General features: G+C 66.7%; 50 protein-coding genes and 3 tRNA genes (2 of these 53 cut by a window edge). 32 read left to right on the top strand and 21 right to left on the bottom strand.

The annotated features are described in order from the left end of the window. Positions 1–502, bottom strand: part of the annotated coding region (locus BA899_RS04755) for a DUF4347 domain-containing protein (RefSeq protein ID WP_159299914.1) (this coding region is incomplete at its 3' end). 632 nt of the annotated region lie to the left of the window's left edge; 502 of its 1,134 annotated nt are in view. A 155-nt stretch (positions 503–657) separates the two neighbouring features. Here BA899_RS04755 and BA899_RS04750 point away from each other — a divergent pair. The 4 genes from BA899_RS04750 (at position 658) to fabB (ending at position 4,841) form a co-directional block, all read left to right on the top strand. Then, positions 658–1,113: a YcgN family cysteine cluster protein gene (locus BA899_RS04750; protein ID WP_159299913.1), complete on the top strand. Its 456-nt coding sequence runs from the start codon at positions 658–660 to the stop codon at positions 1,111–1,113. Beyond that, a complete protein-coding gene (dxs, locus tag BA899_RS04745) occupies positions 1,104–2,993 on the top strand; it encodes a 1-deoxy-D-xylulose-5-phosphate synthase (RefSeq protein WP_200833060.1) in 1,890 nt (629 codons plus the stop codon). Before BA899_RS04750 ends, dxs begins: the two co-directional genes overlap by 10 nt. Before the next feature lie 90 nt (positions 2,994–3,083). Continuing rightward, positions 3,084–3,602 carry a bifunctional 3-hydroxydecanoyl-ACP dehydratase/trans-2-decenoyl-ACP isomerase gene (gene fabA / locus BA899_RS04740; RefSeq protein ID WP_159299912.1) on the top strand — a complete coding sequence of 173 codons (519 nt, stop codon included), beginning with the start codon at positions 3,084–3,086 and terminating at the stop codon, positions 3,600–3,602. 12 nt (positions 3,603–3,614) lie between these two features. Further along, a complete protein-coding gene (gene fabB / locus BA899_RS04735) occupies positions 3,615–4,841 on the top strand; it encodes a beta-ketoacyl-ACP synthase I (RefSeq protein WP_159299911.1) in 1,227 nt (408 codons plus the stop codon). Here the strand turns inward: fabB and prpR are convergent. After that, complete coding sequence (gene prpR, locus BA899_RS04730) at positions 4,836–6,743, bottom strand: propionate catabolism operon regulatory protein PrpR (protein ID WP_159299910.1); 1,908 nt, start codon at positions 6,741–6,743, stop codon at positions 4,836–4,838. The two genes, fabB and prpR, sit on opposite strands and share 6 nt — an antisense overlap. Before the next feature lie 215 nt (positions 6,744–6,958). On the opposite strand from prpR, the gene prpB reads away from it, so the two are divergent. From prpB to BA899_RS04710, 4 genes are read left to right on the top strand one after another with little or no spacing between them, the layout of a single operon-like run. Beyond that, positions 6,959–7,852 (top strand): methylisocitrate lyase, encoded by an 894-nt coding sequence (gene prpB, locus BA899_RS04725; protein WP_159299909.1) that lies wholly within the window; start codon positions 6,959–6,961, stop codon positions 7,850–7,852. Continuing rightward, positions 7,849–9,000, top strand: coding sequence for a 2-methylcitrate synthase (prpC, locus tag BA899_RS04720; RefSeq protein ID WP_159299908.1), 1,152 nt, complete (start codon positions 7,849–7,851; stop codon positions 8,998–9,000). The genes prpB and prpC overlap by 4 nt, the downstream gene beginning before the upstream one ends. Before the next feature lie 24 nt (positions 9,001–9,024). Beyond that, on the top strand, positions 9,025–10,452 hold the full coding sequence (locus tag BA899_RS04715) for a bifunctional 2-methylcitrate dehydratase/aconitate hydratase (RefSeq protein ID WP_370456309.1): 1,428 nt from the start codon (positions 9,025–9,027) through the stop codon (positions 10,450–10,452). A 49-nt stretch (positions 10,453–10,501) separates the two neighbouring features. After that, the gene (locus BA899_RS04710; protein WP_159299906.1) at positions 10,502–12,412 is read left to right on the top strand and encodes a propionyl-CoA synthetase; all 1,911 of its coding nucleotides are present in this window, start codon (positions 10,502–10,504) and stop codon (positions 12,410–12,412) included. Between the two features lie 40 nt (positions 12,413–12,452). On the opposite strand, the gene folM is transcribed toward BA899_RS04710, so the two are convergent. The 6 genes from folM to uvrC form a co-directional block, all read right to left on the bottom strand. Next, a complete protein-coding gene (gene folM, locus BA899_RS04705; RefSeq protein ID WP_159299905.1) occupies positions 12,453–13,160 on the bottom strand; it encodes a dihydromonapterin reductase in 708 nt (235 codons plus the stop codon). Positions 13,161–13,182: 22 nt separating this feature from the next. Continuing rightward, positions 13,183–13,267, bottom strand: a tRNA-Leu gene (locus BA899_RS04700). A gap of 7 nt (positions 13,268–13,274) precedes the next feature. After that, positions 13,275–13,348: transfer RNA gene (locus BA899_RS04695), tRNA-Cys, on the bottom strand. Between the two features lie 39 nt (positions 13,349–13,387). Then, positions 13,388–13,463, bottom strand: a tRNA-Gly gene (locus BA899_RS04690). A 37-nt stretch (positions 13,464–13,500) separates the two neighbouring features. Beyond that, positions 13,501–14,067, bottom strand: a complete 567-nt coding sequence (gene pgsA, locus BA899_RS04685; RefSeq protein WP_159299904.1) for a CDP-diacylglycerol--glycerol-3-phosphate 3-phosphatidyltransferase — start codon at positions 14,065–14,067, stop codon at positions 13,501–13,503. A 27-nt stretch (positions 14,068–14,094) separates the two neighbouring features. Continuing rightward, positions 14,095–15,915, bottom strand: coding sequence for an excinuclease ABC subunit UvrC (uvrC, locus tag BA899_RS04680; RefSeq protein WP_159299903.1), 1,821 nt, complete (start codon positions 15,913–15,915; stop codon positions 14,095–14,097). 48 nt (positions 15,916–15,963) lie between these two features. Here uvrC and BA899_RS04675 point away from each other — a divergent pair, with 48 nt between their 5' ends. Beyond that, positions 15,964–16,797, top strand: a complete 834-nt coding sequence (locus tag BA899_RS04675) for a dihydrofolate reductase family protein (RefSeq protein WP_235013295.1) — start codon at positions 15,964–15,966, stop codon at positions 16,795–16,797. Here BA899_RS04675 and BA899_RS04670 read toward each other — a convergent pair. Beyond that, entirely contained in the window at positions 16,794–18,188 is a 1,395-nt protein-coding gene (locus BA899_RS04670; protein WP_159299902.1) for an aspartate ammonia-lyase, read from the bottom strand. The genes BA899_RS04675 and BA899_RS04670 overlap by 4 nt on opposite strands. A 56-nt stretch (positions 18,189–18,244) precedes the next feature. Between BA899_RS04670 and purB the strand changes: the two genes are divergently transcribed. Further along, positions 18,245–19,627 (top strand): adenylosuccinate lyase, encoded by a 1,383-nt coding sequence (gene purB / locus BA899_RS04665; protein WP_159299901.1) that lies wholly within the window; start codon positions 18,245–18,247, stop codon positions 19,625–19,627. Here the strand turns inward: purB and BA899_RS04660 are convergent. Genes BA899_RS04660 through cysM form a run of 4 tightly spaced genes read right to left on the bottom strand, consistent with a single transcriptional unit; the run spans position 19,551 to position 23,212 of the window. Then, positions 19,551–20,192 carry an NUDIX domain-containing protein gene (locus BA899_RS04660; protein ID WP_144347422.1) on the bottom strand — a complete coding sequence of 214 codons (642 nt, stop codon included), beginning with the start codon at positions 20,190–20,192 and terminating at the stop codon, positions 19,551–19,553. The genes purB and BA899_RS04660 overlap by 77 nt on opposite strands. 22 nt (positions 20,193–20,214) lie before the next feature. Continuing rightward, positions 20,215–21,546, bottom strand: a complete 1,332-nt coding sequence (rlmD, locus tag BA899_RS04655) for a 23S rRNA (uracil(1939)-C(5))-methyltransferase RlmD (protein ID WP_159299921.1) — start codon at positions 21,544–21,546, stop codon at positions 20,215–20,217. A gap of 5 nt (positions 21,547–21,551) precedes the next feature. Continuing rightward, entirely contained in the window at positions 21,552–22,322 is a 771-nt protein-coding gene (locus BA899_RS04650) for a 3'-5' exonuclease (RefSeq protein WP_159299900.1), read from the bottom strand. Beyond that, positions 22,319–23,212 carry a cysteine synthase CysM gene (cysM, locus tag BA899_RS04645; RefSeq protein ID WP_110883451.1) on the bottom strand — a complete coding sequence of 298 codons (894 nt, stop codon included), beginning with the start codon at positions 23,210–23,212 and terminating at the stop codon, positions 22,319–22,321. The genes BA899_RS04650 and cysM overlap by 4 nt, the downstream gene beginning before the upstream one ends. Before the next feature lie 30 nt (positions 23,213–23,242). Here cysM and tsaA point away from each other — a divergent pair, with 30 nt between their 5' ends. Beyond that, on the top strand, positions 23,243–23,944 hold the full coding sequence (gene tsaA / locus BA899_RS04640; protein WP_159299899.1) for a tRNA (N6-threonylcarbamoyladenosine(37)-N6)-methyltransferase TrmO: 702 nt from the start codon (positions 23,243–23,245) through the stop codon (positions 23,942–23,944). Here the strand turns inward: tsaA and BA899_RS04635 are convergent. After that, positions 23,941–25,941, bottom strand: a complete 2,001-nt coding sequence (locus tag BA899_RS04635; RefSeq protein ID WP_159299898.1) for a CocE/NonD family hydrolase — start codon at positions 25,939–25,941, stop codon at positions 23,941–23,943. The two genes, tsaA and BA899_RS04635, sit on opposite strands and share 4 nt — an antisense overlap. Then, complete coding sequence (locus BA899_RS04630; RefSeq protein WP_159299897.1) at positions 25,938–27,857, bottom strand: mechanosensitive ion channel domain-containing protein; 1,920 nt, start codon at positions 27,855–27,857, stop codon at positions 25,938–25,940. Before BA899_RS04630 ends, BA899_RS04635 begins: the two co-directional genes overlap by 4 nt. A gap of 145 nt (positions 27,858–28,002) precedes the next feature. Here BA899_RS04630 and BA899_RS04625 point away from each other — a divergent pair, with 145 nt between their 5' ends. From BA899_RS04625 to BA899_RS04615, 3 genes are all read left to right on the top strand, one after another. Beyond that, positions 28,003–28,371 carry a phasin family protein gene (locus tag BA899_RS04625; protein ID WP_110883447.1) on the top strand — a complete coding sequence of 123 codons (369 nt, stop codon included), beginning with the start codon at positions 28,003–28,005 and terminating at the stop codon, positions 28,369–28,371. A gap of 107 nt (positions 28,372–28,478) precedes the next feature. Beyond that, on the top strand, positions 28,479–29,549 hold the full coding sequence (locus tag BA899_RS04620; protein ID WP_159299896.1) for an efflux RND transporter periplasmic adaptor subunit: 1,071 nt from the start codon (positions 28,479–28,481) through the stop codon (positions 29,547–29,549). Continuing rightward, positions 29,546–32,689: an efflux RND transporter permease subunit gene (locus BA899_RS04615; protein WP_159299895.1), complete on the top strand. Its 3,144-nt coding sequence runs from the start codon at positions 29,546–29,548 to the stop codon at positions 32,687–32,689. Before BA899_RS04620 ends, BA899_RS04615 begins: the two co-directional genes overlap by 4 nt. On the opposite strand, the gene BA899_RS04610 is transcribed toward BA899_RS04615, so the two are convergent. Both BA899_RS04610 and BA899_RS04605 read right to left on the bottom strand, forming a co-directional pair. After that, positions 32,638–33,537 carry an AEC family transporter gene (locus BA899_RS04610; protein ID WP_159299894.1) on the bottom strand — a complete coding sequence of 300 codons (900 nt, stop codon included), beginning with the start codon at positions 33,535–33,537 and terminating at the stop codon, positions 32,638–32,640. The two genes, BA899_RS04615 and BA899_RS04610, sit on opposite strands and share 52 nt — an antisense overlap. 51 nt (positions 33,538–33,588) lie before the next feature. Continuing rightward, positions 33,589–34,056, bottom strand: coding sequence for an FxsA family protein (locus BA899_RS04605; protein WP_186295090.1), 468 nt, complete (start codon positions 34,054–34,056; stop codon positions 33,589–33,591). A gap of 78 nt (positions 34,057–34,134) precedes the next feature. On the opposite strand from BA899_RS04605, the gene BA899_RS04600 reads away from it, so the two are divergent. The 3 genes from BA899_RS04600 (at position 34,135) to BA899_RS04590 (ending at position 36,517) form a co-directional block, all read left to right on the top strand. Next, positions 34,135–35,346 (top strand): lytic murein transglycosylase, encoded by a 1,212-nt coding sequence (locus BA899_RS04600; RefSeq protein WP_159299893.1) that lies wholly within the window; start codon positions 34,135–34,137, stop codon positions 35,344–35,346. Next, a complete protein-coding gene (locus tag BA899_RS04595; RefSeq protein ID WP_159299892.1) occupies positions 35,336–35,704 on the top strand; it encodes a helix-hairpin-helix domain-containing protein in 369 nt (122 codons plus the stop codon). Before BA899_RS04600 ends, BA899_RS04595 begins: the two co-directional genes overlap by 11 nt. An 87-nt stretch (positions 35,705–35,791) precedes the next feature. Further along, positions 35,792–36,517, top strand: a complete 726-nt coding sequence (locus BA899_RS04590) for a DUF3581 family protein (RefSeq protein ID WP_159299891.1) — start codon at positions 35,792–35,794, stop codon at positions 36,515–36,517. Here the strand turns inward: BA899_RS04590 and BA899_RS04585 are convergent. Together BA899_RS04585 and BA899_RS04580 are read right to left on the bottom strand one after the other, a co-directional pair. Continuing rightward, positions 36,483–37,250 (bottom strand): FkbM family methyltransferase, encoded by a 768-nt coding sequence (locus BA899_RS04585; protein WP_159299890.1) that lies wholly within the window; start codon positions 37,248–37,250, stop codon positions 36,483–36,485. The genes BA899_RS04590 and BA899_RS04585 overlap by 35 nt on opposite strands. Next, positions 37,247–38,494: an MgtC/SapB family protein gene (locus tag BA899_RS04580; RefSeq protein WP_159299889.1), complete on the bottom strand. Its 1,248-nt coding sequence runs from the start codon at positions 38,492–38,494 to the stop codon at positions 37,247–37,249. The genes BA899_RS04585 and BA899_RS04580 overlap by 4 nt, the downstream gene beginning before the upstream one ends. A gap of 40 nt (positions 38,495–38,534) precedes the next feature. On the opposite strand from BA899_RS04580, the gene BA899_RS04575 reads away from it, so the two are divergent. Beyond that, complete coding sequence (locus BA899_RS04575; RefSeq protein ID WP_148122728.1) at positions 38,535–39,158, top strand: NYN domain-containing protein; 624 nt, start codon at positions 38,535–38,537, stop codon at positions 39,156–39,158. Here BA899_RS04575 and BA899_RS04570 read toward each other — a convergent pair. Then, a complete protein-coding gene (locus tag BA899_RS04570) occupies positions 39,155–40,396 on the bottom strand; it encodes a M28 family peptidase (protein WP_148121974.1) in 1,242 nt (413 codons plus the stop codon). The genes BA899_RS04575 and BA899_RS04570 overlap by 4 nt on opposite strands. 78 nt (positions 40,397–40,474) lie before the next feature. Here BA899_RS04570 and BA899_RS09975 point away from each other — a divergent pair, with 78 nt between their 5' ends. The 4 genes from BA899_RS09975 to aceK are packed head-to-tail and all read left to right on the top strand — an operon-like array spanning position 40,475 to position 45,327. After that, positions 40,475–40,978: a methylated-DNA--[protein]-cysteine S-methyltransferase gene (locus BA899_RS09975; RefSeq protein ID WP_200833059.1), complete on the top strand. Its 504-nt coding sequence runs from the start codon at positions 40,475–40,477 to the stop codon at positions 40,976–40,978. Beyond that, complete coding sequence (locus tag BA899_RS04560; protein WP_159299888.1) at positions 40,959–42,203, top strand: FAD-binding domain-containing protein; 1,245 nt, start codon at positions 40,959–40,961, stop codon at positions 42,201–42,203. Before BA899_RS09975 ends, BA899_RS04560 begins: the two co-directional genes overlap by 20 nt. A gap of 53 nt (positions 42,204–42,256) precedes the next feature. Further along, positions 42,257–43,558 carry an NADP-dependent isocitrate dehydrogenase gene (gene icd / locus BA899_RS04555; protein ID WP_370456313.1) on the top strand — a complete coding sequence of 434 codons (1,302 nt, stop codon included), beginning with the start codon at positions 42,257–42,259 and terminating at the stop codon, positions 43,556–43,558. A gap of 35 nt (positions 43,559–43,593) precedes the next feature. Then, the gene (gene aceK, locus BA899_RS04550) at positions 43,594–45,327 is read left to right on the top strand and encodes a bifunctional isocitrate dehydrogenase kinase/phosphatase (RefSeq protein WP_159299886.1); all 1,734 of its coding nucleotides are present in this window, start codon (positions 43,594–43,596) and stop codon (positions 45,325–45,327) included. Here the strand turns inward: aceK and BA899_RS04545 are convergent. Next, a complete protein-coding gene (locus BA899_RS04545) occupies positions 45,324–46,346 on the bottom strand; it encodes a type IV pilus twitching motility protein PilT (protein WP_159299885.1) in 1,023 nt (340 codons plus the stop codon). The two genes, aceK and BA899_RS04545, sit on opposite strands and share 4 nt — an antisense overlap. 84 nt (positions 46,347–46,430) lie before the next feature. Between BA899_RS04545 and BA899_RS04540 the strand changes: the two genes are divergently transcribed. The 10 genes from BA899_RS04540 to BA899_RS04495 form a co-directional block, all read left to right on the top strand. Further along, on the top strand, positions 46,431–46,880 hold the full coding sequence (locus BA899_RS04540) for a Tfp pilus assembly protein FimT/FimU (protein ID WP_159299884.1): 450 nt from the start codon (positions 46,431–46,433) through the stop codon (positions 46,878–46,880). 80 nt (positions 46,881–46,960) lie between these two features. After that, positions 46,961–48,916, top strand: a complete 1,956-nt coding sequence (locus BA899_RS04535; RefSeq protein WP_159299883.1) for an O-antigen ligase family protein — start codon at positions 46,961–46,963, stop codon at positions 48,914–48,916. Positions 48,917–49,068: 152 nt separating this feature from the next. After that, positions 49,069–49,503, top strand: a complete 435-nt coding sequence (locus tag BA899_RS10065; protein WP_159299882.1) for a Tfp pilus assembly protein FimT/FimU — start codon at positions 49,069–49,071, stop codon at positions 49,501–49,503. A 79-nt stretch (positions 49,504–49,582) separates the two neighbouring features. Continuing rightward, complete coding sequence (locus BA899_RS04525) at positions 49,583–51,199, top strand: hypothetical protein (protein ID WP_159299881.1); 1,617 nt, start codon at positions 49,583–49,585, stop codon at positions 51,197–51,199. A 26-nt stretch (positions 51,200–51,225) separates the two neighbouring features. After that, positions 51,226–51,906 (top strand): type II secretion system protein GspM, encoded by a 681-nt coding sequence (gene gspM / locus BA899_RS04520; protein WP_159299880.1) that lies wholly within the window; start codon positions 51,226–51,228, stop codon positions 51,904–51,906. Then, a complete protein-coding gene (locus BA899_RS04515) occupies positions 51,872–52,345 on the top strand; it encodes a hypothetical protein (RefSeq protein WP_159299879.1) in 474 nt (157 codons plus the stop codon). The genes gspM and BA899_RS04515 overlap by 35 nt, the downstream gene beginning before the upstream one ends. After that, positions 52,335–54,062 (top strand): pilus (MSHA type) biogenesis protein MshL, encoded by a 1,728-nt coding sequence (gene mshL, locus BA899_RS04510; RefSeq protein ID WP_159299878.1) that lies wholly within the window; start codon positions 52,335–52,337, stop codon positions 54,060–54,062. Before BA899_RS04515 ends, mshL begins: the two co-directional genes overlap by 11 nt. Then, positions 54,059–54,769: a tetratricopeptide repeat protein gene (locus BA899_RS04505; protein ID WP_159299877.1), complete on the top strand. Its 711-nt coding sequence runs from the start codon at positions 54,059–54,061 to the stop codon at positions 54,767–54,769. The genes mshL and BA899_RS04505 overlap by 4 nt, the downstream gene beginning before the upstream one ends. Before the next feature lie 5 nt (positions 54,770–54,774). Further along, the gene (locus BA899_RS04500) at positions 54,775–56,499 is read left to right on the top strand and encodes a GspE/PulE family protein (RefSeq protein WP_159299876.1); all 1,725 of its coding nucleotides are present in this window, start codon (positions 54,775–54,777) and stop codon (positions 56,497–56,499) included. A gap of 2 nt (positions 56,500–56,501) precedes the next feature. Then, positions 56,502–57,671 carry the 5' portion of a type II secretion system F family protein gene (locus tag BA899_RS04495; protein ID WP_159299875.1) on the top strand. The gene runs 60 nt beyond the window's last position, so 1,170 of the gene's 1,230 nt are visible here — the first part of the coding sequence; it begins with the start codon at positions 56,502–56,504; its stop codon lies beyond the right edge, outside the window.

Here is a 57,671-nt window from a genome sequence, read left to right as displayed (position 1 = left end):
CCAGAACCACCCCAAACGCGTCCCTGGCCTCCTGACTGAACGGCACCGCCGCTCGGGGCGTTGCTGATGCGTTGAGCTCCCAGTTGCCGCCTTGATCCTTGTCGCCGATCAGGTCCGTAGAAGCGAATACGTTGGCCATGGAATGCTCCGCAATGTTTTGCATAAAGGTCTTGCCCGCGGCGTCGGCGCCGGTGTGGCAGGACCAGAAATAGATCTCGAGGGGTTCGGGGCGGGCGGCTGCTGTGTCCGCGCCCACCCGGAAATCGTCTGCCGTCAGCCAGCGGCTGCCGATGCGCACGCCACCGGGCCGGCCGTGGCCCAGCACATGAAGGCTGGTCACGCTGGGGTCGTCGAGGAAATGTCGAATTGACTGGGCAGGGTCGTCGTCGCGCGCGATGGACCGCGGCGCGCGAACGCTGCTATTAAGCCCCTCAAGCAATGTGTCCATCTGCTCCACCGAGGCATCAATGATCAGCGCTTCGCGTTTGTCTGACGTATCCATATCCAGGATGTACCTTCCCTTACCCAATTTTTGGTTAACTCTAACCTAGCGAATCTCACTACGGGTTGACTACCGCCCTTCGAATATGTTGCCTGACAAATTCTGACATTACACCTCTGCATGCTTGAGCCGCCCAGCGCCTGTACACTCTCCCCATGATCGATGACCATTCTCCGTTCTGGCAGCGCAAGTCCCTCGCCGAGATGTCCTGGCCCGAGTGGGAGGCCCTCTGCGACGGCTGCGGGCAGTGCTGCCGCCATAAGCTGGAGGACGCCGACTCTGGCGAGGTCTACCCCACCCGGGTGGCCTGTCAGTTGCTTGACTCCCACAGTTGCCAGTGCAGTGATTACGCCGATCGCCACGCAACGATTCCGGACTGCATACAGCTGACGCTTGCCAGAGTGGCAGCCTACGAGTGGCTGCCCACGACCTGCGCCTATCGCCGGCTTTACCACGGCGAGGACCTGGACTGGTGGCACCCGCTGGTCTCCGGCGACCCCGAAACCGTGCATATCGCGGGGATATCGGTGCGCGGTCAGCTGGTCAATGAAAAAGAACTACCCGCCAGTGCCGAGCTGGAGGACTATCTCGAGGAGAGCCCATGGACATGAGTGCTTACCCGCTGCTGGAAGGGATTGATGAGCCCGCCCACCTGCGCGAGCTGCCGCAGACGCAGCTGCCGCGCCTGAGCGAGCAGTTAAGGGATTACCTGCTCAATAGCGTCGCGCGCTCGGGTGGTCACCTGGCCGCCGGTCTGGGGGCGGTGGAACTCACCGTCGCCCTGCACTATGTGCTCAATACCCCCTACGACCGGCTGGTCTGGGATGTCGGGCATCAGTGCTATCCCCACAAGATCCTCACCGGCCGGCGGCAGGAGATCAGCCGGGTGCGCAAGATCGACGGGCCCGCCGGTTTTCCGGTGCGCGATGAGAGCCCCTACGACACCTTTGGTGTCGGCCACTCAAGCACCGCGATCAGCGCCGCCCTGGGCATGGCCCTTGGCAGCCGCAACCGCGATGACGGGCGCAAGACCTGTGCGGTGATCGGCGACGGCGGCCTGACCGCCGGCGAGGCGTTCGAGGCCCTCAACCACGCCGGCGATGTGCGCCCCGATCTGCTGGTGGTGCTCAATGACAATGAGATGTCCATCTCGGAGAACGTCGGCGCGCTCAACAAGACCTTCGCGCGGCTGCTCGCCGGGGGGGTGTACGGCAACATGCGCGCCGAGGCCAAGAATGTGCTCGAGCGCATGCCGGGTCCGATGCGCGACTTCGCCAAACTCGCGGAGGAACACGTCAAGGGCATGCTGGTGCCGGGCACGTTCTTCGAAGAGCTCGGCTTTCAATACTTCGGCCCGGTAGACGGCCACGATGTCGACGAGCTGGTTACGGTCCTCGGCCGGCTGCGCGAGATGGACGGCCCGCGCATCCTTCACTGCGTGACCCGCAAAGGCAAGGGCTATGCCAAGGCCGAAGCCAATCCCATTGCCTACCATGGCGTGAAGGCATTCGACCCGGCCGCCGGTCTCAAGGCCGCCACCGAGGCCGCGCCGCTCACCTACACCGATGTGTTCAGCCAGTGGCTCTGCGATATGGCCGAACAGGAGCCGCGGCTGTGGGGCGTGACGCCCGCCATGCGCGAGGGCTCCGGGCTGGTGGCCTTCGCCGAGCGCTTCCCCGATCGTTATCTCGACACCGCGATTGCCGAGCAGCACGCCGTCACGCTCTGTGGCGGACTGGCCTGCGAGGGCGAGAAACCGGTGCTCGCCATCTACTCGACCTTCCTGCAGCGCGGTTATGATCAGCTGATCCACGACATCGCGCTGCAGAACCTGCCGGTGGTCTTTGCCCTGGACCGGGCCGGATTGGTGGGCGCCGACGGGGCCACCCATCACGGCATGTTCGACTTCAGCTACATGCGCTGCCTGCCCAATGTCACCGTTATGGCACCGGCGGACGAGCGCGAGTGCCGGCAGATGCTCTCCACGGCCCTGGCCATCGAAGGCCCGGCCTCGGTGCGCTACCCGCGCGGACGTGGCCCGGGCACAGTCCCCGAGACCACCCTCGAGACCCTGCCGGTGGGGCAGGCGCAGATCCGGCGCCGGGGTCAGGGGATCGCCCTGCTCGCCTTCGGCACGATGGTGGCCCCGGCAGAGACGGTGGCCGAAGAGCTTGATGCCACGCTGGTCAACATGCGCTTCGTCAAACCGCTGGATGAGGCCTGCATCCGCGAGATGGCCGAAACCCACGACGCCATCATCACCCTCGAGGAAAACATGGTGGCCGGTGGCGCCGGCTCGGCCGTCGCCGAGACGCTGGCGCGCCTGGACCTCAGGCCTCGCCTGCTGCAGATCGGTCTCGCCGATCACTTCGTCGATCATGGCGAGCGTGATGAGCAGCTCGCGCTGGTGGGGTTGGATACCGACGGCATCCGTCAGCGGATTCACGATTGGCGTGATCGCACGGTTGCGAGTCCGGCCACCAGTGAGTAGTGTCAGGCGGCTGGAACAGCCCTTTCCCCAACGCCGCCGCGCTTCGACATGTCAGGGCCATGTCACTGAAGCTGCGGCTTGCGGATATTCATGAATCAGAAATCCAGTTATAGCTACGATGAACTCCTTGCCTGCGGCCACGGCGAGCTGTTTGGCCCGGGCAACCCGCAGCTGCCGGTCCCGAACATGCTCATGTTCGATGCGATCACGCACATCGATGATCACGGCGGTGGTTATGAAAAGGGCCAGGTCGAAGCCAAACTGGCCGTCAAGCCCGATCTGTGGTTTTTCGGCTGCCACTTCCCCGGCGATCCGGTCATGCCGGGCTGCCTCGGCCTGGATGCGCTCTGGCAGCTGCTGGGCTTTTACCTGGGCTGGATCGGCGGCGAGGGCAAGGGTCGGGCATTGGGCTGCGGCGAGGTGAAGTTCACCGGCCAGATCCTGCCGGACAACGGGCTGGTCCACTACCGGCTTGACGTCAAACGCATCATCCGGCGGCGGCTCAACATGGGCATCGCCGATGGCTTTGTGACCGTTGATGGCGAGGAGATCTACCGCGCCATGGACCTGCGCGTCGGTCTGTTCCAGAATCCGCAGAGCAATCTCTAAGGGAGTCGAAACGTGCGGCGAGTGGTAGTCACCGGCATGGGCATCGTCTCTTGCCTGGGCAACGATGCGGCAACCGTCACCGAGGCCCTGCGAAACGGGCGCTCGGGGATCCGTTTCAGTGATGAATACGCCGAGCGTGGCCTGCGCAGCCAGATCGCGGGGCAGCCTGATATCGATCTGGAGGCCGCCATCCCACGGCGCGCACGGCGCTTCATGGGGGATGCCGCGGGCTTCGCCTACGTCGCCATGCAGCAGGCCATCGATCAGGCCGAACTGCCCGACTCGGTGGTCTCGAACCCGCGCACGGGCCTGATCGTCGGCTCCGGCGGCGCTTCCACCGAAAACGTCGTGCGCTCGGCGGATATCCTGCGCGAGCGTGGTGTGCGCAAGATCGGCGCCTTCGCCGTGCCCAAGGTCATGGGCAGCACGACCTCCGCCTGTCTGGCGACGCCGTTCGCCATCAAGGGCATCAACTACAGCATCTCCTCGGCCTGCGCGACCAGTGCCCACTGCATCGGCGCGGCCATGGAGCAGATCCAGCTTGGCAAGCAGGACGTCATGTTCGCCGGCGGCGGCGAGGAAGAGCACTGGTCGCTGACCATGCTGTTCGATGCCATGGGTGCGCTGTCCACCGGCTACAACGACACCCCTGAGCGTGCATCCCGGCCCTTCGACCGGGACCGCGACGGGTTCGTGATCGCCGGCGGGGGCGGCATGCTGGTGCTCGAGTCACTTGAGCATGCCGAGGCGCGCGGTGCCACGATCCTTGCCGAGCTGGTGGGCTACGCCGCCACTTCGGATGGCTATGACATGGTGGCCCCCTCCGGCGAAGGCGCCGAACGCTGCCTGGGTCAGACACTGGAGATGGCGGGCATCAATGCCGACCGGCCCGTGGATTACGTCAACGCCCACGGCACCAGCACCCCGGCCGGGGACATCACCGAGCTGCGGGCGCTGGAAACGGTTTTCGGCGCCGACCGCCCGCCGGTGAGCTCCACCAAGTCGCTGACCGGTCACTCCTTGGGGGCCGCCGGCGTGCAGGAGGCCATCTACTCGCTGCTGATGATGCAGGCCGGCTTCATCGCCGGGACCCTCAACGTCGATCACCTCGACGCCGAGGCCGGCGACTACCCCGTGGTCACCGAAACCCTCGAGAATCGCCGTCTCGACCGGGTCGTCAGCAACAGCTTCGGCTTTGGTGGCACCAACGCCAGTCTGGCCTTCGAGCGCTTTTCATGACGCGCCGGACAGGCGCCGCCACAGCGTACTGCGGCTGATCCCCAGCTGACGGCAGGCGGCACTCCGATTGCCGCCGCATTGGGCAAGCACCCGATGGATCGCGTCGATGTCGTCAACGGCGGGCCGGGGCGGTGTCGCGTCGCTGAAAAGCTCCGGGACCAGGCGCTCGAGCCGCTGCTGATCCATGGGCCCGGATTCAAATCCCGGGGCAAAGATCGCCAGGCGCTCGATCAGGTTTTCCAGTTCGCGGATATTGCCCGGCCAGTGATAGGCCCGGCAGTACGGCATCACCTGCTCGAGCATCGCCGGCATGGCGCCGGTCCGGCCTTGGCGGGCAAGTGCTCGGCCGGCAATGCTGCGCGCCAGTGCCGGCAGATCATCAAGCCGCTCGCGCAGCGGCGGCACGTCAAGCCGCAGGATGTTGATGCGGTAGTAGAGATCCTGCCGGAAGGCCCCCTCCGCCACCGCGGCCGCCAGGTCGCGATGGGTGGCGGCAATGACGCGCACATCCACCGGTGTCGGTTGGGTGGCGCCGAGCCGGATCACCTCATGTTCCTGGAGGACCCGCAGCAGCCGGGTCTGCAGCGTAAGCGGCATCTCCCCGATCTCATCGAGAAAGATCGTGCCGGTGTGGGCCGATTCAAACAGCCCGGGTTTGCCGCCTCGCCGCGAGCCAGTGAAAGCGCCCTCCTCAAACCCGAACAGTTCACTCTCCAGTAGGCTCTCGGGGAAGGCCCCGCAGTTGAGGGCGACAAACGCATGCCCCCGGCGTGCACTGGCGTTGTGGATGCCCTGGGCGAGCAGCTCCTTGCCGGTGCCACTCTCGCCGAGGATCAGCACCGTGGTATCGGTGGCGGCATACTGGGCCGCCAGCGTGCGCGCCTCGCGCAGTGGCTGCGAGTCGCCGATGATCCCGTCGAGCTCGTAGCGGGCGGCGAACTGCCGGGGCTTGTTGGTGGAGCGCAGGCTCCGGTCCACCCGCTGGATGGTGGCCGAGTCCTGAACCGTGACGACCGCCCCGGTCTGCACACCTTGCTCGCGGATCGGGATGCGGTTGGTGACGACGGTCCGGTTGCCGATGCGCTGGACGCCCCCCAGCTCCGTCACCCCGTGCGCCAAGGTGTCATGCAGGGCCAGCTGGCTTGCCACCTGGCTCAGCCGCCGCCCCTCGACCGCGTCGGCATCCACCCCCAGCAACCGGGCCATGGCGGGATTGAACGACTGCACCCGCTCATCCATGTCCACCGCCACCACGCCCTCCTCGAGCTGCTGGAGGATGGTATCGAGACGCTCACGGCGCGCCGCCTCGATCCGCCCGATACGGCTGATCTCAATGGCGCCGTCGAGCGCCTGCTCCACGGAGGCGCGCGAGTAAACGAAAATGCCCGCGAGGCCCGCCTGTTCGGCCAGGTCGGTGACGAGCCCCGGCCCGATGATCGCCCCCACTCCGCGGCTCGCCAGGGCACTGACGCGGCGTTCGGCATCGGCGGCCGTCTCGTAGGCGTAGTGCTCCAGTTCAAGTCCAAAATGCTGTTTGAATTCAATCAGTTCAGGGTGCGTCGTGCCATGGCTTATCAAGGCGATGCGGCGGGCCGATCGGCGCGCCGTCGCCAGTGCGTTGAGCACATCGAAGCCGGTGAGGGTCACGAGTATCACCGGCAGGGCCAGGTGCCTTCGCAGAAACGCCCCGTTCGAGCCCGCGGCCACCACCGCGTCCACGCCGCGGGTCTGTTGATAGCGGCGGATTTCGGCCAGCGCGTCGTCAAAACCGCGATCGACGATATGCACATCGGCCTGCGCGGCGTAACTCGGGACGATCACCCGAAACACCTCCTTGAGGCGGCTGAAGCCCACCGCAAGGATCACCGGCCGATCCTCGCCCCGCACTGATTGATCCGCCATCGCCCCTCCCCCATCGCCCGGTCCCGAGCGTTTCATTATTCGTTTCAGGGTAATTCACTGCGACAGGCAATGAAACACTGCGTGCCGGGGCCGAACCCATCCAATCGCCCCCAACGCCCGCGGAAACCGCGCGTTGCCCCCGACGTGAGCCGATTGCCGACGCGCTGGCACGCGGCTTGCAGTAAGTTTAATAACAACGAGGAGGAGACCCCGCCATGTCGACATCATCCGAGTCGCCCGGTCGGCGCTTTCGCGCCGCGGTCGAAAACGAAAACCCCCTGCAGGTCATCGGCGCCATCAATGCCTATCACGCGGTCATGGCGACCCAGGTGGGCTATAACGCCCTGTATGTCTCCGGTGGCGGTGTGGCGGCCGGGTCCATGGGCCTGCCGGATCTGGGCATCACCACGCTCGACGACGTCGTCACTGACGTCAATCGCATCACCGATGCCGTCGACACCCCGCTGTTGGTGGACGCGGATACCGGCTTTGGCGGCGCGTTCAACATCGCCCGGACGGTGCGCTCGCTGATCAAGGCGCGGGCCGCCGCCTGCCATATCGAGGACCAGGTCCAGACCAAGCGCTGCGGCCATCGACCGGGTAAGGCCATTGTCTCGAAGCAGGAGATGGTCGATCGCATCAAAGCGGCGGTGGACGCCCGGACCGATCCCGACTTCGTCATCATGGCCCGCACCGATGCCCTCGCGGTGGAGGGCCTGGACGCCGCCGTCGACCGCGCCGGCGCCTACATCGAAGCCGGTGCCGATATGCTGTTCCCCGAAGCCATCACCGAGCTCGACATGTACCGCGCCTTCAGCCAGGCGGTGGATGTGCCGGTGCTGGCCAACATCACCGAATTTGGTTCGACGCCACTTTTCGACCGCGAGGCGCTGGGCGGTGCCGGCGTGGGGCTGGTGCTCTATCCGCTCTCGGCGTTCCGGGCGATGAATGCCGCGGCACTCGATGTCTATCGCCGTGTGCGCGCCGACGGAACCCAGGCCGGTGTGGTCGATCGCATGCAGACCCGCGCGGAACTGTATGAATTTCTTGACTATCACGCCTATGAGGCGAAGCTCGATCAACTGTTCAGCATGGAGAACGGACAATGAGTGACACCCCGTCAGCCCCCAAGCCCAAGAAATCCGTTGCCCTTTCCGGCGTCACCGCCGGCAATACCGCGCTCTGCACCGTCGGCCTGACCGGCAATGACCTGCACTACCGCGGCTACGACATTCTCGATCTGGCCGAAGGCTGCGATTTCGAGGAGACCGCCTATCTGCTGGTGTACGGGCATCTGCCCAATGCCGGCGAACTGCGCCGCTACAAGGCCGATCTTCGGCGCCTGCGGGGCCTGCCGGCGCCGGTCAGGGCCGCCCTCGAGCAGCTCCCCGCCGCCACCCATCCCATGGACGTCATGCGCACCGGTGTGTCCCTACTCGGTTGCTGCCTGCCCGAAAAAGACGACCACGCCGAGGCGGGTGCCCGCACCATCGCCGATCGACTGCTCGCCTCGCTGGGCTCGGTCCTGCTCTACTGGTATCACTTCAGTCACAACGGCCGGCGCATTGATGTGGAAACCGATGACGATTCCATTGGCGGCCATTTCCTGCACCTCCTGCATGGCGAAGCGCCGTCGGCGGCCTGGGAACGCTCGATGCATACCGCGCTCACCCTCTACGCCGAGCACGAATTCAATGCCTCGACGTTCACCGCCCGGGTGGTCGCCGGCACCGGGTCGGACATGTACTCGGCGGTGACCGGGGCGATCGGCGCACTGCGCGGGCCCAAGCATGGCGGCGCCAACGAAGCGGCGTTCGAGATCCAGCAGCGCTATCGCAGCGCCGATGAGGCCGAGGCCGACATCCGCGAGCGCATCGCCAACAAAGAGGTGGTCATCGGCTTCGGTCATCCCGTCTACACCATCAGCGACCCGCGGAACGAAGTCATCAAGCGCATCGCCCGCGATCTTACCGACCGCAATGGCAACACCCGCCTTTTCCAGGTGGCCGAGCGCATCGAGTCGGTGATGGCCGACGCCAAGAAGATGTTCCCCAACCTGGACTGGTTCTCGGCGGTGGCCTTCAACGCCATGGACGTCCCCACCGCCCTGTTCACCCCGCTGTTCGTCATCGCACGCACCAGTGGCTGGGCGGCGCATGTCATCGAGCAGCGCCAGGACAACAAGATCATCCGCCCGAGTGCCAACTACATCGGCCCCGACAATCTGAAATTCGTGCCGCTGGATGCGCGCGACTGATCCATGACCCACGGAGAACAGCCCATGAACAACGCCGATACCGTCCTCACTGACATCGTCGACTATGTCAGGGACTACCCCATCGACCGCGATGTGGCCCTTGAAACCGCCCGCAACTGCCTGATCGACACCCTCGGCTGCGGCCTTGAGGCACTGGAGTATCCGGCCTGCACCAAGCTGCTCGGCCCCGTCGTCTACGGCACCGCGGTGCCCAACGGCACCCGGGTACCGGGCACACAGTTCCAGCTCGATCCCGTCCAGGGCGCGTTCAATATCGGCGCCATCATCCGCTGGCTCGACTTCAACGACACCTGGCTGGCCGCCGAGTGGGGGCATCCTTCGGATAACCTGGGCGGCATCCTCGCCACCGCCGACTGGCTGTCGCGCACGGCCGTCGCCGAAGGCCGCGCACCGCTGACCATGCGCGAGGTGCTGATCGCCATGGTCAAGGCCCATGAGATTCAGGGCGTCATCGCGCTTGAGAACTCTTTCAACCGCGTCGGTCTGGATCATGTGGTGCTGGTCAAGGTGGCGACCACGGCGGTGGTGGCCGACATGCTGGGCCTCTCCCGGGAGGAGATCCTCAACGCCGTGTCACTGGCCTGGGTGGACGGTCAGTCGCTGCGCACCTACCGCCACTACCCCAACGCCGGCAGCCGGAAGTCCTGGGCGGCCGGCGATGCCACCGCCCGCGGCGTGCGCCTGGCGTTGATGGCCAGAACCGGCGAGATGGGCTATCCCACCGCGCTGAGCGCGCCGACCTGGGGGTTCTATGACGTCCTCTTCAATGGCGAGCCGTTCTCGTTCCAGCGCGGCTATGGCAGCTATGTCATGGAAAACGTGCTCTTCAAGATCAGTTTTCCCGCGGAGTTCCACGCCCAGACCGCGGTAGAGGCGGCCGTCACGCTGCATCGCCGGCTGGCCGAAATGGGCCGCTCGGCGGCGGATATCAAGCGCATCAGCATCCGCACCCACGAGGCCTGCATCCGCATCATCGACAAGCAGGGACCGCTCAACAACCCCGCGGACCGCGATCACTGCGTGCAGTACATGGTGGCCGTGCCGTTGATCTTCGGTCATCTCACCGCCCGCGACTACGAGGACAGTGCCGCCGCCGATCCGCGCATCGACGCCCTGCGCGAGAAGATCGTCTGCGTTGAGGATGCCGGTTTCACCGCCGACTATCACGACCCGGCCAAGCGCTCGATCCCCAACGCCCTGACCGTCGAGCTCAATGACGGCACGGTGCTCGACGAGGAGGTCGTGGAATACCCCATCGGCCACAAGCGCCGGCGCGAGGAAGGCATCCCGCTGCTCGAGGACAAGTTCCGGACCAATCTGGCGCGGCGTTTCCCGGCCCGTCAGCAGCGCGCCATCCTTGATGTCTCGCTGGATCAGGCGCGTCTCGAATCAATGCCGGTGCACGAGTATGTCGATCTGTATGTGATCTGAGCGGCGCGCACACCGCGCCGCGACAATAATAATCCGGGAGGAGAGTCCCATGAATTACGCAGCGATTTATCAGCGCTCCATCGATGACCCCGCCGGTTTCTGGCGCGATCAGGCCGCCGAGCTCGACTGGTACCGGTTTCCCGAGACCATCCTCGGCCGCGACGAAGCGGGCCACGACCGCTGGTTTACCGACGGCGAGCTTAACCTGTCGCATCTGGCCCTCGACCATCACATTGAACAGGGTCGCGGCGGGCAGACGGCGGTCATCTACGACTCCCCCGTCACCGGTCAAAAACGGGCCATCAGCTATCACGAACTGCGTGACGAAGTGGCCCGGCTGGCGGGCGGGTTGCGGGACCTGGGAGTCGTGAAGGGCGATCGCGTGGTCATCTACATGCCCATGGTGCCGGAGGCCGTGGTGGCCATGCTGGCCTGCGCCCGCCTGGGGGCCATCCACTCCGTGGTGTTCGGCGGTTTTCAGCCCCATGAACTGGCGGTGCGCATTGACGACGCCAGGCCACGCGTTTTGATCACCGCGAGCTGCGGCATCGAGGTCAACCGCGTGTTGCCGTACAAACCGCTGGTCGAGACCGCGCTGGATGAGACGCAGTACCCGCCCGCCACCACCGTGGTCCTGCAGCGCCCGGAATGCACGGCCACCCTGGCGGAGGAGAGCGGCGTGACCCGCGAGGTGGACTGGCACGAGCTGACCCAGGCGGCCACCCCGGCCGATCCAGTGCCGGTCGAGGCGACTCACCCGCTCTACATCCTCTACACCTCGGGGACCACCGGCAAACCCAAGGGCGTCGTCCGCGATACCGGCGGTTATGCCGTGGCGCTCAATTTCAGCATGCAGGCGATCTATGACCTCGACCCCGGGGATGTGTTCTGGACCGCCTCGGATGTCGGCTGGGTCGTGGGGCACTCCTACATCGTCTACGCACCGCTCATCCGTGGCTGCACCACCATCGTCTACGAGGGCAAACCGGTTAAGACGCCGGATGCCGGCGCCTTCTGGCGGGTGCTCGCCGAGCACCGCGTCAAGGCGTTTTTCACCGCCCCCACCGCCTTTCGCGCCGTGCGCAAGGAAGACCCGGAGGCGGCGTTGATGGCGGGGCACGACCTCAGCGCCCTGGAGCGGATCTACCTCGCCGGCGAGCGGCTGGATCCCCCGACCTATGGCTGGATCAAGTCCATCACCCAGCGCCCGGTGATCGATCACTGGTGGCAGACCGAGACGGGCTGGGCCATCGCCGCCAATCCCATGGGCATCGAACCACACCCCGAGAAAAGCGGCTCCGCGGCCCTGCCCGTGCCGGGTTATCAGGTGGAGATCCTGGATGGTGATGGCGTGGCGCAACCCCCGGGCCAGCAGGGCAGCATCGCCCTCAAACTGCCCCTGCCGCCCGGGTGTCTGCCAACGCTGTGGGCCGATGACGAGCGCTTCCGCCGCTCATACCTGCAGGCCTTACCCGGCTACTACGACACCGCCGATGGCGGCTACATCGACGAGGCGGGTTATCTGTTCGTCATGGGGCGGATGGACGATGTCATCAACGTCGCCGGCCATCGACTCTCGACCGGCGAGATGGAGGAGATGATCGGCGATCATCCGGCCGTCGCCGAATGCGCCGTCGTGGGCGTGGCGGATGCCCTGAAAGGGGAGATGCCCATGGGGTTCGTGGTGCTCAAATCAGGCGAGACCATTGATCCAGCGCGGCTGGAGAAAGAACTCATGGCAATGATCCGCACCCGGATTGGCGCCATTGCCTCGCTGCAGGCCGTCGCTGTGGTCGACAAACTGCCGAAGACCCGATCGGGCAAGATCCTGCGCAAGTCCATCCGGCAGCTCACCCGCGACGCGGATGTCGCGGTACCGGCGACCATCGAGGATCCGACAAGCCTCGATGCAATCCGTGAGGCGCTGGCGGCGGTCGGAGTCGGCACGCAAACCGATTAGACCAACGCCGGACGCCAGCACGATCGCGGGGGCGGCCCACTCAGACCAGGTTCCGCCCCCCATCAAGGCCGATGCGCCGGCCGGTGATGTATGGATTATCCAGCAGAAACTGCAGGGTCTGCACCGCCGCCGTCTCGCCCGGGGCGATTCCCAGCAGCGATTTCTTCAGGGTCTTTTCGCGGTACGCTTCGCTGTCGCCCTCGTTGAACATGATCAGCGAGGGGGCGATGCTGTTGACCTTGACCGCGGGTGACAGCAGCCGGGCAAAGGACAGGGTCAGATTGTCCAGCGCGGCTTTGCTGGCGGCATAGGCGATGTGCTTGGCACTGCCCTTTTCCACCACATAGTCGGTCATATGGACGATATCGGTGGGGGTGTCGCTGTTCTCAAGCAGATCCCGGCAGGCCAGGTTGATGCGGTAGGGCGTCGTGCTGTGGATCTGCATCATGGCCGCCATGACATCCGCCGGATCCGTATCCGGGCTCTCCGGAAGCCAGTCCGAGGCATTGTGGATGATTGCCCGCAGCGTGGGGGTCTGCGCCCTGAGGGTATCAATGAACGCGTCGACGCCGGCGTTACTCGCGAAGTCGGCGTGGACGCACGTCGCGCCGGCCTGCACCAGGTCATCCACCGCGGGTCGATGGGTGCGATAGGTGGCGATGACCGGGACGTCGCGCTCCAGACAGTGCTTCGCGAACGCAAGCCCGATACGCTGACTGGCACCGGTGATGAGGATGGGCGCGGTCATTGCATGCTCCGGCTGATGGAGATGGTGCCCGGAGTGGGACTCGAACCCACACGGCCAAAGCCCCGGGATTTTAAGTCCCGTGCGTCTACCAGTTCCGCCATCCGGGCGGATAGATGGAGGCTAGGGCCGGAATCGAACCGGCGTTCACGGCTTTGCAGGCCGCTGCATCACCATTCTGCCACCTAGCCATAAAAAACCCCGACCGTGACCGGTCGGGGTTCCCTGTTTGGAGCGGGAAACGAGATTCGAACTCGCGACCCCAACCTTGGCAAGGTTGTGCTCTACCAGCTGAGCTATTCCCGCGTCACAGCCCGTTATTCTAGTCAGGGCGCTGTATGTGTCAACCCTGCTCGACCCGGTCGAGGGTCCGCAGCGCCGCCGACAGATAAAGCACCATTGAGTACAGCGTAAGCCCGGCGGCGGCATAGAGCATCACAAGCCCCACCGGCCAGGTGGGGATGCCCTCGATCTGATGGCGATAGAGCAGGAACACGATGGCGATCATCTGCAGCGCCGTCTTGACCTTGCCGGTCATGCCCACCGCCACGCTGGCGCGGTGGCCCAGCTCGGCCATCCACTCGCGCAGCGCCGATACGGCGATCTCGCGGCCGATGATGACCGCCACGGGGATGGCCACAAGGGCGGTGGGCGACTCGACGAGCACGATGATCAGCGCGATCGCCACGATCAGCTTATCGGCCACCGGGTCCAGGAACGCGCCAAACGGCGATGCCTGGTTCCAGCGCCGCGCCAGAAAGCCATCCAGCCAGTCGGTCACGCTGGCAAGGGCGAACACGAAGGCGGCCGCGCCGTTGGACCAGGGGGCCGGCAGCAGGAACAGCAGACCCAGTACCGGGATCATGACGATCCGCAGCCAGGTCAGGATATTGGGGAGCGTCATTTCCATGATTGCGAGCCTACCATCGCCTGATTGTCAGCCATTCAAATGCCCGTGGATCCGCTCCGCCAGCGCGGTGCTGATGCCCTGCACGCGACTCAGATCCTCGACCCCCGCGCGCTTGATGCCCTTCAGCCCGCCGAACTGCTTCATCAGCGCCTGGCGCCGCTTCGCGCCCAGTCCCGGGATTTCCTCCAGACTGGACTGCTGACGCGACTTGCCACGCCGGTTGCGATGCCCGGTGATGGCAAACCGATGGGCCTCGTCGCGGACCTGCTGGAGAAGATGCAGTCCCGGTGACTCGGGTGCAAGCCGGATCTCATCCGAGCGGCCCGACACCAGCAGCACTTCCTCGCCGGGCTTACGGCGTGCCCCCTTGGAGATCCCCACCGCCAGGACGCCCTCGATCTCGAGCGCCTCGAGGACCGCCTCGGCCTGCCGGAGCTGGCCCAGACCACCGTCGATCAGCAGCACATCGGGCGCGGTGCCCTCGCCGTCGCGCAGGCGCTGAAAGCGACGGGTCAGCGCCTGGTGCATGGCGGCGTAGTCGTCACCGTCGGTGATGCCGTCGATGTTGAAGCGTCGATAGTCGTCCTTGATCGGCCCTTCGCGCCCCATGACCACGCACGACGCCACGGTGGCCTCGCCGCGGGTATGACTGATGTCAAAGCACTCGATGCGCTCGGGGATCGCCTCGAGCGACAGCGCCTGCTGGATATCGTCAAAGCGCCGCTCCATCAGCGCCTCGCCGCTCATGCGGGCACTCAGGGCGTGATCGGCGTTGCGCTGTGCCATCTCCATCCAGCGCCGCCGCTCGCCGCGCAGCCGGGCACTGATCCGCACCCGATGGCCGGCATCATGGCTCATCGCTTCTTCGAGCACCTCGCCGTCTTCAAGCTCATGGCTGACCAGCAGTTCCGCCGGCGGCGACTGACCCAGATAGTGCCGCGCGATGAATCCATAGAGGATTTCCTCTGGTCCCGTCTCGGGGGGTACGCGCGGAAAATACGTCTGATTACCCAGATTCTGACCGTCACGGATGACGAAGACCTGGACACAGGCCAGGTTTTCGCGCAGCCGGCAGGCGATCACGTCGACATCACCGCGCGCCCCCGAGACGTACTGGCGCTCCTGGATACGCCGCAGGCTGGTGATGCGGTCGCGCAACCGCGCCGCCTGTTCAAAATCCTGATCCTCGGCCGCCGCCTCCATGCGGCGGACCAGCTCGTCGACCACCTCGTTGCTCTGCCCCGAGAGGAACATCTCGACGTGGCGGACATCCTTCGCATAGTCCGTCTCGCTGATATAGCCCACGCAGGGCGCCGTACAGCGGCCGATCTGGTACTGCAGGCAGGGCCGCGTGCGATGCCGGTAGAAGCTGTCACGGCACTGCCGCACCGGGAAAACCTTCTGCAGGTGGTTGAGGGTCTCGCGCACCGCGCCGGAGGACGGAAACGGGCCAAAATAGCGCCCCTCGCCGCGGCGCTGGCCGCGGTGGAAACCCAGACGCGGGAAGTCCTGCTGGGTCGAGAGGTAAATGAACGGATAGGTCTTGTCGTCACGCAGCAGGACGTTGTAGCGCGGCCGATGCTCCTTGATCAGGTTGTTCTCAAGGATGAGCGCCTCGGCCTCGGTGTGCGTGACGGTCACCTGAAGGTCGGCCACCTGCCCCACCAGGGCCTGGGTCTTGGCATTGTGCGCGCCCTTGCGGAAGTAACTGCTCACGCGGCGCTTGAGGTTGCGGGCCTTGCCCACGTAAATCACCGTCCCCGCGTCATCGAACATGCGATAGACGCCGGGCGCCGTTGGCAGGGTCTTGAGGACCGGATCCGGGTCGAAGGGCTTGGTCTGGCTCATGCCCCCATTCTAGCGCGCCTGAAAGCTTTGCCGTATCGTTCGGCGGGCATGAATGGACCCATCACTGCCTGTTACCCCGACCCCGGCGCGACGCGCCCGCTCACCGGCCTCTACCTGTACCATGCGCTGCCCGACCGCGGTCGTCATGGGCCGTTCATCTACGCCAACTACATCGCAAGCCTGGATGGGCGCATCAGCGTCCCCGCAGACACAGGCGGCCAGGGGGTGCCGGAGAGCATCGCCAATGCCCGGGACTGGCGGTTGTTCCAGGAGCTCGCCGGGCAGGCGGACCTGCTGCTGAGCTCGGGCCGATATCTGCGCGACCTCGAGGCCGGCACCGCCCAGGACAGCCTGCCCATCGGCATCGATGACGCATTCAGCGACATCCGCGCCTGGCGCGTTCGCCACGGGCTGGCTCCGCAGCCGGACGTCGCGGTACTCAGCGCCGGACTCGATTTTGCCGTTCCGAGGCGTCTGCTCGACCAGGGCCGACGGGTGATTGTGATCACCGGCGAATCCGTGCCTGACAGCCGCGTGCAGGCCCATGAGCGGGCCGGCACTGAAGTGATCGTCCTGCCCGAGGTCGAGCACCCGGGCGGCGCCGCGCTGGTCACCGCCCTCCAGGCACTGGCCTATCGGCGCATTTACACCGTGGCCGGCCCGTTCGTCCTGCATACCCTGCTGAGCGCGAATCTTCTCGACTCGCTATTCCTGACCACCGTGCATCGGCTGATCGGCGGCCAGCCGTTCGCGAGCCTCTGCGAGGGCGATCTGCTGGCCGAGACCGGCGATTTCCAGTTGGCGTCGATGCACCTCGACGCCCACGGCCCCGGCGGCTGCACGCAGACGTTCAGCCGCTACGACAGGTCGCCCGGCCCTTAATCCGCGCCCGGGATGCCCCCGGCGGTCAATGCCCGGGGATCGAGCAGCCGCTCGAGCTCATCGTCGGAGAGATCCGTCATCTCCCGGGCAAGGTCCATCAGCGGTCGGCCCTCGGCATAGGCGCGCTTGGCGATCTTCGCACCCAGTTCATAACCAATCTCGGTGTTCAGCGCCGTCACCAGGATCGGGTTGCGGCCGAGCGCCGCTTCAAGCCGCTCGCGATTGACACTGAATCCGGCCACCGCCCGATCCGCCAGCGCGGTGGACGCATTGGCCAGCAGCGAGATGCTCTCGAGCAGATTATGGGCCACCACCGGCAGCATCACATTGAGCTGGAAATTCCCCGACTGGCCGGCAACGGTGATGGTGGTATCGTTACCGATCACCTGGGCGCAGACCTGCGCGACCGCTTCCGGGATCACCGGATTGACCTTGCCCGGCATGATGCTGCTGCCCGGCTGCAGCGCCGGCAGGGCGATCTCGCCCAGTCCCGCCAGCGGCCCGGAGTTCATCCAGCGCAGGTCGTTGCTGATCTTCATCAGGCTGACGGCCACGGTCTTGAGCTGCCCGGAGAGCTCCACGGCGGCGTCCTGGGTGCTCAGGCCCTCGAACCGGTTGGGCGTGGGGTAAAAGCTGACGCCGCTACGCTCGGTGAGCGCCGCCGCCACCGCATCGGCAAACTCCGGGCGGGCGTTGATGCCCGTGCCCACCGCTGTGCCGCCCTGGGCCAGGGCACGCACCCGTTCCATCGCCGAACGGATCCGCACCTCACCCTGACGGATCTGAAACGCCCAGCCGCCGATCGACTGGCCGAGTGTCACCGGCATGGCGTCCATGAGATGCGTGCGGCCGGTGGTGGTCACGTCATTGAGGTCTTCGGCGCGGCGCTCAAGGGTCGCGGCCAGGTGATCCAGCGCCGGCAGCAGCTCCTCGGCACAGGCCAGGGTGGCGGCGACGTGAATGGCGGTGGGGATCACGTCATTGCTGCTCTGGCTCATGTTGACGTGATCGTTGGGGTGCACGGGCGAGCCCAGTGACTCGGTGGCGAGGCGCGCGATCACCTCGTTGGCGTTCATGTTGCTGCTGGTCCCGGAACCGGTCTGGAACACATCCACCGGGAACTGGGCGTCGTGTTCGCCCTCGGCAACGCGCTCCGCGGCCTGGGTGATGGCCCCGGCGATGGCCGCATCAAGATCCCCCAGGGACTGGTTGGCCTGTGCGGTCGAGGCCTTGACCCGCCCCAGCGCCTGGATGAACCGCCGCGGCATGGGCAGCCCGCTGATGGCGAAGTTATCGACGGCCCGCTGGGTCTGGGCGCCATAAAGGGCCTCGGCGGGCACCTGCAGCTCGCCCATGCTGTCCGATTCGGTCCGAAATCCCTGCTCACTCATCATCGTCTCTCCGGTTCTTGTAAACTATATGCTCAATTTCAAGCGCGTTGGAGCCCATGGAACTCAGTCAGCTTACCGCCATTTCCCCCATCGACGGTCGCTATGGCCGCAAGACGCAGGCCCTGCGCTCGCTGGTCAGTGAGTATGGGTTGATCCGCCATCGCGTGCTGGTCGAAGTCGAATGGCTCAAGGCGCTCGCCGCCGAGGATGCCATCGCCGAGGTGCCGCCCCTGTCGGACAGCGCGGCGCGGGCGCTGACCCGCATCGCCACGGATTTCGACGAAGCGGATGCCGAACGGGTCAAGGCCATCGAGGCCACCACCAACCACGACGTCAAGGCGGTGGAGTACTTCATCAAGACCGCCATGGCCGGGCATGCGGAGCTGGCTCCGATCACCGAGTTCGTGCATTTCGCCTGTACATCCGAGGACATCAACAACCTGGCCTACGCGCTCATGCTGCGTCGTGCGCGCAATGATGTATTGCTGCCGGATGCGGATCAAATCATCCAGCGTCTGCGCGCGCTCGCCCACGAGCACGCCGATGTGGCGATGCTGGCCCGCACCCATGGTCAGCCCGCCTCGCCAACCACCCTCGGCAAGGAATTCGCCAACGTCGCCGCCCGCCTCCAGCGCCAGCGCGACCAGCTGGCGGCGGTGCCGATCCTCGGCAAGATCAACGGCGCGGTGGGCAACTTCAACGCCCACCTGAGCGCCTACCCGACGGTGGATTGGCCCCGTTTTTCAAAGCATTACGTCGAAAACCTGGGACTGGACTACAACGCCTACACGACCCAAATCGAACCCCACGACGGCATCGCCGAGCTGTTCGACACACTGGCGCGGTTCAACACGGTGGGCATCGATCTGGTGCGCGATCTGTGGGGCTATATCGCCTTCGGCTATTTCCGCCAGCGCACCGTCGAGGGCGAGATCGGCTCATCGACCATGCCGCACAAGGTCAACCCCATCGACTTCGAGAACGCCGAGGGCAACTACGGCGTCGCCAACGCCCTGCTCGAGCATCTCGCCCGCAAGCTGCCGGTGTCGCGCTGGCAGCGGGACCTGACCGACTCCACGGTGCTGCGCAACGTCGGCGTGGGGCTTGCCCAGACGGGCGTCGCCAATGCCTCGTTGATCCGTGGCCTGGACAAGATCGCGGTCAACCACGCGCGCATCGCCGCCGATCTGGACGATAACTGGGAGGTGCTCGCCGAGGCGATCCAGACGGTGATGCGGCGCTACGGGATCGACGAGCCCTACGAAAAGCTCAAGGCCCTGACCCGCGGCAAGCGCGTGGACAGCGCCGCCCTGCAGGCGTTCGTCGACGAGCTGGCACTGCCTGAGGCCGTGCGCGACGACCTCAGGGCGTTGACGCCGGCCCGTTATACGGGGCTCGCGGCATCGCTTGCCAGCGATCTCGGACAACCGCGCGATTGAGCGCAAGCCACTGCAGGGCAATGATCGGCATGGCGGCGGTGAGCGCGCCGCTGTCGAGCATGGCAATCGCCTCGTCCGCCGGCACCACATGGACCCGGATGTCCTCGCCCTCGTCGGGATGGCCATGGCCTTCGCGGCGCAGATCGCGGCTGTCCACCGGCGCACAGTAGACCCGGGCCGTCTGGGAACTGCCCCCGGGGCTGACCAGATAGTGGGCGATGGGCATCAGCTCGCCCAGGGCGCAGTCCGCCTCCTCGCGGGTCTCCCGGTGGGCGACATCCTCGTCCCGTTCGCCCGGCTCGATGATGCCGGCGATGGTCTCGAGCACCCAGGGGCCAAACCCCGTCTCGAGGGCGCCGACCCGGAACTGCTCGACCAGCACCACCTGATCGAGCCACGGGTCATAGGGCAGGACGGCGACGGCGTTGCCCCGTTCAAGGCGCTCACGCACCAGGACCTCGCTCTGCCCGCCGGCGAACAGGGCATGGCGCAGGGTGAAGCGGCTCACCTGAAAGAACCCGTCATGGACGGTCTCGCGGGCGATGATTTCGTAGTCTCGGGGCATGACGATGGCTCCAGGACGGGGGTCAGCGGCTGAAAACCGCCATTGCCTCGGCGTGGCCGGTATGCGGGAACATGTCCATCAGCCCGGCCGCCTCAAGCCGATAGCCATAGCGGTGCACCAGTTCACCGGCATCGCGGGCAAGGGTCGACGGCCCGCAGGATACGTAGACGATGCGCGACGGGCCGAGCGCGTCCAGGCTGGGCAGCACTTCGAGCGCGCCCGAGCGGGGCGGATCAAGCAGGGCCCGATCAATGCCCTCGCCCAGCCAGTCGGCATCCGGCGGGATCCGGGTCAGGTCGGTGGCGGCGAAGCGCGCATTATCAATGCCGTTGATCGCGGCGTTCTCACGGCCCCGCTCGACCAGCGGCTCATCGCCCTCGACACCGATCACCGCCGCAGCATTCTGGGCGATGGGCAGGGTGAAGTTGCCCAACCCGCAGAACAGATCCAGCACCCGGCTGTCCGGCTCGAGGGCGAGCTGCTCGATGGCCTGCGGGACCATCTGTCGGTTGATCGCGGCGTTGATCTGCGTGAAGTCGGTGGGCGCAAAGGCGAACCGCAGATCGAATTCCGGCAGCCGGTATTCAAGTCGTGACTGATCATGTCCCAGCGGCGCCACGGTGGACTCATTGCCGGGCTGCTCAAAGATCAGCACATCGTGGGCGTTGCCAAACGCGATCAGCGCTTCGCGGTCTTCCGGCGTCAGGGCGCGCAGGTTGCGGAACACCAGCCCCACCGCCTCATCACCGGCGGCCACTTCGATCTGGGCAATGCGATCGGGCATGCTCAGTGCCCGGACCAACTGCGCCAGTGCGGGGATCAGGGGGCCGACCCGCACATCCAGAACATGGCAGGATTCAATGTCGGCGACAAACGGGCTGAAGCGCTCCCGAAACCCCACCAGCACCCGGTCGCCCTTGCGCGGTACATACTTCACCCCCAGCCGGGCCCGCCGTCGATAGCCGGCAGTGGGTCCGGTGAGCGGTGGCAGCCAGCGCGCCGGCGACACCCGACCGGTGTGCTCGAGCAGCTCAGCGAGGGTGCATTCCTTATGCCGGACCTGGGCGGCGGGATCCATATGCTGCAGGCTGCAGCCGCCGCAGACGCCGAAGAACTCGCACGGCGGGGTCACGCGATCGGCCGCCGGCGTGCCGACCACCGAGACGGCCTGACCTTCCTGCTGGCGGCGGCGCTGACGGCGGATATCGGCCGTGACCCGCTCGCCGGGCAGTGCGCCCTGGATGAACGCGGTCCGACCGTCGTTGACACCGATGCCGCGCCCCTCGTGGCTGATGCGATCGATATCCAGCTCGACCGGGGTCTGGGGCAAGCGTCGGCCGCGTCGTCCTCCCATGCCGGTCAGCCCGTCCACGCGTTGAGAAACTGCTCAAGATGGGGCTTCTCGGCCTCGGTCAGCGCCTCGCGGACGCGGGCACATTCACGATCGTGATCAGTCTCATCAAGCTCACCACGCAGGCGCCGGAATCGCAGCCAGAGCAGGTAGGTATTCAGCACATCGTGCTCGCAGTAATCCCGCACGGCGGCGAAGTGGCCGGCATCGATCTGGTGGCGCACATCCGCGCCGCTCATCCCGAGTTTGCCGGGCAGTCCGCAGAGCGTGGCGACCTGATCCAGTGGCGCCACCGCCCGCCCCGAATAGCCGGCCAGCACATCCATCAGATCGGTGTGCCGATCGTGAAACCGGTTGTGGTAGTTGTTGAAGCGAAAGTCGCGGTCGGTGGCCCCCGTCTCCCAGTAGCGCGGCGCGCTCAGGCCGTGCATCAGCGCCCGGTAGTGCAGGACCGGCAGATCGAACCCGCTGCCATTCCAGCTGATCAGACGTGGCACATAGCGCTCGATGCCATCGAAGAACCGGTCGATCAGGCGCGCCTCATCATCGCCACCCTCGCCCAGCGAGAACACCGTGAACCGGTCACCGATCAGCGCCGCCACCGAGATCACCACCACGCGGTGCAGCGGCAGGCGCAGAAAATCCGAACCGGTCTCTTCGCGGCGCATGGCGAGCAGCGCCTCGGCGGCATCGTGGTCATCCAGCCCGTCCAGACCGTGCAGGCGACGGCCACCGGCCACATCCGGCACGGTCTCGATATCAAAGGCGAAGACGTTCATTGATCGGGGAACACGCCGCTCGACAGATAGCGGTCACCGCGATCGCAGACAATACTCACGATGGTCGCGTTCTCGACCTCTTGCGCGATCTGGAGCGCGGCCCACAGGGTGCCACCACTGGAAATCCCCGCGAAGATCCCTTCCTCGGCGGCCAGGCGGCGGGTCATCGTCTCGGCCTCGTCCTGCGCCACCTCGACCACCCGATCGACGCGGTGTGACTCGAAGATCGCCGGCAGATACGCCTCGGGCCATTTGCGGATGCCGGGGATGCTCGCCCCCTCGCGGGGCTGGGCGCCGACGATCTGTACACCGGGGTTCTGCTCCTTGAGATACCGCGATACCCCCATGGTCGTGCCGGTCGTGCCCATGGAGGCCACGAAATGGGTCACCGCGCCGCCGGTGTCACGCCACACCTCGGGGCCGGTGCCATTGTAGTGAGCGCCCCAGTTATCGGGGTTGGAGAACTGATCAAGGACCCGGCCCTTGCCCTCGGCCTGCATGCGCAGCGCCACGTCGCGGGCGCCCTCCATGCCCTCGGCCTGGGTGACCAGCACCAGTTCGGCCCCGTAGGCACGCATCGAGGCGCGCCGCTCGACGGTCATGTTCTCGGGCATGATCAGCACCATGCGATAGCCCTTGACCGCCGCCGCCATGGCCAGCGCGATGCCGGTGTTGCCGCTGGTGGCCTCGATCAGGGTATCGCCGGGGCGGATCTCGCCCCGCCGCTCAGCCTGGGTGATCATGTTCATGGCCGGCCGGTCCTTGACCGAGCCGGCCGGGTTATTGCCCTCGAGCTTGAGCAGCACCGTGTTCGAACCGGTATCCGCAAGCCGCTGGAGGCGCACCAGCGGGGTGTTACCGACGCATTGATCAACGCTTGGATATGTCATGCCCGGATTGTAACGCAGTATCCTTGCCGCATGGATATCCACCCCATCGCCTATCTGCGCAGTGATTTCGAGGGCCGCTTCGGCACGCCGCGTCAGCCCGGTCTGGTCCCCGCCGCGCGCGCCGAGCTGCGCCTCGAGCCGCCTTACAACGACGCCAGCGCGCTGCGCGGCCTCGAGACCTGCTCGCATTGCTGGCTGGTGTTCGGCTTCCATGCCATCCGCCCGGGGCCCTGGCGACCGACGGTCCGCCCTCCCCGACTGGGCGGCAATCAACGCCTTGGGGTGTTCGCGACGCGCTCGCCGTTTCGGCCCAACGGACTGGGTCTGTCGCTGGCACGCATCGAGGCATTGCTGACACCGCCCGGCACAGGCCTCGCCCTGCGCGGCTGTGATCTGATGGACGGCACCCCGATTTTTGATATCAAGCCCTACCTGCCCGCCATCGAGTCACGGCCCGACGCCCGACCGCCGGCGGGTCTGGGCGAGACGGGCCCGGGCTTGCCGGTGGAATGGGAGGCCGAGGCGCAGGCGGCGCTGGCGAACGCCCCGGCGCACCTCGGTGCGCTGATCGAGCAGACCCTGGCGGCGGATCCGCGACCGGCCTACCACCAGCGGCGCGGGCGCGGCCGCTATGGCATGCGCCTGTCAGGCCACGAAGTGCGCTGGACGGTGATGGACGCCTGCGCGCGGGTGATCGCCATCACGCCGCTTGAGGACAGCGGGCGCGATTAGCCGTTGCGACGCGGAATCCGCCGCTGCCAGTTGCGCGAGAACACCCGGCGGTCCGACTCCCAGGCATCCAGCTCGGCGCTCAGATAAAAGGCCTCGGCGTCGGCCTCGAGCCGGGTGCGGGTGCGCGTGGCGACCTGCCAGTCACCGCGGCCGAGCTGAAAGTCGGCCACCACCTCGCCACTGACCTGGGCCGGATCGCCGGCCACCTGGTGATAGACCTCGCGGGTCGCGTCACTCAGGGTCAGATCGACGTCCTCCAACGTGCGCGTGCCGTTGTCCTGGATCACCTCGAGGCTCGCCGCGTTACCGCCCAGTTCGTGATGCACCCGCCAGGCGTGCGTGGGCGCGACCCGCTGGACGGCGCGCAGGGGGGAATAGTCGGGCGCCGCTGGGAACACCGGCGAATGGTCCGGGCCGGTCGGCGCCCGCACCGGCAGCTCGAGGCCCGTCGCGGCGGGATCGATCGAGAGCGGGCCGGCCTCGGGCTCGGGCCAGACGAGCGGCCAGTAGGCCGTCGACAGCGCCATCTGCAGCCGATGACCGACGGCGAACCGGTGGCCGAGGTGGTTCAGCGGCACACTCACGTCATAGTCACTGCCCGCCACCAGGTCCTGCGGCCGATCGTGGCCCTCGCGGTGACGCAGGTTGAGCACCCCATAGCTCACCCGGGTGGTCGCGCCATCCGGCGCCGTGTCACAGAGCCGCACGATGATCTGGCCGCATGGCTGTTCGGCGCGCAGGCGGATCCGCAGCCGGGGCGCGCCCAGCAGCTCCAGTGGCGCCTCCAGCGGCTCGGTCTCAAACACCAGCCCGCCGCTCATCTCCTTGCGCTGATCATCGGGTAGGTCCGGTCCATCGGCGTAGCTGCACCATTTGCCCGCGAACAGCCCCAACCCCAGCGGCGAGTCGAGGCGCAGGCCCTCGGCGCTGTCGTCGGCGGGTGTCTGCGCCAGCGATCCGTCGCCGTGGGGGTGGAGCGTGCGGACCTGCACCGCGGGTGTCGGCCACTGCGCCTCGGCCACCCAGCGCCCGGGGCGCTCGCCATAGGCCGTCGCCGGCGGGTCGGCATCCTGGATCCAGGCGCGCAGCCGCGGCGCCTCATCGACGCCGTTGCGCTCGCCTTTCAGCCAGCGATCCCACCAGTCCGTGACCAGCGACTGAAACCCGATCGCCGGGCCGGGCTCGCCGAGGTGCGGATAGCGATGACTCCAGGGGCCGACGATGCCCTGACACGGCACTTCGAGATTGGCCAGCAGACGGAACACGGCATTCGTATAACCATCCGCCCAGCCACTCACCGCCAGCACCGGGCAGCGGATCGCCGCATAGTCTTCGCACACCGAGCCATGCCGCCAGTAATCATCGCGCTGCGGGTGTTCGAGCCACTCCATCAGCCAGGGCGCATTGGCCTCGAGCCGTTGCTGCCAGATCGATCGCCACGCCTGCCCCCTTAGCTGAGGATCCGGCGGCAGGCTGTTGAACGCGAACATCACCGATGACCAGGACAGATTGTCACTCAGCAGGCACCCGCCCATGGTGTGAATGTCATCGGCGTAGCGGTCATCGGTGGAGCAGACGGTAATCACCGCCTTGAGCGCGGGCGGCTGCATGGCGGCGATCTGCAGACCGTTGAACCCTCCCCAGGAGATGCCGATCATCCCCACCCCGCCGTCACACCAGGCCTGGGCGGCGAGCCACTCGATGAGCGCATAGCCATCCTCGAGCTCACGGGCCAGATACTCGTTTTCGAGCACGCCACCGGACTCGCCACTGCCACGGATGTCCACCCGCACGCTGGCATAGCCCCGTTCGGCCAGCCAGCGATGCAGCGTCTCATCACGAGGGCGGGTGTGATCGCGCTTGCGGTAGGGGATGGTCTCGAGGACCGCCGGTACGGGTTGCGCATCGGCGCTCAGCGGCCGCCAGATCCGGGCCGAGAGCGTGACCCCGTCACTCATCGGGATTCGCACATCCTCGTCGATACGAATGTCGGTCATTGCTCGCCCGCCCCGAAGTAAACCGTGCGGTGTGGATAGGGAATCTCGATGCCGGCAGCGTCGAATTGTTCTTTCACACACCGGTTGTAGGCCCGACCCACGGCATACTGCATGCCCGCGGTGGTCCGGATGCGCACGCGGATCAGCACGGCGCTGTCCGCCAGCGCGCTGACTCCGTCGACTTCCAGCGGGCCGGTCACCTCGGCGCCGATCTCCGGCATTGCCTGGAGCCGGGCGTAGGCGCTATGCAGCGCATCGATGGCATCGCCGACGCTCTCACGATAAGCCATCCCGTACTCACCGAGGTGATAGCCGAAGTCGCGGGTGTAGTTGGAAACGGTATCCACCGAGGAAAATGGCACTACATGCAGGACGCCTGAGAGGTCGCGCAACCCGAGCGAGCGGATGCTGAGCCGCTCCACCGTGCCGCTGATCCCCGCGGCGGTCACGAAGTCGTCCTGATGGATCGCGTCCTCGAGCTGGATGAACACGCCGGTGATGATGTCCTGGACGAGCTTCTGCGCGCCAAACCCGATGGCCAGACCGATGACGCCAGCGCCGGCGAGCAGTGGGCCGATATCAATACCGATTTCTGAGAGCGCCACCATCCCCGCGAGCACCAGAATGGCAATGGCCACGGCATTGCGGAACAGCGCCAGCAGCGTCTTCTCGCGGGCACCCGGCTCGCCGGTCCCGGTATCGGGATTGAGCCGATCCTCGATCCAGCTGGCCGCGATCAGCCAGCCACTGACCGCAAGGATGCCGATGGCGAGTAGTGCGACGATGGAGTGGATCAGCGTCTGACCGCCGGTTGTGCCCAGCCAGTCACCGACCTCGGCGACCCCCCAGATATCCAGCAGTGATCCCACCAGCGCGGCCACCAGAAGCCAGTGGATGACACCCACGAACCGCGGCACCCAGGCATCGATCCGCCCGGCGAGCATGGGCAGGCGCGCCCGCAGGCGCTGGGGCAGATAGCGCCCGACCCGGCGCAGGCTCGCGAGTGACGTGCCGATGAAGCCGGCCGCCAGAATGATCAGCAGGCTCAGCCCACTGGCCTGGCTGACAAAGATCAGCGCGCTGGCGGGCCCGGTGACGATCAGCACGGCATAGGCGGTGACGAAAGCGCCGGCGAGCCCATGCCAGATGCCGGCCAACGGCCCTAGCACCGGGCCATAGAAACTGCCCGGGTGATGGGCGGCGCGACCCAGCATCCACTGCTGCACCGGCCGGCGGGCCGCCCGGATCACCTTGAGCACGCCCAGCAGGACGATCACGGTGATGATGGCCTGCGCCAGCCCGGCCAGCGCCGGGGCGACGCTGGCGAGCGTCGGTGTCACCCAGAGCAGGCCATAGATGGCGACCTGAACCAGGCGCGAGAGCTGTGCCTCCCAGCGCCGGGCCGCGGCATCGGCGACCGGCAGTAGACGCGCCGCGCTGGCCCGGGGTTCAAGAAAGGCATTCACCACCAGGCGCAGCGACTCGGCGATCACGAACGCCAGCACAAACCGCCCGGCAATGGCGGATGCCTCGGGGCCGGTGGCGATGCCCAGGACGATGGCGGCATAGCCGACGGCGGCCACCAGCGCTACTTTGATGCCATGCAGGCCGATCACCAGCGCGATCACCACCAGGCGCCGCAGCGGACCCAGCCCCGGGGCGGCCCGCTGTTGCCAGTCCGCCAGCCGCTCAATCAGCGCCCCGCCACGATCACGGATCAGGCGCCTGACCACCAGCATCAGAACAACAAGCAGCGCGATGCGGCCCGCCGCGATGGCATTCTCCGGCGTCGCCGCCGCGACCATCGCGGCGGGCATCGCGGACAGCTCCGCGGCAAGCTGTACGGCCCACGCCGTCACCGCCTCCCGCGCCCCCGCGATCCAGTCCAGCAGCCCGAAACGGTTGACACTCAGCATTGATAGTTCCTTTGATGGCAATGCCCGCACAATAACAAACGTCGTTGCGAAAATTTTTGTTGCAATGCACCAAAGGCATTGCTATATTGCACTGCAACAAGGCCAGAATGCCTTGGATTGAAACGGCAACCAGAGGAACGACACCATGGCGAACGACAACTTTGACAAGATGAACGACCAGGCCGAGAAGCTTTTCATGGGCCCGACCCGTGACTACGCCAAGCTGGCCATGGACTATGCCGAGAAGATGATCGACGCGCAGATGGAAGCGGCGAAGACCTACACCGACATCGGTATGCAGCAGGCCCGCGCGGCCCTCGAGGTCAAGGACACCGAGGCGCTCAAGACCTATGCTGAAGAGCAGCAGAAGGTCGCCCGTGAGATGACCGAGCGCGCCAAAAATGATGCCGAGAAAGTGGCCGCGATGAACCAGGACTTCGTCAACGAGGCCCGCAAGCTCGTCGAGACCAACGTCAAGTCGGCGTCCGAGGCGGCCACCAAGTCGACCAAATAAGGTCGAGCGCCGTCACTACGGATCAAAAGGCCGTCGGTGCGGAACCGGCGGCCTTTTTCTGTGTCGACGTGCCAGCAATAGCGCGTAAGACACGATACCCTCATTGAATGAACGCAATCCCCCGGATTTTCGGCCGACTGACTGTCTGCCTCATGATGCTGCCCGCCGTGGCGTGGGCCCAGTCCGATGCGGCACCGGTGCGCCTGAGCGCGGTCGAGGCCGGCCAGCAGCGTGACCGCATCGAGGCGGTGGGCGAGGCGCGCGCCGCCCGCTCGGTGACGCTCTACCCTGAGAGCACCGGCATCGTGACCCGCCTCAACGTCGCCGCCGGTGAGCGGGTGGAAGCCGGTGAGACACTGGTCGAGCTCGAGTCCGCTCAGGCACGGAACGCGCTTGAGCGCGCGAGCGCCGAGCTGCGGGATGCCCGCAACCGCCTCGAGCGTTACGAATCCGGCAAGGGCGCGGGCACCTTCTCGCCGACCACCCTGGAAAACGTCCGCCGCGAGGTCGAGATCGCCCGCCTGACCCGCGAGCAGGCGCAACTCGACCTGGCTGACCGCTCCCGCCAGGCCCCTTTTGCGGGGCATCTTGGCCTGACCGATCTGGAGGTGGGCCAGCGCGTCGATCCCGACACGCCCATCACCACGCTGGATGACCGCCAGACCCTGCGGGTGCGCTTCCGGCTCGCAGGCCACTACCACGGCCAGCTGGCCGTCGGCGACCGCATCACCCTGACCGCCTGGGCCCGGCCCGAGAGCCCGGTCAGCGCAACCATCCAGGCCATCGACAGCCGCATCGACCGCGATACCGGCACATTCCAGCTCGAGGCGCGACTGGATAACCGCGATGACCGCTTTCGACCGGGCATGCGCTTTCGCATCACCCGCGAGCTGGCCGGCCCGCGGCACGCCACAATCCCGGCCACCGCCCTGCAGTGGGGGGATAACGGCGCCTACGTCTGGCGCGTCGAGGCGGGCACCGCCGAGCGCGTGAACGTGACGCTGGTCGCGCGCCAGGCCGATCAGGTACTGGTGGACGGCCCACTCGAGATCGGCGATGACGTCGTCAGCGAGGGCGCTCAGCGGATGCGCCCGGGCATCGAGGTGCGGATCATCGACCCCGCCACGCTTGATGATTATCCGCGCATCGACGCGGTCCGGGACGCTCCGGCGCAATGAGGGAATCGCCCCGCGGCCTGCCCGCCCTCGGCATCCGTCGCCCGGTGCTGGTGGCGGTGATCAACCTGATCATCGCGATTGCCGGCACCGCCGCACTGCTGGGCGTTGAGGTGCGCGAACTGCCGGATGTCGACCGCCCGCGCATCACCGTCAGCGCCCAGTACCCGGGGGCGGCGCCCGAGACCATGGACGCCGAGGTGACCCGTGAGATCGAGGGGGCTGTCGCCCGCGTCTCGGGTGTGCGCAGGATCAGCGCCTCCAGCGAGGAGAGCAGCACCCGGGTGGTGGTCGAGTTCAGCGCCGACGCCGATCTCGACAGCGCCGCCGCGGACATCCGCGAGGCGGTGATTCGCATTGAGCGCAATCTGCCCGACAACGTCGAGCAGGTGAACGTCATTAAAGCCGATCAGGACGCCAGTCCCGTCGTGCGGGTCGCCGCGCGGGGGAACGGTCTGAGCCTCGACGCCCTCACCCGCCGGGTCGAAAACGACATCATCCCGGCGCTGATCTCGCTCCCGGGCGTGGCCGATGTCCGCCTCTACGGCGATCGCCAGCGGCAGCTGCGCGTGGCGGTGGATCCGCTGCGCCTCACCGCCCATGGCCTGACCATCGAGTCGCTGCGGACGCGCCTCGAGCAGGCCGATCTGGACATTCCCGCCGGCAGTTTCCGGGCCTCTGAGCTGGAGCTGCGGGTGCGCGCCAATGCCGTGCTCGAGACGCCGGAACGGGTCGCCGCCCTTACCCTCGCCCCGGGGCTTCGACTGGGCGATGTGGCCAACGTGTTCTTCTCGCCGGCCGACGCGCGCAGCCAGGTGCAGCTCAATGGCGAGCCGATCCTCGGGCTTGGCATCGTGCGCCAGGCCCAGTCCAATACCCTCGAGATCAGTGCCGCCGCGGACGCGGCGATCGCCGAGCTCAACCGCCGATTCGACGCGGTCGAGGTGGTCAAGACCTCGGATGACGCCGTATTCATCCGCGGGGCCATCACCGAGGTGCTCATCACGCTGGCCGCGGCCACACTGATCGTCATCGCCACGATCTGGCTTTTCATCGGCTCGCCGCGCGCCACGCTCATCCCGGCCATCACCATCCCACTGGCGCTGACCGGGACGGTCGCCGCGATCTGGCTGCTGGGCTTTTCCATCAACCTGCTCACCCTCCTGGCGCTGGTGCTGGCGACGGGGCTGGTGGTGGACGACGCCATCGTCGTGCTGGAAAACATCCAGCGCCGCCAGCGCATGGGCCTCGGCGCCGGCGCGGCCGCCCTGCTGGGCACCCATCAGGTCTTTTTTGCGGTCATCGCCACCACCGCCGTGCTGGTGGCGGTGTTTGTGCCCATCTCGCTGCTGCCGAGCACCGCCGGGCGCCTGTTCAGGGAATTCGGTGTGGTGCTGGCGGTGGCGGTCACCCTGTCATCGTTCATCGCCCTGTCACTGGTCCCGGCCCTCGCCGCGCGATTCCTGCGCCCGGACGATGGCAGCGCCGGGGCATCGGGCGGCGGCGCGGGCACCCGCCGCCTGCGCCGCCTGGGCCGCGGCATCGCTGACTTCTATGCCGCCAGTCTGGGCCGTGCCCTCGCCCACCCGTGGCTCATGGGAGCGGTGGCGCTGCTGGTGCTGGGACTGGCGATCCAGCAGTTCACCCGCATCGATCAGACCCTGCTGCCCGAAGAGGACCGCGGACTGATCTATGTGGTGGGGAACGGTCCCGACGGCGCCGGGCTCAAATACAGTCAGGATCAGGCCTGGCGCATGCAGGAGCGCCTGCAGCCGCTGCTCGAGCGCGGCGAGGTGACCCGGCTTTTCACCATTGCCGGGCGCTGGGACCCCAACCGCATCCTTATCGTCGCCCCGCTGGCGCCCTGGTCGGAGCGTGAACGCGGCGAACAGGCCATCGCCGCCGACGCCCGGGCCGCACTGGCCGATCTGCCCGGCGTCAATATCCGGGTCGGCAGCCCCAACAGCCTGGGCCTGCGCGGGGTCGGCAGCGGGCTCGAGGTCTCGCTGCTCGGCAGTGATTACGAGCGCCTCTACGCCGCGGCGCAGGCGTTCAGCCGCGCGGTCGAGGACGAGGTGGACGGCCTCGGCCAGGGGCGCATCGATTACTCGCCCACCCAGCCGCAGGTGCGAGTGGACATCAACCGCGAGCGCGCCGAATCCCTGAACGTGCCCGTTGAAGACCTTGCGGCCACGCTGGAGGCGATGATCAGCGGCCTTGAGATCACCGACCTCAACATCGACGACCGCGCCATCCCGCTGCGCCTTGAATCCACCAGCGGCCGGGTCAACGAACCCGCCGATCTCGGCAACCTGCGCATCCGCTCCGAGGACGGTCACTTCGTCGCCCTGTCATCGCTGGTGAGCCTGCGCGAGGAAGGCGTCGCCGCCGAGCTCGACCGGGAGGCGCAGCGGCGCGCGGTGAGTATCGATCTGGCCGTGGAGGATGGCTATCCCCTGCAGGCGGCGGTGTCCGACCTGCGTGCGCTGGCCGACGAGACGCTGCCGCCGGGCATCGGGCTGATCACCCGGGGCGAGGCCGAGACCCTCGAGGAAACCCGTCAGGAAGTCATGATCACCTACGCGCTGGCGCTGCTGATCGTGCTGCTGGTGCTGGCCGCGCAGTTCGAAAGCCTGATGAGCGCGCTGGTGGTGATGCTGACCGTCCCCTTTGGTCTCGCCGCCGCCGTGTTCGCGCTGGTGCTGAGCGGGACCTCCATCAATGTCTACTCGCAGATCGGATTGATCCTGCTGATCGGGCTGATGGCCAAAAACGGCATCCTGCTGGTGGAGTTCGCCAACCAGCTGCGGGATGAGGGCCATGGCCTGCGCGCCGCGGCACTGGAGAGCGCCCGTGTGCGCCTGCGGCCCGTGTCCATGACCATCCTCGCCACGGTGCTTGGCGGATTGCCGCTGATCCTGAGCACCGGCGCCGGCGCCGAGTCACGCGCGGCCATCGGCTGGGTGGTGTTCGGAGGGCTGGGGCTGGCGGCGCTGTTCACGCTCTACTTCACCCCGGCGCTCTATGTGCTGCTGGCCCGCTTTGCCCGCTCACGCGCCGCCGCCGAGGCCGCGCTCGAGCGCGAGCTTGATCAGCCGGTGAGCGAGAGCACCAGCGCCATCGATGGTAGCGCCAGGGGATAGCTGATCACGATGGCGCCCGCCATCAGGGCGTCATCGCCGTCCATTTCGCGGACCAGGACATAGGCGGCGGAAGCGGTCGGACAGGCGAGAAAGATCAGCGCGAGGCGCGTTTCCCCGGCATCAAGCCCCACCCCGAGCGCCAGCGCGGCACCGATCAGCGGGGTGATCGCGGTTTTCAGCAGCGCCGCCCCCAGCGCCCAGCGGCGATGCCCGACCAGCCGGGTGGCGTGCAGCCCGCCGCCGATGCCGATCAACGCCAGCGGCAGGGCCATCTGCCCGATCGCCGACAGGGTGCGATCCACCGATACGGGCAGGGGCCAACCACTGATCGCGATCGCCATCCCGACGCCGGTCCCGATGAGGATGGGATTGCCCAGCAGGCGTCGCATCAGGCGGGCCGTGGCCGCCCCCAACCCTGCGCCCACCCGGGGTTGCATGATGACGACCGCGACCACGTTGTAGACGATCACCAGCGGCGCGAACGCGATCAGCGCGGCGGATTCCACCGCCGCCGGGGCCTGGCTGCCGGCAAATGCGTAGATCACCACCGGTAGGCCAATGAACGTGAGGTTGCCGCGGTAGGCGGCCTGCACGAAGGTGGCGAGGGACCCCGCCGGCAGCCGCCCGGCGCGCCCGATCAGCGCACCGATCAGTACCACCGCGGCGGTGGTGCCGATCAACACCACCAACAGACTCCCGACCCGGTCATAGGCCGGCGTGGCCGCGCCGATCCGGCTGGCCAGCAGGGCCGGCAGGCCGACCCAGTAGGTCAGGCGGTTGAGTTCAGCGAGGGTTGGCGCGGATAGGAACCCGGTCCGGGTCAGCAGCCAGCCAAGGCCGATGACCACCACAACGGGGGCAAGGATCTGGGCGACGGCAACCAGGACGGACCTCGGCGGTCAGCGCCGCGGATCGTCGTCGCGGCGCTCGTACTCGCCTTCGATGATGTGGCGATCATCCGATCCGCCCGCCGACCCCGATCCCGACCCGGGTGGCGGTCCGGCCGGCCCGACGCGGACCGCCATGCGCGCCAGTGCCAGACGCACCAGCCAGCGCCGCGTCGGCGGGATCAGGCACAGAAAGCCGATCACGTCGGTCACCAGACCGGGGGTGAGGAGCAGCGCGCCACCGATGATCAGCGCCGCGCCCTCGAGCAGCTCCACCGCCGGCAGCGAGCCCCGATCGAGGTTGTTACGCGCCCGGGCGAGTGTCTGCAGCCCCTGCTGGCGCAGCAGCGCCGCGCCCATCATCGCGGTCAGCAGACACAGGCCGATGGTTGGCAGTGCGCCGATCCAGCTGCCGACCTCGATCAGCAGAAACAGCTCGGCCAGGGGAATGGTCACGAAAAGGACAAGAACTGTGGGCACGGTCGCTCCAGACTGGGATTCCTTGGATGCAGAGGGTAACATTCCCAGTAATCGCGGTCAGATCGGGGGACAACACCGATGAACCGACTCATTCCGGGGCTCCTTGCCATCGCCCTGCTGCCGGCGCCTGCCATGGGCGCCATCCCGCCGGACGATTTCGCCGCCTGCCTGGATGGCATCCGCGAAACGGCGCGGGCCCGGGATATCGCCCCCACCACCATTGATACGCTGCTGGACGGCCTCACGCCCAGCGAACGGGTCATTGAGCTGGACCGACGCCAGCCCGAATTCACCACGACGCTGCATGACTACCTGAACGCCCGTGTCGATCGCGGCCGCATTCAGCGCGGCCGGCGACTGCTGCGCGAGCATGCCGATCTGCTGGCCCGTATCGAGGCCGAATACGGGGTCCCCGCCCGCTATCTGGTGGCCTTCTGGGGATTGGAGAGCAACTTCGGCCGCACCACTGGATCGATGTCCACCGTGCGCTCGCTGGCCACCCTCGCCTGCGACCGGCGCCGTGGCGAGTTCTTTGAATCGCAGCTGATCTCCGCCCTGCACCTGGTCGATGACCGGACCGTCAGCGCCGATCAGCTGCGTGGCTCATGGGCCGGCGCCCTGGGTAACTTCCAGTTCCTGCCCAGTGTCTATCGCGACCATGCCGTTGATGCCGACGGCGACGGACAAGTCGATCTATGGGACAGCCTGCCGGATGCCGCCGAGTCCGCCGCCAACTTCCTGCGTGCCCGCGGCTGGGAGCCCGAGCAGCGCTGGGGGCGGGAAGTCCGCCTGCCCGAGGGATTCGACTACCGGCTGGCCGAAACCGAGCAGTCGGTCGCCGACTGGGCGCGGGCCGGCCTGCGCCGGGCCAATGGCGAGGCGCTGCCAGCGGCTGATCTCGAGGCCCGCCTGATCGTACCGGCGGGGGCCGAGGGCCCGGCGTTCCTGGTCTACCGCAATTTCGACGTGATCATGCGCTGGAACCCGTCGCGGGCCTACGCCCTGTCGGTGGGCCTCCTCGCTGATCGGCTGGTGGGCGCGCCGCCGCTGGCCAACCCGCCACCGGACCGCCCGGCCCTGCCGGTTGACACCATCGAGGCCGTGCAGACGGCGTTGCAGACACGCGGCTTTGACGTGGGGCCCGTGGACGGCCGAATGGGGCCACAGACCCGTCAGGCCATACGATCGTTTCAGGGCCAGCAGGCCATGACCCGCGACGGTCATCCCGACCGTGGCCTGCTGCGCGCACTCGGCATAGAGCAATCGGAGGACCCGGACCATGTGGAATAACCTGATGCGCCGTTGGCTGGAAATGGCTACCTGGTGGCTGCCCCGCGAGGAAAACGACACGACCCACGCCCCCCGTCAGGAGACGGAGCCCGCCGACTCCCGGGCAGAGGCACCGGCGCCCGCCGAGGCACCGGCACCCGCCGAGCCCCCGGTGGCCGACACCCCGGCCAGCGATGACCTGACCGAGATCCGCGGCATTGGCCCGGCCATGCAGCGGCGTCTCACCGGGCTCGGCATCCACAGCCGCGCTGATCTGGCGGCCGCCGACCCCGAAACGCTGACCGAGCGGCTCAAGGCCGACCGGGCGGTGGTCTCGCAGGCGCAGGTGGCGGCTTGGATCGATTCGGCGGGGCACTGACCCGGCGCGGCGCGGCTCGCCTCCGCCCCGGCGGAGGCGGTAGACTGGTGGGCTTGGGATGGGTGACAAAAGGAATCGCGCAGTACCATGCCTGCGAGCACCGCGCCGGCCACCGACTGGCTGGACGACTTCTACAACGCCGACAGCGACCAGCTGTGGGTGACCGCCGACCAGGGCAGCCGCTTCGCCAAAGAGATCGCCGGCGATCACAACCCCCTGCACGACGCGGAATCGTCACGGTTCTGTGTGCCGGGGGATCTGCTGTTCGCGCTGATCGTCCGGCGCTATGGGCTGGCGCGCCACTTTGCCCTGTCCTTCCGCGGCATGCTGCGGGCCGGCACAAGGCTGAGCTTTCCATCGCAGCCCGCACAGGCGTTCACCATCGCCGATGAAAACGACCGCGACACCGTCGAAGTGCAGTACGACCGGCCGGTGACCACTGACCCCGCCGCGCTGCTGGCCCTGATCGAGGCTTATGTCGCCTCATCCGGGGAAACCTTCCCGGACCGCCTCGGCCCCCTGCTGGCGGAAGCCGGTGTCATGTTCAACCCCCAGCGCCCGTTTCTGGTCTATGACGGCATGGCACTCGATATCCAGCGCGCCCCGGGCACCGATGTCCACGTGACGCCGGCGGATGCCTCACTGTCGGTCAACGGCAAGCGCGCCGACGTGCAGTTCGACTACCGCATCGCTGACGGCGATGGCGCGCTGGGCGAGGCCTCGAAGCGCATGGTGGTCAGTGGCCTGCGCCCCTACGACGCCGAGGCGATGACGGCGGTCATCGCCGCCTATCACGCGCGTCGGGCCCGGTAAGTCGCGCATAGACATCGCCGGACCCGGCCCTCTGCGCCGGGCCGCCCAGCCACTCGACAAGGCCCTGCGCCGACTGCCAGACGGTGAACTGCAGGCGACGCTGCTCACCGACCGTGACGTTATAGCGGTAATCTCCCAGCGCCTCCAGGCGATCCACGCAGGCGCGGGCCCTGGCCAAGCTGCCGGCTACATACTCAAAAGAGAGCGCCGGCAAGGGCTGTTGCAGGCCATCAAGGACGGCCTCCTCGGCGCCTTCCACATCGATCTTGCAGAACCCGGGGACGCCATGGCGGGCGATCAGCGTCTCGAGGGTGATCATCGGCACGGTCACCGTCCGCTCCCAGGCGACATGGGAGAATGAGGCATTCCGCTGGCCGATCTCCGCGCGCCACTGGGCATTGACGCTGGCAAGCGTTGGATGGCGATCACTCAGCGCCAGCGTCGCCTCGCCGGTGTGATCCCCCACCGCTTCGCCGCTTACCTGCGCCCGGGGATAGCGTCGCAGCCGCCAGGCGAGCAGCGGCCGCAGGGCCGGTTGCGGCTCGAGCGCCACCACCGGCGCGCCCAGCGCGGCGAACGCCAGGCTGCGATCGCCCAGATGCGCTCCGATATCAAAGACCGGGCGATCCGGATCAATCAGCGGGGCATAGAACCGCCGCAACCCCGGCTGACGCCAGGGCGCGGCATAGATCAGCAGCGAGCGCGACAGCCCGATCAAACGGCGCGGATTCATAGCCAGAATGTACTCCCCGTCCACAGGGCACCGGCGACAATCACCGCGCCCAACCCCATGCGACCCCGGGCAATGGCCAGCGCCAGGCCGAGCTTGACCAGTGTATTGGCGAGGGCGGCCATCACCACCCCGCGTTCGGCCACGGTGGTGTCGAGCCCGTCCCCCACCATGCCCGAGAGCGACAGGGTGATCGCATCGACATCGGTCAGGCCCGAGACCAGCGACAGCGCGTAGACACCGGCATCACCGGCATAGCGGCGCAGGGCTTCGCCCGCCACCATCACCGCCGCGAGCAGCAGCGCGAAGCGCAGGGCAGTGGCAAGCTCGAAGGGGCGTTGCATGGGGGGCTGCGAAGCGCCTTTGCCGCCATCCCGGGAGCGCCAGGCGAGCACCGCGGTCGCGAGCGCCCCGACGCCGGTCATCAGCGCCACCGGCGTGATCAGCCCGGCGAGCATGGCCGGCTGGATGGCGCTCACCAGCACCAGCATGCGCGGGAACATGGTGGTGCTCGCCATGACCACCGCCGCGGCGAACAGGGGCTGATAGGCCCGCTGGCTGCGCCCGGCGCGGGACAGGGTCAGGGTGAGTGCCGTCGACGAGGCCAGTCCCGCGAACAGCCCGGTCAGAAGGATGCCCCGGCGTGGCCCGGTCACGCGCACGGCAAAATGGCCGACAAAACCGATGGCGCTGATCAGGACCACCATGGTCCAGAGCGTGCGCGGATTGAGCGCCTGCCAGGGCCCGTAGCCCTGGTCCGGCAGTAACGGCAGGATCACCGCGGTGATCAGCGCGAGCTGCAGGATGGCGCGCATTTCAACGCCGTCCACCCGGCGCAGCAGCGCATGCAGACGGGGTTTGAAGCCGAGCACCGTGGCCGTGATCACACCACCGGCAGTGGCGAGCAGTGGCGTCGCGGCGGTGGTCATCACCCCCAGCAGAAACGTCACTAGCGCGGCGATCTCGGTGGTGATGCCGCGATCCGCTTCGTCCTGCGAGCGGCGTCGATAGCCGATCACCAGCAGCGTCGCCAGTGCCGCCAACGCCACGCCCACCAGCAGATGCCCGGTCTGCTCGGCGAGCACCCCGGCCAGACCGCCGGCGAAGGCGATCAGGATGAACGTGCGCAGCCCCGCCACGCGGCCGCCCTCAGCCACTTCGCGTCGCTGCCAGCCGCGCTCGAGCCCGATCACCGCCCCGATGGCCAGTGCCGCGGCCAGCGACAGCCAATGCCCGCTGTCTGTCATTGCGTTAACCTGTCACGCTTTCCCACGACGGATGCCCCTGATGCGACGACTCTGGCTGATCGATGCCGGCTACATTCATGCCAACAACCTCGCGCTGCTGGGCAGCCAGCGGCGTATCGACTACCTGCGGCTGCGCGAGCTCATCGAGCATGAGCTCGGCGCGCTGTGGCGCGGCTATTTCCTCAACTCCGCGCAGGATGAACCCAACGAGGGCCGGGACCGCTTTCACAATTGGCTGCAGACCGCGGTACCCCACGGCCCCAACCTTATCGTCAAGCTCTACGGACTCAAAAGCGAGCGGGTGCGAAACGCCTGGTGCGCGGACTGTGGTACCAAGGTCGATCTGCGCTGCCCCCACGGTGATGGCCGCCATCGGCTGTTCAACCAGCGCCAGATGGGCGTTGACGTCGGCCTGGCCTCGCTGGCGCTGATCCATCGCGAGCGCTATGACAGCCTCGTCCTTTCCTCCGGCGACGGCGATCTGCTGGATGCCGTGGAGCACCTCTCGGAGGCCGGCAAGCGCATCGAGCTGGCGGTGTTCAGCACCGGGGTGGCCACCGATCTGCAGGCCCGCTCGGATCGCGTGCTCTGGCTCGATGACCACCTGCCGGCACTGACCGGGGAGGACGGAGCGGCCGGCCCACCGACCGCCCCGGGTGGCTAGGCCGAGCCGGGATGGCGCTTCGGCGTCGCCTGGTCAAGCCGCGGGTGCTGGTCGCGGAAGCGCGCGGCCAGCGTCCCCGGTGCGGTTTCCTCGGCATCCAGCGCCTTCAGGGTCTCCGCCACGGCGTGGGTGCAGGCCAGCACATCCCGGGTGCAGCCGCTCTCCGAGATGGTGTGCATGTTGCGGATCGGCATCCCCACCGAGGTCGCCGCACAGTCGACGTTACCAAGCACACCGGCCATGCCGTCGGTGCCGGTATCCGGGCCCACGGCATCGCGCTGGATGGGGATGTCGTGCTCACGGGCGACGGTCTCGATGCGCTGGTTGAGCTGCTCGCTCACGATGGCACCGACACTCATGGTGAAGCCCTTGCCCATGGTCACCGGGGACATGCGCTTGTCGCCGATGCCCGGTGCGGCCACGAAGTCGTGATTGACGTCGACGCCGATGATGGCGTCGGGGCGCATCTCGCTGACCAGGACCCGACTGCCGAAACGGCCGATCTCCTCGTAGGTGGCGGCGGCGAACAGCATCCGGATGTTCGACGGCCCGCCAGCCTCTGCCACCAGGCGCGCCGATTCCGCGGCGACAAAGCAGCCCAGCCCGTTATCGAGGTAGGCGCCATAGAAGGTATCCGGGCTGAACCCGCGCCGGATCGGGCGGTTCATCAGCACGCTGTCACCCGGCCGGATGCCGAGGTCCTCGACCTGTTTTTTCTTTTCATCGCCGTGGATCTGCAGCTCGATGTAGAGCTGCTCTTTTTTAACGCCCTGATCGCCGGAGCGCACCTTGGGATCGGCGAAATGGATGGCGCCCAGCGCCTCGACCGTGCCGCCGTCAAACCGCCGGTACGACCCGGGCGCATCCGGATCCTCGCTGAAAATGCTGACCTCGTGACCGATCAGCGTGGTGGGGAGGAATGAATCGCTGTTGATCCAGATCTTGCCGTCCTCGCCAATGCTGCGGACCTGCATGCGGATCTTGTCCGCGTGGCCGATGACCATCACGGTAAAAAGGTCATCGCGGCCGGGGTGCGTATCCAGTACAACGCCGGCATGCCCCATGAAATTGCGCACCGCGGCCCCCTTGGGCGCGTGCTTTTCCATATGCGGGCGCAGCACGCCCTGGGTCATGGCCGCCTCGAGACCGATCGGGCTGGGCGCGGCCAGAATGTCGTGGATGAACGTAAACTGCTCATCAGGCATGGACTCGGTCCACGGCTTGGCGTGATCGGCCATAGAATAGGCTCCCTGTCGTTGTTTCACGCGGATTTTTCAGGCGCTAGCATAACGTGTTCAAGCCACAAGGAGCAGCCCGTGGGCCTGCCTCCCATTGAGATCACTGCCGTCGACCGGCGCCCCGCCAGCCCGCACCGGGCGCTGTGGCACGGCCCGTGGGGGACGCTGCTGCTGGTGGGACATGCCCGATGGTTGACCGCGGCGGTGTTCCAGGGCCCGCCGCCCGGCCGGCCGGGTACGGCGCATCCCTTGCCCGCTCCCTGGGGCGGACGCAGGCGACTGCGACTGGCCCTGCATGGCAGCGCTTTTCAGATGCAGGTCTGGCGCGCGCTGGCCGAACTCCGCGCCGGCGAGCCGGTCAGTTACAGCGAGCTGGCCGCACGCATCGGCCGACCCGGCGCCGCGCGGGCCGTGGCCTCGGCGGTGGCGGCCAACCCGGTCCCGGTGCTGCTGCCCTGTCACCGGGTCATCCGACGCAATGGCCAGATCGGTCAGTACATCGGCGGCGCGTCGCGCAAGCGCGACCTGCTGGCCCACGAGCGCATCGAAAGGAGCAATCCCCATGTTCGCGAACGCCCCTGAGGCCAGTCACCCGGCGGGACTCGCCCGGCTCGAGGCCTTCATCCCCCATGCCGGGGCCGACTACGCCCGCGGCCGCAACCATGACCTGGGGCCCGAGGGCGATAACGCGGTCTCCGCGCTGTCACCGTGGCTGCGGCATCGCCTGCTGCTCGAGGAGACGGCCATCGACGCCGCCATCGCCGCCCATGGCCTGGATGGCGCGGAGAAGTTCATTCAGGAGGTCTGCTGGCGGACCTACTGGAAGGGCTACCTCGAGCGCCGCCCGGTGCACTGGCATGACTATCGCGCCGCCTGCGACGAGGCGCACGGGCAGGTGGCCAAGGACCGTCGACTGGCCGCCGACCTGCAGACGGCGCTGGATGGCGACACCGACATCGACGCCTTCAACTTCTGGGTGAACGAGCTGCGCGAGACCGGTTACCTGCACAACCATGCCCGGATGTGGTTCGCGAGCATCTGGGTATTCACCCTTGAGCTGCCCTGGGCACTGGGCGCGGATTTCTTCCTCCGCCACCTGCTCGACGGCGACCCCGCCTCGAACACGCTTTCCTGGCGCTGGGTGGCCGGGCTGCACACGCCGGGCAAGCCCTACATCGCGCGCTCATCGAACATCAACAAATACACCCAGGGCCGCTTCAACCCCGGCTACCGGATCAATACGCAGGTCGAGGCGCCCGAGGGCGTCGAGCGCCCGCCGGTGGGTCCTTCACCGCTCGCGGTTGACTGGCAGGCAACCCCGACCACCGGGCTGCTGATCACCGAGGATGACCTGCTGCCCGAGTCGCTGTTCGGTGAGCGGGACTGGCCGCTGGTCATCGCCGTGCAGAGTACGGACTGGCGCAGCAGCGGGCCGGTGGCGGCGCGGGTTCGGGATTTCGCCCACGCCGGGCTTGCCGATGCCCTGGCCCGCAACCCGGGCGCGCGGACCATCGGCCCCATCGACCTGGCGAGCGCCGACGGGCTGACGGCGGTGCGCGAGGCCGCCTCGGCGGCGGGCGTCGATCGGCTGCTGACCCCCTATGTACCCACCGGCCCGACCGCTGATGCGATGGCCGCCCTGGATCCGGTCCTCGCCGCTGACGGGATCGAGCGCCAGGCCGTGCCGCGGGACTGGGACGTCCTCCACTGGCCGGCGTCGACCCACGGGTTCTTCCGTTTCTGGAAGGCCGCACGGCCGCTGATCATGGAGCGGGCCGGGTCCGGGTCTCTGTCCCGCGGGGGGTGAATGTGAAAGAATGCGGCCGATAACAACGACTCGCACTGCAAGAGAGAGGCCCAATCATGAGCACCTATCAGGTCCCCGCCGACGGCGCCCCGGTCACCCTGGAGAACGGCGTCCTCAATGTCCCCGACAACCCCATCATCACCTACATCGAGGGGGATGGCATCGGCGTCGACATCACCCCCGTGATGCAGCGCGTGGTGGATGCCGCGGTTGAAAAGGCCTATGGCGGCAGCCGCAAGGTGCACTGGATGGAAGTGCTCGCCGGCGAGAAGGCCAATAACGAGGTCGGCGCCTGGCTGCCCGACGAGACCGTCGACGCCATCCGCAAGTACCTGATCTCGATCAAAGGGCCCATGACCACCCCGGTGGGCGGCGGTATCCGCTCGCTCAATGTCGCGCTGCGCCAGGTGCTCGACCTGTATGTCTGCCAGCGCCCGGTGCGCTGGTTCAACGGCGTGCCCTCGCCGGTCAAGCATCCCGAGCAGGTCGACATGGTGATCTTCCGCGAGAACACCGAAGACATCTACGCCGGGATCGAGTTCGAGGCCGGCTCCGAGGAGAACGAGCGCTTCAAGCAGCTGCTCGCCGAGCATTTCCCGTCGGCTCACGCCAACATCCGCTTTCCCGATGACTGTGGCTTCGGCATCAAGCCCATCTCGCGCGAGGGCACCGAGCGGCTGGTGCGCGGCGCGATCCGCTATGCCATCGACAACAAGCGCCAGTCGGTGACGATTGTCCACAAGGGCAACATCATGAAATACACCGAAGGCGCCTTCCGCACCTGGGCCTACGAACTGGCCGAGCGCGAGTTCGCCAACGAGACCTACACCTGGGCGGAGTGGGAGCGCACCGTGGCCGAAAAAGGCCAGGAGGCCGCCAACGCCGAGCAGGACGCCGCCGTCGCCGCCGGCAAGATCCTGGTCAAGGATTCCATCGCCGATATCACCCTCCAGCAGGTCCTGACCCGGCCCACCGACTTTGAAGTGATCGCCACCATGAACCTGAACGGCGATTACCTCTCCGACGCGCTGGCGGCCCAGGTCGGCGGCATCGGCATCGCCCCGGGCGGCAACATCAACGAGCAGACCGGCCACGCCGTGTTCGAGGCCACCCACGGGACCGCGCCGAAGTACGCCGGTCGCGACATGGTCAACCCCGGCTCGCTGGTGCTCTCCGCCGAGATGATGCTGCGGCATCTGGGCTGGTTCGAGGCCGCGGATCTGATCCTCACCGGCATGGACGCGGCCATCGCCAGCAAGCATGTCACCTATGACTTCGCCCGTCTCATGGACGGCGCCACCAAGGTGAGCTGCTCGCAGTTCGGCGAGGCCATGATCAAGCGCATGCAGGCCTGAGCCCCGTCCGGTGAACCACGGCCGCGGAGCATCCCATGACCGATAGCCCCTCCCGCTATCAGCGGGTTGCCACCGCGGCGCGCTGCATCCACGACGGCTTTCTCGACTATAATCGCGCCTTTCGCGAGATCACGGCCCGCGCGGGACGGCGCTTCGAGGAGCGCGACTGGAAGGGTCAGATGGCGGATATCGCCGCCCGGGTCGAGCTCTACGAGCTCTGGGCCCGGCGCACCGTCGAGACCCTGCGTACCGAGCTGGGCGAGGATCTGGCCGGGCACGCCTTCTGGGCCGAGGTACGCGAGTGCTTCGGCCTGCGGGTCGAGGCGGTCCCCGATGCAGGATTCATGAAGACCTTCTTCAACTCCATCACCCGGCGTGTGTTCGGCACCCGGGGGGTGGATGCGGCGGTGGAGTTTGTCCAGCCACCGCCCGAGGAAGGCATCGAGTCGCTGACCATGCGCCGCTATCCGTGCTGGAACGACCTCGATCAGGCCTGCCAGCGGGTACTCCAGGACTTTGCCTTCGACCGCCCCTATGTGAACCGGGACGCCGATGCGCGTGACATGGCGACCACCATCCGCGAGCAGCTCGGCGGCAGGGAGGCCGACGCCGACTGCCTGCGCTTTGAATTCATCGACTCGCATTTCTTCCAGGGCACGCGGGCCTATCTGGTCGGGCGGATGCGCCTGACCGACCGGGTCCGCCCCATCGTGGTGGCGCTGCGCAACGACGACGAGGGCATCGCCGTCGACGCCGTCCTGCTCACCGCCGAGCAGGTGGGTGTGGTGTTTTCCTACACCCGCTCGTACTACTTTGCCGATCCCACCTCCGTGGTGGCGGCAGTGCAGTTCCTCCACGGACTGCTGCCGGACAAGCCCATCGACGAGCTCTACACCGTGCTGGGCCGCCTGCGCCAGGGCAAGACCGAGCGCTATCGCCAGCTCATGCACCACCTGGATCGCACCGATGATGCGTTCGTGCATGCCGCCGGTGATGCCGGGCTGGTGATGATCGTGTTCACCCTCCCCTCGTTCAATCTGGTGTTCAAGATCATGCGCGATGTCTTTCGGCCGCCGAAGACCACCACGCAGGAGGACGTGCACCAGAGCTATCGCCTGGTCTCGCGCCACGACCACGCCGGGCGGCTCATCGACACGCAGTTCTTCCGCAACCTCGAGCTGCCGCGGGCGCGCTTTTCCGAGGCCCTGATCGACGAGCTGATGCAGGAGGCCCCCCGCACGGTGGCGGCCCATGGCGACCGGCTGGTCTTTGGCCATGCCTATGTCGAGCGCCGGGTGCGCCCGCTCAACCTGTACATCCGCGAGGTCGAGGAAGCCGAGGCCAAGCGGGTCATCCTCGATTACGGACGCTGTATCAAGGATCTGGCCGCCACCAATATCTTTGCCGGCGATCTGCTGCTGAAAAACTTCGGCGTCACCAGTTCGGGCCGGGTGGTGTTCTATGACTACGACGAGGTCATGCTGGTCAGCGAGTGCCGGTTCTACGAACTGCCCGAGCCCGATGAAGACTTCCCGTTAATGGAGCATGCCACCACACGGTTTGTCGGCGCCCATGACATTTTCCCCGAGGAGTTCATCCGTTTCCTGGCGATGCCGGCCTTCCTGCGCCAGACGTTTCTGAGCGAACACAGCGACCTGCTGACCGCTGAATACTGGCGCGACGTCAAACGCCGCCGTGTGGCGGGTGAAGTCGCCGAGATCGTGCCCTACGCCCGCCAGAGCATCGCGCCCCAGCAGATCAGCCTCTAGCTGTCGGTCACGGTTTTCGCCACTTCGGGGCTGATCTCGCCCTGGCGCTGGAGGTGCTGGAGCGACTGCGCCATGGTCTGCATGCCGTGGGCCTGGCCAGTCTGAAGGGCGTTGGGGATCTGGGCGAGATTGCTCTCGCGGATCAGGTTCCGGATCGCGGGCACCGCCATCATGATCTCGAACCCGGCGACGCGGCCCCCGCCCTCGCGCTTTAGCAGCGTCTGGGAGATGACGGCGAGCAGCGACTCCGCAAGCATCGCCCGCACCTGCGCCTGCTCGTCGCCGGGGAAGGTGTTGATGATGCGATCGACACTGCTCGCGGCGGTGCGCGTATGCAGCGTGCCAAACACCAGATGCCCGGTCTCCGCCGCGGTCAGCGCCAGGCGGATGGTGTCGGGATCGCGCAGCTCGCCGACCAGAATAACGTCGGGGTCCTCACGCAGGGCCGCGCGCAGCGCATGCTGCACATCGACGGTGTGGTGGCCCACCTCGCGCTGGGTGATGAGCGCCTGGTTGGAGGGGTGCACGAATTCGATCGGGTCCTCGATGGTGAGGATATGCTCGGGATACTGGCGGTTGCGGTGATCGACCATGGCCGCGAGCGTGGTGGACTTGCCGGAACCGGTGGGCCCGGTGACGAGCACCAGCCCGCGCGAGCGGTCCGAAACCTGACGGATCACCTCGGGCGCACCCAGGTCATCCAGCGCCGGGATCTGCTGCGGGATGGCGCGCAGCACGACACCCGGGCCATTGAGCTGCTCGTAGACGTTCACACGAAAGCGCCCGGCGTTTTCCACCTGCAGCGCGAAGTCGACCTCGCGATGGTCGCGGTACTGGGCCTGCTGCGCCTCGTCCATGACCTCGAACAGCGCCTTTTCCAGCGCCTTGTGCGAAATGACCTCATCAGTGAGCGTGCTCAGATCGCCATCAACCCGGATCACCGGCGGACCGCCGGCGGCGACATGCAGGTCCGAGGCCTTGCGCTCAACGGCGCTCACGATCAGTGCTTCAAGATCCATCCAGCTGTCCTTTGTGCGTGTGGCTTCGCTTTTGACCCTGCTTTATTGTGGCACGGACGTAGCGTTGGCCCCATGCATCGACGAATGAGCACACAACGGACAGGTGGCTTCACCCTGATAGAGCTGGTGGTGGTCCTCGCGATCCTCGCCGTGCTCGGCGCCGTCGCGATCCCGCAGGTTCAGCAACTGCGCAATCAGGTCGAGGTTCAGGCGCTCGCTTCAGAACTCGCCAGCGCGACCGAAGATTCATTTGCCGTACAGCTCAGAGAGCCTGGCGGCTGGCCGAATCAATGGATGGTCGACAAGACCGGCGATGATCAAATTTGTAAAAGGCTGAATGACCCCGAGAGTAGTCTGGCCAGTCCCGACGGCAACCGCGGAGGCTACGGCATTGGTGAAATCCCGGCGGGGTACGAGGTCGTGCCGGCCGCTCAGGCTCCCGAGGGGGCAATCAAATTCAGCGTCCCGAATGCGGAAGATCGCAGTAAGGATAGCGGTATTACCTCTGTGAGCTGTGCGCTGGTCAAGGATTGAATACGGCCAATAAAACGGATATTGATACCCATCGATAACAGCGGAGTCCTGGAATCGCTTCAATTCGAAATCACTCGTTTGTGAAACTCCTGCTACCGCAGCAGGGAAGCGGCGGCTGGCTCGCGCCGGCACTGGTGCTCGCCCTCTCCCTAACCGCCGCCCTCATCGATCAGGCCAATTACCAGCAGGATCTGACTTTCATCGCGCTGACCGTGATCGTCGCGTTGGTGGCGCTTGCAGTAGCACTGGCGCGCCGGCCTTCGGATGGCCGCTGGCCACTCGGGCCCGCGGGGGCCTTTTTGCTGGGACTGATCGCCTGGAGCGCGCTCTCAGTCACCTGGAGCCGGGTACCCTATCTGACCTTCGTCGATCTGGCGGCGATGGGATCAGTGGCATGCGCCTATGCGGCGTGGCGCATCGTCACGGCGCCCGCCGCTGACCGTCACAGCCCGATTCTACCGGTCGGCCTGCTTATCGCCGGTGTTGCCATGGCGGCATTCATGATCGGGCAATTCTTTACCGGTCATCGGCCGACGGCATTCTTCGCCAACCCCAACTCGGCGGCTACCCTCCTCAACGCGCTGTGGCCGGTGGCCGCGTTTGCCTGGCTCGCTGGGCGTGGCACGCTGCTCGGCACCCCGCGGGCGCACCATGGCCTGCTGGCGGTCATGTTCGCGCTGGTCTTCGGGGTGGGCATCGATGGCAGCCGCGCCGCGTTTCTTGCCGGGGTCGGGGTACTCACCGTCGTGCTGGTCGGTGCGGGTTACACACTGGGCGCTCAACGCCGCTCGCTGGCACTGATTGGCGGGATCTTTGTGACGGCGCTGCTCAGCGCCTGGCTGGTCAACGTACTGGGCCTTGGCACCGGCCGGTTGTTGGGTGAGCGCATCGGATCGCTTGCAGCCCCCGATCAGGCGGGCGCGGTGCGGTTCCTGCAGTGGGCCGGCGCCTGGTCGTTGATCCGCGAGGCGCCGTGGCTTGGCATCGGGCCCGACGTATTCTGGCTGGCCTATGCGGGCATCCGCCCGCCGGGCGATGGCAGTGCCGGCCTGTATGCCCACAATGACTATCTGCAGTTCTGGGCCGAGCGGGGCCTTGTGGGACTGGTGCTGGTCCTGGGCATCATTGGCGCCTGCATCCAACGGTTTGCCGCGACCCTGCGGGCGCGGACATCCGTCGGGGATGACGATGCGGTCCGGGCGATGAGCCTTGCGGCGTTTGCCGGGCTGACGGGGCTCAGCATCCACGGGCTTTTCAGCTATCAGCTGCAGATGCCCAGCGTGCTCATCCCCGCATTCCTTTTGATTGCCGAGCTTGAACGCCTCGCGCCCAGCGGCCCGGTGGTCAATCTGCGCCTGCCGAATTGGCGACGACCGCTCAGCCTGATCGCGGGCATGGGTGTATTCGCGCTTATCGCGGTGAGCATCGGACTCACGGGCGCCTCGCAGCTTTTAATGGATAAGGGCGTCGCGGCGATGAACCGGGGCAAGTTCGAGGCGGCCGAGCAGGCCTTCCAGACCGCGCAGCGTCGTTGGGGCAACGCGGACACACCGTGGCTGCACCACGCCGTGCTGTATCAGCGCCTGCTCCGCCGCGTCCCCCAAGATGAGCCTGAACTCCGTGCCTCGCTTACCAGCGAGGCGATGCGGCTCCTCGACCGGGCGGCCGAGCGCAATCCACTCCGCGCCCGCACGCCGGCCATACGTGGCCAGCTGCGCCGGGCCTATCCGGATCTGACCGAAGGTGACCCGCGCGAAGCGTTTGAGCGAGCGCTCGCGCTTGATCCACGACAAGTCTCCGCGCGCCTTAATTACGTCGCCTGGCTGAGGGCGGAGGGTGACGAGGCTGCGGCCCGTCAACTGCTAGAAACCGGGGTCACCCTCAACTACGGTCGTCGCACCCGCCCGATACCGCTCTACCAGGCCACCGCCGCAGCGCGCTCATCGGCCGGTGATGGCGCCGGTGCCACGGCGTTGCTCGACCGTGTCGAGCGGATTCGCGTCGATCTGCAACGCCGATTGAACGATTCCGGCTGATCCGCATCACAGGGGGCAACGCCCTGATATTCCTTGTGTATTACTCGTGTGAAGGGTATATTTCGCGCTCGGGGTTGAAGGGTGGGGCAAAAAGAACGTGTGTTGGCGAATGCCGCCAATGCTCATTTTCGTTCAATTTTGGAGACCCCCCAATGCGCTTTAGTCTTAAGTCGCTCTCAACCGCACGTCACAGCAAGACCACACGCCTCCAGCGTGGCTTTACCCTTATCGAACTCGTCATCGTGCTCGCCGTCCTCGGTGCGCTTGCAGCGATTGCCGTCCCGCAGCTGACTGGGTTGCAGGAAGAGGCGGACCTCAACGGAACAGCGGCAGTGGTTTCAAGCGAGCTTGGAAATGCGTTCGCTAGCGATCTCGCTAATGACGAACTAGAAGGCGGTGGCGGTGGTGTCGATTGGGTAGATGCAACGTGCACTAACAGCGATTACCTATCTGCCTCGCCAGCACTTTCCTCTAGCGAATTCGTGATCGGCGCAGGCGGCGATCCCACTGTGGAAATCACTATCCCGTCCTACAACAGCAGCGACAATACTGTTGGACAGGAAATATGCGATTTCGGTGTTGAGTAAGGAACGAATCGTTGTCCAGCTGGAGCAGGATAGGCTCGGTTAGATCTGACTGCCCCAGAAAACGACACGGATGTCCGATATGAACATGCTTAATCGCATCCGTGCCCGCAGAATGCCGACTCCGCAGCGCCGGGTCGGCATTCATTTTGCTCAGTCCTCCATCACGCTCTCCGTTCTGGCGGTCGATCAGGGCCGGCTTGAAACCTGCATCACCCAGAACTGTTCGCGGGACGATGCCCGGCGGATCCTCACCCAATGGGTCGCTGAGTACGACATCAAGGGCCTGCCGGCCTACGTCACGCTCAGTCGCAATGACTACGACACCCAGTTCGTCGATCTGCCCGGCGTGGCGGAAAACGAGCTGCGGGCCGCCCTGCCCTGGCGTGTGACGCCCCCGGGCGTGCTGTCGAGCAACGAGATCGTCGCCACAGGGGTGCGACTTAAAAATGATCGCGAGGCCGGCAACAGCGAACCGACCCTTGTTCGCGCGACCATCATGTCGCGCAGCCTGCTTGATCAACTCACCGATGCCGTCCTCGAGGCCGGCCTTGATCTCCGCGGCGTCTATCCGCGCGAGACCGCACTGATCACCCTGGCCAACCAGGATATCGATGCCTCTGACGCCAACGCCCCACACGCTGACGCTCCACCGATCATGACCGCCTTCATCGGGCAGCGCAGCACCGGCGTGGCGATTGCGCGGGGCGATCATCTCTACCTCTCACGCACGGTCACCATCGACATTGACCGCGACAACGGCATCGACGATCGACAGACCGATCAGCTGGTCAGTGAGTGTGTTCGTACCGCGACCAACTTCAATAAACGCCTCTCTGACCGGCCGCTCAGCAAGGCACTGATCGGCCCGGATGCCCCGGGGATGGACGCGCTCCGCGACGCGCTGGTCGAGGCCCTCAATGTTGTGGCCGAGATCCTCGCCATTCCCCCCAACGTGACACCGGCGGATGAAACAACCCGGGCCACGGCGGCAACGCCCGAGGGCATGCTGGCCGTGGCGGGCACAATGGACGCGGCGCTGCCGGTTAACGCGTCCATCTATCAGCCACCGGCCAAGGACCGGTCCCTGACCGCGCCGGATCGGCTCATGACGGCCACCGCATTGGCTGTACTGGCGCTGGGCCTGATCAGTGCCGGCCAAGAGTTCAGAGTCCACCAGACCGAGGCGGCACTGGAAACGGCAAGGGCCGAGCGATCGGATCTGCAGTCGCAGGTCAGCGACTTGCGGCAGACGCTTGAGCAGAGACGCGAGGCCGAGCCATCGGCGGAACTGGTGGCGCGCCGCGACGCCCTCCAGCAGCGCTACAACGCCTACGAGCAGACCCTGAGCGCCTTTGACAATGTGGAGACCACCCTGACGGGGGGATTTGCCGATCCGCTGATCGCACTCGGCGACGCGCGGGTCGAAGCGGTCTGGTTGCGCGAGGTCACGATCAATCCCGAGCAGATGGTGATCCGCGGCCGCACCCTGCAACCCTTTCAGGCCGAAGCCTTCGCCGCCCGGCTTGAGCGCGAGCCCGCACTGAACGGCTGGTCCGCCCGGAGCGTGGATATCGACAATCGCACCGAGACCGCCGGGGGCCTGATCACCCACGATTTCGTAATCAGCGGCCGTGGGGCGGTTGCAAAGCCCGACACCAGTCGCGAGACTGAAACTTCCAGAGATAACAACGACTAATGGGGAGCAGCCTGCGGATGCGCTGGATGACGCGCGCGCGATCGATCACGCAGCGCGTGACCCAGGTGAACGAGTGGCTCGCGGGGAGAACGCCCCGTGAGCGTGTCCTTGTGTGTGTGGGAGCATTCATCGTGATCGCGCTGATCTGGCAGATGGCGATATTCTCAGGACAGACGGCGAGACTCGCCGACACGGCCGCCCAGCAGAGGGCGGTGCGCTCGGAAATCACCCAGCTCAACACCACGGCCGACTCGGTCCGCCAGCAGATCGCCGATCTCGAGTCGCCGGACGCGGCCGTGCGCGCCGAGATCGAGGCGCTGCAGTCCGAGATCGCCAGCCTGCCCGGGGGCGGTGCGGGTGATGCGCTCGACTTTCTGGCCGCAATGCCGGTGACCGAGGCGCTGCGAGCGTTCGAGTCAACCCTCGAGGATGAACCGGCCCTCACCGTCATCCGCTTCGACCGCCAGATGGGCGAAGGCGCCGGCACGGGCAATGACACCGGTGAACCGCCGATGGATGTCGATCATCGCCAGCTGCGCCTGGTCTTTGAGGCCACCTTCGCTCAGACCGTCTCCCTGCTCTCGCGGCTCGAGGCGCTGTCGGTGCCGCTGGTTTGGCGCGTGCTCGACTATGCCGTCATCGATCACCCCACCGCGCGGGTGACGGTGCGGTTTGATCTCTACGCGCTGGGAGGTTCCGATCAATAACAGACTATCAGCCGGCGTCGGCGCCCTGCTGCTGGTGGTGAACGCCCTATCAGCCCAGGCGCAGACCCTGACCGATCCGACCGCGCCGCCGGATGCGCTGCTGCGCGCCCTTGAACAGGCGCAGACGCAGCTCGGAGCGGACGAGTCATCGGAGGGGGACGCTGCAGCAGCACAGACATCACCCGATCCGGCGCCAGCGTCACCCAACGCCGTCATCCAGCGGCTCAAAAAGGGTCAATGGCAGCGCGCGGCATTGATCGGGGGCAATCGCCGCGAGGAAGGCGAACGCACCGAACGCGGTACCATCCAATCCATCACGATGGATCAGGTGCGGTTTGAAAGGGATGGAGAGCCCCGCACCGTACGCGTCTACAAGCATGACGTCGTCAAGGAACGACCGGGCGACACGTCAGAGGAATCCAATAATAATGAACAGTAAAAAGGCCCTGCTGCCAGTGCTTGCCATTGCGCTTTTAGCGGGCTGTGCAAACCGGGGCGAGATGTCGGCGGAAGATCAGGCGCTCGCCCTGTCCGAAGCCCTCGGCGGTGAGCAGGCCGGTGCGGCCGCCGGCGCTGAGCCGCCGCCCCTGCCCGCCGCGGCCAACGCCATGCTCGAGCCACCGCCGCTTGACGGCGAGATGCCCGCCCCCGTGACTGAGCCGCGTTTCGATATCAGCGCGGATGCGGTCCCGGTGGCGAACTTCTACCACGGCCTCGTCGCCGACACCCCGTACAACGTCCTTGTCCACCCCGATGTCGAGGGCAGTATTTCGCTGGAACTGAGCGACGTGTCCGTCCCGGAGGTGATGGAGATCCTGCGCGAGGGCTATGGCTATCACTACCGCCGCAGCCAAGGGGCGTACATGGTCCTGCCCTCGGTGCTCGAGACCCGCGTGTTCCAGCTGCACTACATCAATGTCCAGCGCGAGGGACTCTCGGGGACCAGTATCGCCGGCGGCGAAATCGAGTCGTCCGAGGAAACGGACGAATCCAATAACAACCAGGTGAGTGGCAGCAACCTGACCACGCGAAGCAGTTCGCGGCTGTGGAGCGACGTCGAAGCGGCCATCGAGGAAATCATCACCGGTCAGGCGCAGGACGGTGAATCGGCCAATGCCGACAGCGCGCCTGCGGCCGATGCCAATGCCATTGTCGATCAAGGCACCGCCCTGCCGCCACTCGCCGGCCTGACCAGCGGTGAACCGTCCAGTCCGGCGCCTGCAGCGGACTCCGGCGACCGCGCCCGCGTGGTGACGAGCCCCGAAGCCGGCGCCGTCGTGGTCCGGGCGACGCCCGAGGCGCTCGAGCAGGTGGAGACCTTCATCGATGGACTGCAGACGACCGTCAACCGCCAGGTCATCCTGGAGGCGCGGATCGTCGAGGTGACACTGGATGACGAGTTCGAGGCGGGCATCGACTGGGAGGTGCTCTCGCGCGACAACAGCGCGGAGGACGCGGGCGCCGGTGACACCGAGGTGGATGTCTCCCTGACCTCCCCCACCGATATCGGCGGCCTGTTCGAGCTGGGGATCCTGCGCGATGGATCGTTTGATGTGACCATCGATGCCCTCGATGAACAGGGCGACGTCATGGTGCTCTCCTCGCCCCGGGTCTCGACGCTGAACAATCAAAAGGCGCTGATCAAGGTGGGCACCGACACGTTCTTCCAGACGGGTGTCGACCTCGACACCACCACGACTGGTGATACGGCGCAGACAACGGTTGACCCGGAGTTCCGGTCGTTTTTCTCCGGCATCTCGCTGGATGTGACTCCAAGCATCGATGGCGATGGCTCGGTCACCATGCATGTCCAGCCATCGGTAACGAACGTCACCGATGTGCCGCGCACGGTGCAGACCGCCGAGGGCGAGACCGTGACCTTTGATCTGGCGAGCAGCGATGTGCGCCAGTCCGATTCCATTGTCCGCGCCGAAGATGGTGACCTGATCATTATCGGTGGGCTCATGGAGCAGCGCGAGGAAAGCACCGATGCCGCCGTGCCGGTCCTGGGCGACTTTCCGCCGCTGGATCTGCTGTTCAGCCGCCAGCGTCAGGTCTCGCGAAAGGTCGAACTCGTGATCCTGCTGCGCCCGACGGTGATCGGCGATGACACCTGGCAACGCGCCCTCGAGCGCCAGCGGGAGGCCATGCTATGAGCGCCCGCTGCTACGCAATGGCCTTGATGGCCGCCCTGACGGCCCTGGGTCTCGTCACGCCCGCGCTGGGCCAGAGCGGTGACATGCAACGCTCGCCGTCCACCGTCTCCGCCGAAGCCCGGGCGCTTGAGCGCTTTCACGACGGCCAGCGGGCGCTTGAGGGCGACGAACTGCTCACCGCCGCACGGCACTTTCGTGAAGCGCTCTCCCTCGACCCCACGTTGCTCGTCGCGCGACGCGGATACGCCCGGATCCTGATCGTGACCGATCGTCTGGACCGGGCGCAGGCGGTGCTCGCCACGGGCCTGGAGCGAGTGCCCGATGATCTCGCCACGGCGCGCATGCTGGCACGCGTGGCGCAGCAGAATGACGATCCCGCCACGGCCATTCGTGCCCTCAAGGCGATCCGCCCGCCGGCAGACGCACCAACCACCGACATCCCCGCCAATCTGGCCGCGCTCTACCGCCAGACCGGGCAGTATTCGGAGGCCGCGGCCGTTTATGCCGACCTGCGCCGTGTCGAGCCGGACAACCCCACCTGGGTGCTCGGCGAGGCCGTCTGTCTGGATCGCCTCGGGCGCACCCAGCCCGCGCGAAGCGCCTGGGGTGATCTGCTTGAATATCCCGATGTCGATCAACGCATCCTCGACTATGCCCGCAACCGGCACCAGGCGCTCCGGGACTTTGCCCTGCCCTATGGAGACTGACCGCCATGGCCACCGCCCGACCTGAACGCCCGCAACGGCTGGGGGATCAGCTCATTGAACGCGGGCTGATCTCCGAAGCGGATCTGAAAGCGGCACTCGATGAGCAGAAGCGCACCGGCCTGGCCGTGGGCGAGGCACTGGTGCAGATGGGGCGGCTCGCCGAGAGCGACCTCAATACCGTGCTCGCCGAGCATTACGGCGTGCGTACCGCCGATCCGGCGAAGTACTGGGTTGACAAGGAAGTCGCCCAGCAGCTGCCCGAGAACGCGGCGCGCCGGTTCGGGGCCCTGATCCTCGAGGAGACCGGCGAGGAGTTCGTGGTGGCCACCGACGACCCGGGCGACATCATGGCCCTCGACGAGGTGGAGCGCATCCTCCCGAAACCCGTGGAGTTCCGGCTCGCCGGCCGGCAGGAGATCATCGATACCATCAACATGGTCTACGCCCGCACGGATGAGCTCGAGAGCATTGCCGACGAGATCACCGAGGAGATCGAGAGCAGCGACGAGATCGATCTCACCAACCTCAACGTCGGCACTGGGCGTGCCAGCTCGCCCGCCGTGCGCCTGCTGAAAACACTGATGGAAGATGCCATCCAGCGGGGCGTCTCGGATATCCACATCGAGCCGGAAGAAAAGGAACTGCGGATCCGCACGCGCAAGGATGGCATCCTCCACGAGCGGCTCGTGCGACAGGGCAATATGCAGAACGCGCTTGTCTCGCTGCTAAAGCTCATGGCGGGTCTCAACATCACCGAACGGCGTCTGCCCCAGGACGGGCGATTCCAGTCCCGCGTCCAGGGCCGACGCATCGATGTGCGCCTGTCCACCCTGCCCCAGCAACATGGCGAGAGCGTCGTGATGCGCCTGCTCGACCAGAGCGCAGCGGTTTCATCACTGGATCAGACCGGGATGGCAGAGGACCTGCGCAAGCGCTTCCGCTCACTGATGACCATCCCCAATGGCCTGATCCTGGTCACGGGGCCCACCGGATCGGGCAAGTCCACCACGCTCTACGGCGCGCTCAGCGAGATGAACACGGCTGAGGTCAAGATCATCACCGTGGAAGACCCGGTGGAATACGCCCTGCACCGGGTCACCCAGGTGCAGGTGCGCGAGCAGATCGGCCTGAACTTCTCCCGCGTGCTGCGCACCTCGCTGCGCCAGGACCCGGATATCGTCATGGTCGGTGAGATCCGCGATGCCGAGACCGCCGATATCGCCATGCGCGCCGCCATCACCGGCCACCGCGTGCTCTCGACCCTGCACACCAACGATGCCGTCTCAAGCGCCAACCGGCTGCTTGATATGGGCATCGAACCGTTCATGCTCGCCGCCGCGCTGCGGGGTGTGCTGGCTCAGCGCCTGCTCCGTCGCGTGTGTAGCCAATGTGCCGAGACGCGGCCCGCCAACGAGGAGGAAATCGCCTGGCTGACAAGGGCGGGCCACTCAGACCCCGACGGGCTGGTGATCCACGAAGGCCGCGGTTGCCCCCTCTGCGAGCAGTCGGGTTACAGTGGCCGCATCGGGCTCTTCGAGCTCGTGGAGGTGGACGCCGGCATGCGTCAGGCGCTGCGCCAGCGCGACGTGGCGGCGTTCGCTGAACGCGCCCAGTCCGCGTCCGGCTATGTCCCCCTGGTGGGCATGGCGCTTGAGTTCATCGAGCACGGTCAAACCAACGTCGCCGAGGTCGTGCGCGTGCTCGGCGAGCGCATCGGCGAGGCGGAATAACCATGCCACGCTTCAACTACCGGGCCCGCACCAGCGAGGGCCAGCTCATCCAGGGCGAGGTCGACGCCGAGGACCAGTCCCGCGCCGCCGCCTATGTCCTCGATCTGGGTGCGACACCGCTGTGGCTGCAGCAGTCGGACAGCCAGAAGCTGAGCGCGAGCACCGACGTCGGACAGCTCATCGCCCGCTATCTCAAACGCCCCATTCCGCTTAATGATCTGATCATTTTCGCCCGCCACTTCCGCTCGCTCCTGCATGCCGGCGTCCCGGTGATCCGCGCGTTGCGCGGCCTGGCGGAGAACGCCCAGCAGGAGCGGCTCAAAGAGGCGCTTAACTCCGTCGCGGGTAGTCTTGAGGGCGGTACCGCACTGGCCGACAGCATGAACGAGCACAGTGATGTGTTCCCGCCGCTTTTCATTCATATGATGCGCGTCGGCGAGCAGTCCGGGCAGCTCGAGAGCGCGCTCACCCAAATGGCGGACAACCTCGAGCAGGAACGCCAGACCCGCGAGCGCATCAAGTCGGCATTGCGCTATCCCACGTTTGTGCTGATCGCGATCCTCGGCGCCTTTGTGGTGGTCAATGTCTTCGTGATTCCGACCTTCGCCGATCTGTTCGAAAGCCTCGATACCCAGCTGCCATTCGCCACCCGTGCGCTCCTCGCGACCTCGTCGTTCACTCAGCAATACGGCGTGGCGATGCTGGTGGGTGCCGCGGCCGGCGTCCTGCTACTGCGCTACTACCTGCGCGGCGACACCGGGCGCCTGCAGTGGGATCGGTTCAAGCTGCGCATCCCCATTGCCGGGCCGGTCATGCGCCGGGCCCTGCTGGCGCGGTTCACCCGCACCTTCGCCATGGCCCTGCGCGCCGGCGTTCCGCTGCTCACCGCCATCGACACCGTGGCCGATGCCACGGATAACGCCTATGTCAGCCAGGGCATCCGCGGGCTGCGCAGCGGCATCGAGCGCGGCGAGAGCCTGCACACGGTCTGCGAGCGCAGCGGGCTTTTCACCCCAATGGTTTTGCAGATGCTTGCCGTGGGCGAGGAGACCGGCCAGCTCGCCGACCTGATGGACCAGGTCGCGGACTTTTATGAAAGCGAAGTGGATGAGGACCTGAAGCGCCTGCCCTCGTACATTGAGCCCATCATGATCGGGTTCATCGGCCTGCTG

The organism is Spiribacter sp. SSL99, assembly GCF_009805925.1.
Lineage (GTDB): Bacteria > Pseudomonadota > Gammaproteobacteria > Nitrococcales > Nitrococcaceae > Spiribacter > Spiribacter roseus.
Note: the sequence above shows the minus strand (reverse complement) of the source record. Positions and strands in the feature narration are given on the sequence as shown.

Excerpts from the sequence above, each read along its gene's own strand:
- BA899_RS04750 (WP_159299913.1), top strand. The coding sequence starts at position 658 with ATGATCGATGACCATTCTCCGTTCTGGCAGCGCAAGTCCCTCGCCGAG.
- dxs (WP_200833060.1), top strand. The coding sequence starts at position 1,104 with ATGGACATGAGTGCTTACCCGCTGCTGGAAGGGATTGATGAGCCCGCC.
- fabA (WP_159299912.1), top strand. The coding sequence starts at position 3,084 with ATGAATCAGAAATCCAGTTATAGCTACGATGAACTCCTTGCCTGCGGC.
- prpR (WP_159299910.1), bottom strand. The coding sequence starts at position 6,743 with ATGGCGGATCAATCAGTGCGGGGCGAGGATCGGCCGGTGATCCTTGCG.
- prpB (WP_159299909.1), top strand. The coding sequence starts at position 6,959 with ATGTCGACATCATCCGAGTCGCCCGGTCGGCGCTTTCGCGCCGCGGTC.
- prpC (WP_159299908.1), top strand. The coding sequence starts at position 7,849 with ATGAGTGACACCCCGTCAGCCCCCAAGCCCAAGAAATCCGTTGCCCTT.
- BA899_RS04715 (WP_370456309.1), top strand. The coding sequence starts at position 9,025 with ATGAACAACGCCGATACCGTCCTCACTGACATCGTCGACTATGTCAGG.
- BA899_RS04710 (WP_159299906.1), top strand. The coding sequence starts at position 10,502 with ATGAATTACGCAGCGATTTATCAGCGCTCCATCGATGACCCCGCCGGT.
- folM (WP_159299905.1), bottom strand. The coding sequence starts at position 13,160 with ATGACCGCGCCCATCCTCATCACCGGTGCCAGTCAGCGTATCGGGCTT.
- pgsA (WP_159299904.1), bottom strand. The coding sequence starts at position 14,067 with ATGGAAATGACGCTCCCCAATATCCTGACCTGGCTGCGGATCGTCATG.
- uvrC (WP_159299903.1), bottom strand. The coding sequence starts at position 15,915 with ATGAGCCAGACCAAGCCCTTCGACCCGGATCCGGTCCTCAAGACCCTG.
- BA899_RS04675 (WP_235013295.1), top strand. The coding sequence starts at position 15,964 with ATGAATGGACCCATCACTGCCTGTTACCCCGACCCCGGCGCGACGCGC.
- BA899_RS04670 (WP_159299902.1), bottom strand. The coding sequence starts at position 18,188 with ATGAGTGAGCAGGGATTTCGGACCGAATCGGACAGCATGGGCGAGCTG.
- purB (WP_159299901.1), top strand. The coding sequence starts at position 18,245 with ATGGAACTCAGTCAGCTTACCGCCATTTCCCCCATCGACGGTCGCTAT.
- BA899_RS04660 (WP_144347422.1), bottom strand. The coding sequence starts at position 20,192 with ATGCCCCGAGACTACGAAATCATCGCCCGCGAGACCGTCCATGACGGG.
- rlmD (WP_159299921.1), bottom strand. The coding sequence starts at position 21,546 with ATGGGAGGACGACGCGGCCGACGCTTGCCCCAGACCCCGGTCGAGCTG.
- BA899_RS04650 (WP_159299900.1), bottom strand. The coding sequence starts at position 22,322 with ATGAACGTCTTCGCCTTTGATATCGAGACCGTGCCGGATGTGGCCGGT.
- cysM (WP_110883451.1), bottom strand. The coding sequence starts at position 23,212 with ATGACATATCCAAGCGTTGATCAATGCGTCGGTAACACCCCGCTGGTG.
- tsaA (WP_159299899.1), top strand. The coding sequence starts at position 23,243 with ATGGATATCCACCCCATCGCCTATCTGCGCAGTGATTTCGAGGGCCGC.
- BA899_RS04635 (WP_159299898.1), bottom strand. The coding sequence starts at position 25,941 with ATGACCGACATTCGTATCGACGAGGATGTGCGAATCCCGATGAGTGAC.
- BA899_RS04630 (WP_159299897.1), bottom strand. The coding sequence starts at position 27,857 with ATGCTGAGTGTCAACCGTTTCGGGCTGCTGGACTGGATCGCGGGGGCG.
- BA899_RS04625 (WP_110883447.1), top strand. The coding sequence starts at position 28,003 with ATGGCGAACGACAACTTTGACAAGATGAACGACCAGGCCGAGAAGCTT.
- BA899_RS04620 (WP_159299896.1), top strand. The coding sequence starts at position 28,479 with ATGAACGCAATCCCCCGGATTTTCGGCCGACTGACTGTCTGCCTCATG.
- BA899_RS04615 (WP_159299895.1), top strand. The coding sequence starts at position 29,546 with ATGAGGGAATCGCCCCGCGGCCTGCCCGCCCTCGGCATCCGTCGCCCG.
- BA899_RS04600 (WP_159299893.1), top strand. The coding sequence starts at position 34,135 with ATGAACCGACTCATTCCGGGGCTCCTTGCCATCGCCCTGCTGCCGGCG.
- BA899_RS04595 (WP_159299892.1), top strand. The coding sequence starts at position 35,336 with ATGTGGAATAACCTGATGCGCCGTTGGCTGGAAATGGCTACCTGGTGG.
- BA899_RS04590 (WP_159299891.1), top strand. The coding sequence starts at position 35,792 with ATGCCTGCGAGCACCGCGCCGGCCACCGACTGGCTGGACGACTTCTAC.
- BA899_RS04585 (WP_159299890.1), bottom strand. The coding sequence starts at position 37,250 with ATGAATCCGCGCCGTTTGATCGGGCTGTCGCGCTCGCTGCTGATCTAT.
- BA899_RS04580 (WP_159299889.1), bottom strand. The coding sequence starts at position 38,494 with ATGACAGACAGCGGGCATTGGCTGTCGCTGGCCGCGGCACTGGCCATC.
- BA899_RS04575 (WP_148122728.1), top strand. The coding sequence starts at position 38,535 with ATGCGACGACTCTGGCTGATCGATGCCGGCTACATTCATGCCAACAAC.
- BA899_RS04570 (WP_148121974.1), bottom strand. The coding sequence starts at position 40,396 with ATGGCCGATCACGCCAAGCCGTGGACCGAGTCCATGCCTGATGAGCAG.
- BA899_RS04560 (WP_159299888.1), top strand. The coding sequence starts at position 40,959 with ATGTTCGCGAACGCCCCTGAGGCCAGTCACCCGGCGGGACTCGCCCGG.
- aceK (WP_159299886.1), top strand. The coding sequence starts at position 43,594 with ATGACCGATAGCCCCTCCCGCTATCAGCGGGTTGCCACCGCGGCGCGC.
- BA899_RS04545 (WP_159299885.1), bottom strand. The coding sequence starts at position 46,346 with ATGGATCTTGAAGCACTGATCGTGAGCGCCGTTGAGCGCAAGGCCTCG.
- BA899_RS04540 (WP_159299884.1), top strand. The coding sequence starts at position 46,431 with ATGAGCACACAACGGACAGGTGGCTTCACCCTGATAGAGCTGGTGGTG.
- BA899_RS10065 (WP_159299882.1), top strand. The coding sequence starts at position 49,069 with ATGCGCTTTAGTCTTAAGTCGCTCTCAACCGCACGTCACAGCAAGACC.
- BA899_RS04525 (WP_159299881.1), top strand. The coding sequence starts at position 49,583 with ATGAACATGCTTAATCGCATCCGTGCCCGCAGAATGCCGACTCCGCAG.
- gspM (WP_159299880.1), top strand. The coding sequence starts at position 51,226 with ATGACGCGCGCGCGATCGATCACGCAGCGCGTGACCCAGGTGAACGAG.
- mshL (WP_159299878.1), top strand. The coding sequence starts at position 52,335 with ATGAACAGTAAAAAGGCCCTGCTGCCAGTGCTTGCCATTGCGCTTTTA.
- BA899_RS04505 (WP_159299877.1), top strand. The coding sequence starts at position 54,059 with ATGAGCGCCCGCTGCTACGCAATGGCCTTGATGGCCGCCCTGACGGCC.
- BA899_RS04500 (WP_159299876.1), top strand. The coding sequence starts at position 54,775 with ATGGCCACCGCCCGACCTGAACGCCCGCAACGGCTGGGGGATCAGCTC.